52 protein-coding genes, 2 pseudogenes and 1 other annotated feature (1 of these 55 running past the window's edge) are annotated in these 57,671 nt (G+C 56.0%); of the genes and pseudogenes, 11 read left to right on the forward strand and 43 right to left on the reverse strand.

The features are described 5' to 3' along the window. The 4 genes and pseudogenes from IT084_RS10465 to IT084_RS10480 form a co-directional block, all read right to left on the reverse strand. A pseudogene (locus IT084_RS10465) lies at positions 1-160 on the reverse strand (2-oxoacid:acceptor oxidoreductase subunit alpha); the annotation flags it as partial. A 10-nt stretch (positions 161-170) separates the two neighbouring features. Next, positions 171-380, reverse strand: a complete 210-nt coding sequence (locus IT084_RS10470; protein ID WP_195712819.1) for a ferredoxin family protein — start codon at positions 378-380, stop codon at positions 171-173. An 87-nt stretch (positions 381-467) separates the two neighbouring features. Next, positions 468-812 carry a cupin domain-containing protein gene (locus tag IT084_RS10475; protein WP_195712820.1) on the reverse strand — a complete coding sequence of 115 codons (345 nt, stop codon included), beginning with the start codon at positions 810-812 and terminating at the stop codon, positions 468-470. Positions 813-854: 42 nt separating this feature from the next. Further along, positions 855-2,078, reverse strand: coding sequence for a tRNA-dihydrouridine synthase (locus tag IT084_RS10480; RefSeq protein WP_195712821.1), 1,224 nt, complete (start codon positions 2,076-2,078; stop codon positions 855-857). A 194-nt stretch (positions 2,079-2,272) separates the two neighbouring features. On the opposite strand from IT084_RS10480, the gene IT084_RS10485 reads away from it, so the two are divergent. Next, positions 2,273-2,932: a GntR family transcriptional regulator gene (locus IT084_RS10485; RefSeq protein ID WP_195712822.1), complete on the forward strand. Its 660-nt coding sequence runs from the start codon at positions 2,273-2,275 to the stop codon at positions 2,930-2,932. Positions 2,933-3,110: 178 nt separating this feature from the next. Here the strand turns inward: IT084_RS10485 and IT084_RS10490 are convergent, their stop codons facing one another. The 3 genes and pseudogenes from IT084_RS10490 to truD form a co-directional block, all read right to left on the reverse strand. Further along, positions 3,111-3,803, reverse strand: a complete 693-nt coding sequence (locus IT084_RS10490; RefSeq protein WP_207744527.1) for a queuosine precursor transporter — start codon at positions 3,801-3,803, stop codon at positions 3,111-3,113. A gap of 182 nt (positions 3,804-3,985) precedes the next feature. After that, complete coding sequence (locus IT084_RS10495) at positions 3,986-4,744, reverse strand: pseudouridine synthase (protein ID WP_195712823.1); 759 nt, start codon at positions 4,742-4,744, stop codon at positions 3,986-3,988. Further along, a pseudogene (truD, locus tag IT084_RS10500) lies at positions 4,741-5,907 on the reverse strand (tRNA pseudouridine(13) synthase TruD); the annotation flags it as partial. The gene IT084_RS10495 and the pseudogene truD, both read right to left, overlap by 4 nt. Positions 5,908-6,369: 462 nt before the next feature. Between truD and IT084_RS10505 the strand changes: the two are divergent. Then, complete coding sequence (locus IT084_RS10505; protein ID WP_195712825.1) at positions 6,370-7,482, forward strand: nitronate monooxygenase family protein; 1,113 nt, start codon at positions 6,370-6,372, stop codon at positions 7,480-7,482. A 668-nt stretch (positions 7,483-8,150) separates the two neighbouring features. Here IT084_RS10505 and IT084_RS10510 read toward each other — a convergent pair. The 3 genes from IT084_RS10510 to IT084_RS10520 form a co-directional block, all read right to left on the reverse strand. Continuing rightward, complete coding sequence (locus tag IT084_RS10510) at positions 8,151-8,597, reverse strand: HEPN domain-containing protein (RefSeq protein WP_195712826.1); 447 nt, start codon at positions 8,595-8,597, stop codon at positions 8,151-8,153. Then, entirely contained in the window at positions 8,594-9,124 is a 531-nt protein-coding gene (locus IT084_RS10515) for a nucleotidyltransferase domain-containing protein (RefSeq protein ID WP_313885464.1), read from the reverse strand. The genes IT084_RS10510 and IT084_RS10515 overlap by 4 nt, the downstream gene beginning before the upstream one ends. A 145-nt stretch (positions 9,125-9,269) precedes the next feature. Next, a complete protein-coding gene (locus IT084_RS10520; protein ID WP_195712920.1) occupies positions 9,270-9,821 on the reverse strand; it encodes an aminotransferase class I/II-fold pyridoxal phosphate-dependent enzyme in 552 nt (183 codons plus the stop codon). Between IT084_RS10520 and IT084_RS10525 the strand changes: the two genes are divergently transcribed. Together IT084_RS10525 and IT084_RS10530 are read left to right on the forward strand one after the other, a co-directional pair. After that, positions 9,802-10,545, forward strand: coding sequence for an AzlC family ABC transporter permease (locus tag IT084_RS10525; RefSeq protein WP_243276906.1), 744 nt, complete (start codon positions 9,802-9,804; stop codon positions 10,543-10,545). The two genes, IT084_RS10520 and IT084_RS10525, sit on opposite strands and share 20 nt — an antisense overlap. Beyond that, positions 10,532-10,858: an AzlD domain-containing protein gene (locus IT084_RS10530; RefSeq protein ID WP_243276907.1), complete on the forward strand. Its 327-nt coding sequence runs from the start codon at positions 10,532-10,534 to the stop codon at positions 10,856-10,858. Before IT084_RS10525 ends, IT084_RS10530 begins: the two co-directional genes overlap by 14 nt. A 6-nt stretch (positions 10,859-10,864) precedes the next feature. On the opposite strand, the gene IT084_RS19015 is transcribed toward IT084_RS10530, so the two are convergent. The 3 genes from IT084_RS19015 to IT084_RS10545 all read right to left on the reverse strand — a co-directional run bounded on the left by IT084_RS19015 (position 10,865) and on the right by IT084_RS10545 (position 11,843). After that, positions 10,865-10,987, reverse strand: a complete 123-nt coding sequence (locus tag IT084_RS19015) for an SEC-C metal-binding domain-containing protein (RefSeq protein WP_395879707.1) — start codon at positions 10,985-10,987, stop codon at positions 10,865-10,867. 265 nt (positions 10,988-11,252) lie between these two features. Then, positions 11,253-11,453, reverse strand: coding sequence for a hypothetical protein (locus IT084_RS10540; RefSeq protein ID WP_195712827.1), 201 nt, complete (start codon positions 11,451-11,453; stop codon positions 11,253-11,255). A 51-nt stretch (positions 11,454-11,504) separates the two neighbouring features. Then, positions 11,505-11,843, reverse strand: a complete 339-nt coding sequence (locus IT084_RS10545; RefSeq protein ID WP_195712828.1) for an AbrB/MazE/SpoVT family DNA-binding domain-containing protein — start codon at positions 11,841-11,843, stop codon at positions 11,505-11,507. A gap of 156 nt (positions 11,844-11,999) precedes the next feature. Between IT084_RS10545 and IT084_RS10550 the strand changes: the two genes are divergently transcribed. Beyond that, on the forward strand, positions 12,000-12,338 hold the full coding sequence (locus tag IT084_RS10550) for a hypothetical protein (RefSeq protein WP_243276909.1): 339 nt from the start codon (positions 12,000-12,002) through the stop codon (positions 12,336-12,338). A gap of 176 nt (positions 12,339-12,514) precedes the next feature. On the opposite strand, the gene glmS is transcribed toward IT084_RS10550, so the two are convergent. From glmS to IT084_RS10570, 4 genes are all read right to left on the reverse strand, one after another. Continuing rightward, positions 12,515-14,344 carry a glutamine--fructose-6-phosphate transaminase (isomerizing) gene (gene glmS / locus IT084_RS10555; RefSeq protein ID WP_195712829.1) on the reverse strand — a complete coding sequence of 610 codons (1,830 nt, stop codon included), beginning with the start codon at positions 14,342-14,344 and terminating at the stop codon, positions 12,515-12,517. A gap of 362 nt (positions 14,345-14,706) precedes the next feature. Next, entirely contained in the window at positions 14,707-16,044 is a 1,338-nt protein-coding gene (gene glmM, locus IT084_RS10560; RefSeq protein ID WP_195712830.1) for a phosphoglucosamine mutase, read from the reverse strand. A 154-nt stretch (positions 16,045-16,198) separates the two neighbouring features. Continuing rightward, on the reverse strand, positions 16,199-18,319 hold the full coding sequence (locus IT084_RS10565; RefSeq protein ID WP_195712831.1) for an AAA family ATPase: 2,121 nt from the start codon (positions 18,317-18,319) through the stop codon (positions 16,199-16,201). Continuing rightward, on the reverse strand, positions 18,316-19,605 hold the full coding sequence (locus IT084_RS10570; protein ID WP_195712832.1) for a DNA repair exonuclease: 1,290 nt from the start codon (positions 19,603-19,605) through the stop codon (positions 18,316-18,318). Before IT084_RS10570 ends, IT084_RS10565 begins: the two co-directional genes overlap by 4 nt. Positions 19,606-20,133: 528 nt before the next feature. On the opposite strand from IT084_RS10570, the gene IT084_RS10575 reads away from it, so the two are divergent. The 3 genes from IT084_RS10575 (at position 20,134) to IT084_RS10585 (ending at position 21,848) form a co-directional block, all read left to right on the forward strand. Then, positions 20,134-20,862 carry an AAA family ATPase gene (locus IT084_RS10575; RefSeq protein WP_195712833.1) on the forward strand — a complete coding sequence of 243 codons (729 nt, stop codon included), beginning with the start codon at positions 20,134-20,136 and terminating at the stop codon, positions 20,860-20,862. A gap of 124 nt (positions 20,863-20,986) precedes the next feature. Further along, a complete protein-coding gene (locus IT084_RS10580; protein WP_195712834.1) occupies positions 20,987-21,445 on the forward strand; it encodes a type VII toxin-antitoxin system MntA family adenylyltransferase antitoxin in 459 nt (152 codons plus the stop codon). Further along, positions 21,438-21,848 carry a type VII toxin-antitoxin system HepT family RNase toxin gene (locus IT084_RS10585; RefSeq protein WP_195712835.1) on the forward strand — a complete coding sequence of 137 codons (411 nt, stop codon included), beginning with the start codon at positions 21,438-21,440 and terminating at the stop codon, positions 21,846-21,848. Before IT084_RS10580 ends, IT084_RS10585 begins: the two co-directional genes overlap by 8 nt. 10 nt (positions 21,849-21,858) lie before the next feature. On the opposite strand, the gene IT084_RS10590 is transcribed toward IT084_RS10585, so the two are convergent. The 4 genes from IT084_RS10590 to IT084_RS10605 form a co-directional block, all read right to left on the reverse strand. After that, the gene (locus tag IT084_RS10590; protein WP_195712836.1) at positions 21,859-22,818 is read right to left on the reverse strand and encodes a YbbR-like domain-containing protein; all 960 of its coding nucleotides are present in this window, start codon (positions 22,816-22,818) and stop codon (positions 21,859-21,861) included. 5 nt (positions 22,819-22,823) lie between these two features. After that, positions 22,824-23,651 carry a diadenylate cyclase CdaA gene (gene cdaA / locus IT084_RS10595; RefSeq protein ID WP_195712837.1) on the reverse strand — a complete coding sequence of 276 codons (828 nt, stop codon included), beginning with the start codon at positions 23,649-23,651 and terminating at the stop codon, positions 22,824-22,826. An 80-nt stretch (positions 23,652-23,731) separates the two neighbouring features. Continuing rightward, complete coding sequence (locus IT084_RS10600; RefSeq protein ID WP_243276916.1) at positions 23,732-24,988, reverse strand: (Fe-S)-binding protein; 1,257 nt, start codon at positions 24,986-24,988, stop codon at positions 23,732-23,734. Further along, positions 24,988-26,385, reverse strand: a complete 1,398-nt coding sequence (locus IT084_RS10605) for an FAD-binding oxidoreductase (RefSeq protein WP_195712839.1) — start codon at positions 26,383-26,385, stop codon at positions 24,988-24,990. The genes IT084_RS10600 and IT084_RS10605 overlap by 1 nt, the downstream gene beginning before the upstream one ends. A 329-nt stretch (positions 26,386-26,714) precedes the next feature. Here IT084_RS10605 and IT084_RS10610 point away from each other — a divergent pair, with 329 nt between their 5' ends. Then, positions 26,715-29,771 carry a PAS domain S-box protein gene (locus tag IT084_RS10610; RefSeq protein WP_195712840.1) on the forward strand — a complete coding sequence of 1,019 codons (3,057 nt, stop codon included), beginning with the start codon at positions 26,715-26,717 and terminating at the stop codon, positions 29,769-29,771. 22 nt (positions 29,772-29,793) lie between these two features. Here the strand turns inward: IT084_RS10610 and IT084_RS10615 are convergent, their stop codons facing one another. The 13 genes from IT084_RS10615 to argH all read right to left on the reverse strand — a co-directional run bounded on the left by IT084_RS10615 (position 29,794) and on the right by argH (position 46,480). Further along, entirely contained in the window at positions 29,794-29,973 is a 180-nt protein-coding gene (locus IT084_RS10615; RefSeq protein ID WP_195712841.1) for a hypothetical protein, read from the reverse strand. A gap of 58 nt (positions 29,974-30,031) precedes the next feature. Then, the gene (gene cimA / locus IT084_RS10620) at positions 30,032-31,645 is read right to left on the reverse strand and encodes a citramalate synthase (protein WP_195712842.1); all 1,614 of its coding nucleotides are present in this window, start codon (positions 31,643-31,645) and stop codon (positions 30,032-30,034) included. Between the two features lie 126 nt (positions 31,646-31,771). Next, positions 31,772-32,848: a 3-isopropylmalate dehydrogenase gene (gene leuB / locus IT084_RS10625; RefSeq protein ID WP_195712843.1), complete on the reverse strand. Its 1,077-nt coding sequence runs from the start codon at positions 32,846-32,848 to the stop codon at positions 31,772-31,774. 12 nt (positions 32,849-32,860) lie between these two features. Beyond that, entirely contained in the window at positions 32,861-33,364 is a 504-nt protein-coding gene (gene leuD, locus IT084_RS10630) for a 3-isopropylmalate dehydratase small subunit (RefSeq protein WP_195712844.1), read from the reverse strand. Then, positions 33,364-34,629, reverse strand: coding sequence for a 3-isopropylmalate dehydratase large subunit (gene leuC / locus IT084_RS10635; RefSeq protein WP_195712845.1), 1,266 nt, complete (start codon positions 34,627-34,629; stop codon positions 33,364-33,366). Before leuC ends, leuD begins: the two co-directional genes overlap by 1 nt. Before the next feature lie 12 nt (positions 34,630-34,641). Next, positions 34,642-36,171: a 2-isopropylmalate synthase gene (locus IT084_RS10640; RefSeq protein WP_195712846.1), complete on the reverse strand. Its 1,530-nt coding sequence runs from the start codon at positions 36,169-36,171 to the stop codon at positions 34,642-34,644. A gap of 20 nt (positions 36,172-36,191) precedes the next feature. Beyond that, the gene (ilvB, locus tag IT084_RS10645; RefSeq protein ID WP_195712847.1) at positions 36,192-37,859 is read right to left on the reverse strand and encodes a biosynthetic-type acetolactate synthase large subunit; all 1,668 of its coding nucleotides are present in this window, start codon (positions 37,857-37,859) and stop codon (positions 36,192-36,194) included. A 36-nt stretch (positions 37,860-37,895) separates the two neighbouring features. Beyond that, positions 37,896-38,411, reverse strand: a complete 516-nt coding sequence (ilvN, locus tag IT084_RS10650) for an acetolactate synthase small subunit (RefSeq protein ID WP_195712848.1) — start codon at positions 38,409-38,411, stop codon at positions 37,896-37,898. Between the two features lie 11 nt (positions 38,412-38,422). Further along, the gene (gene ilvB, locus IT084_RS10655; protein ID WP_195712849.1) at positions 38,423-40,081 is read right to left on the reverse strand and encodes a biosynthetic-type acetolactate synthase large subunit; all 1,659 of its coding nucleotides are present in this window, start codon (positions 40,079-40,081) and stop codon (positions 38,423-38,425) included. A 60-nt stretch (positions 40,082-40,141) separates the two neighbouring features. After that, positions 40,142-41,869, reverse strand: a complete 1,728-nt coding sequence (gene ilvD / locus IT084_RS10660; protein WP_195712850.1) for a dihydroxy-acid dehydratase — start codon at positions 41,867-41,869, stop codon at positions 40,142-40,144. A gap of 39 nt (positions 41,870-41,908) precedes the next feature. Continuing rightward, the gene (ilvE, locus tag IT084_RS10665) at positions 41,909-42,787 is read right to left on the reverse strand and encodes a branched-chain-amino-acid transaminase (protein ID WP_195712851.1); all 879 of its coding nucleotides are present in this window, start codon (positions 42,785-42,787) and stop codon (positions 41,909-41,911) included. Positions 42,788-43,174: 387 nt separating this feature from the next. After that, positions 43,175-43,424: a binding site (T-box leader), on the reverse strand. A gap of 61 nt (positions 43,425-43,485) precedes the next feature. Beyond that, positions 43,486-45,033, reverse strand: coding sequence for a DUF445 family protein (locus tag IT084_RS10670; protein ID WP_195712852.1), 1,548 nt, complete (start codon positions 45,031-45,033; stop codon positions 43,486-43,488). A gap of 73 nt (positions 45,034-45,106) precedes the next feature. Further along, entirely contained in the window at positions 45,107-46,480 is a 1,374-nt protein-coding gene (argH, locus tag IT084_RS10675; protein ID WP_195712853.1) for an argininosuccinate lyase, read from the reverse strand. Between the two features lie 227 nt (positions 46,481-46,707). Between argH and glpX the strand changes: the two genes are divergently transcribed. After that, the gene (glpX, locus tag IT084_RS10680) at positions 46,708-47,685 is read left to right on the forward strand and encodes a class II fructose-bisphosphatase (RefSeq protein ID WP_195712854.1); all 978 of its coding nucleotides are present in this window, start codon (positions 46,708-46,710) and stop codon (positions 47,683-47,685) included. A 104-nt stretch (positions 47,686-47,789) separates the two neighbouring features. On the opposite strand, the gene IT084_RS10685 is transcribed toward glpX, so the two are convergent. The 7 genes from IT084_RS10685 to argC all read right to left on the reverse strand — a co-directional run bounded on the left by IT084_RS10685 (position 47,790) and on the right by argC (position 55,105). Continuing rightward, positions 47,790-48,002, reverse strand: a complete 213-nt coding sequence (locus tag IT084_RS10685) for an aspartyl-phosphate phosphatase Spo0E family protein (RefSeq protein ID WP_195712855.1) — start codon at positions 48,000-48,002, stop codon at positions 47,790-47,792. 207 nt (positions 48,003-48,209) lie between these two features. Continuing rightward, positions 48,210-49,415 (reverse strand): argininosuccinate synthase, encoded by a 1,206-nt coding sequence (locus tag IT084_RS10690; RefSeq protein WP_195712856.1) that lies wholly within the window; start codon positions 49,413-49,415, stop codon positions 48,210-48,212. An 11-nt stretch (positions 49,416-49,426) separates the two neighbouring features. Next, on the reverse strand, positions 49,427-50,383 hold the full coding sequence (gene argF / locus IT084_RS10695) for an ornithine carbamoyltransferase (protein ID WP_195712857.1): 957 nt from the start codon (positions 50,381-50,383) through the stop codon (positions 49,427-49,429). Between the two features lie 84 nt (positions 50,384-50,467). After that, on the reverse strand, positions 50,468-51,658 hold the full coding sequence (locus IT084_RS10700; protein ID WP_195712858.1) for an acetylornithine transaminase: 1,191 nt from the start codon (positions 51,656-51,658) through the stop codon (positions 50,468-50,470). Between the two features lie 12 nt (positions 51,659-51,670). Beyond that, positions 51,671-52,558 carry an acetylglutamate kinase gene (argB, locus tag IT084_RS10705; protein WP_195712859.1) on the reverse strand — a complete coding sequence of 296 codons (888 nt, stop codon included), beginning with the start codon at positions 52,556-52,558 and terminating at the stop codon, positions 51,671-51,673. Positions 52,559-52,660: 102 nt separating this feature from the next. Beyond that, positions 52,661-53,869, reverse strand: a complete 1,209-nt coding sequence (gene argJ / locus IT084_RS10710; RefSeq protein WP_195712860.1) for a bifunctional glutamate N-acetyltransferase/amino-acid acetyltransferase ArgJ — start codon at positions 53,867-53,869, stop codon at positions 52,661-52,663. 192 nt (positions 53,870-54,061) lie between these two features. Next, positions 54,062-55,105: an N-acetyl-gamma-glutamyl-phosphate reductase gene (gene argC, locus IT084_RS10715; RefSeq protein WP_195712861.1), complete on the reverse strand. Its 1,044-nt coding sequence runs from the start codon at positions 55,103-55,105 to the stop codon at positions 54,062-54,064. A 151-nt stretch (positions 55,106-55,256) separates the two neighbouring features. Between argC and IT084_RS10720 the strand changes: the two genes are divergently transcribed. Further along, positions 55,257-55,472 carry a hypothetical protein gene (locus tag IT084_RS10720; RefSeq protein WP_195712862.1) on the forward strand — a complete coding sequence of 72 codons (216 nt, stop codon included), beginning with the start codon at positions 55,257-55,259 and terminating at the stop codon, positions 55,470-55,472. Positions 55,473-55,706: 234 nt separating this feature from the next. Here the strand turns inward: IT084_RS10720 and IT084_RS10725 are convergent, their stop codons facing one another. Both IT084_RS10725 and IT084_RS10730 read right to left on the reverse strand, forming a co-directional pair. Beyond that, positions 55,707-56,822 carry a hypothetical protein gene (locus IT084_RS10725; protein ID WP_195712863.1) on the reverse strand — a complete coding sequence of 372 codons (1,116 nt, stop codon included), beginning with the start codon at positions 56,820-56,822 and terminating at the stop codon, positions 55,707-55,709. Positions 56,823-56,824: 2 nt separating this feature from the next. After that, a protein-coding gene (locus IT084_RS10730) for a glycosyltransferase (RefSeq protein ID WP_195712864.1) crosses the window boundary here: on the reverse strand, positions 56,825-57,671 show its 3' portion. It continues 356 nt past the right edge of the window; only the last 847 of its 1,203 coding nucleotides appear in the window; the start codon falls outside the window, past its right edge — the gene reads right to left on this strand; the stop codon is at positions 56,825-56,827.

Consider the following 57,671-nt stretch of genomic DNA (forward strand, 5'->3'; position numbering starts at 1 on the left):
CGTCTTCCATCTGGATATATACCCCGCCATACCCGGGTAATTCCCGGGCGCAAACTTCTGCAATCTCAGATGATGGTGTTATGGGATAGCCGGCAAAAAATCTTGCCCCGGCGTCAATTGCTCCCCAAGCGCAGGCTTCATTTCCCTGAAGCAGTTGCATTCCTTTCGGTCTACTCACCGGCAATCACCTCCAGCGTTATGGCGAAGTCCGGGCAGCGCAACTCGCAAAACCCGCAGCTGGTACATTTATCGAGCTCGTTTACCAACGGCAGTCCATCTTTGGCCGCCCCGTATACTTTGGCCGGACAAAATTCGATACAATAGCCGCATCGCTTGCAGTTTTTTTCATTAATAGAAATAGCAATGGTTTTTTTTCTCATTTATGGGTAACCTCCATAAATTTGATAAATGGTTTATAAGGACATACCCCCTTCCTCTGTTGCAACAAGGGAAGGGGGCTCCCGTAATTATTTCTTGTAGTACCTTATTTCCAGGGTCATGCAGCCATTGGGAATTTCATAAGGGCCGTGTTTCATTCCGGGCGGGCGGCAAGCATACATGCCTTCGATGTAGGTTTCTTTTTTGTTGATGTCGTAGAGGCTGCCTTTTAAGATGTATACTTCTTCCCAAAAGTCATGCACCAATACCTCAGTTGTGGTCATGCCCGGAGGGAACTTCAACAGCCTGGTGTAGTCGCCGGTTTCGGGGTCTTCACTGAGGATCTTCTCGATAATCCCTTCTTGCGCCCCTTCTACCTGGCGCCAGCCAATATTAAGGTCATGGTCGAAAAATTCCAGTTCCGGTTTCGCCATTATGTAATTCCTCCTCTGCAAGTATTTTTATAATGAAAATAATTAACTGAAGTCACCAAGGAATACCGGCTTGGGTCCTTCCATGGTGATGGCATCCTTGGGACAAAGTGATGCACATAAGCCGCAGCCGTCGCACTTGTTCGGGTCAATTTGGGCCTTACGCTTGTTGCCGCCTTCTTCATACATGGATACGGCATCGTAGAAGCACCAGGTGGTGCAGAACCCGCAGCCGGTGCATTTTTCACTGTTAACTTTGGAAATGGCCTTGGTTTCACGGTCCACAACATCCCAGGTCTTAATCTGCGGCAGGGTGATGCCCCGGATTTCATCAAGGGATTTATAGCCTTTATCGGCCAGGTATTTTTCCATCCCGTCCAGGAATTCTTGAATGTGTCCGTATTGTTTGGTGCCGTACATGAGCGCGGTGCAGGTCTGAATGGTCGATGCGCCGACCATGGTGCACTTGATCATGTCCTGCCAGGTTCTGATGCCGTTGGTGGCGGAAATGGGTATCTTCACTTCCCGGGCCACTTTGGCGATCCACTTCAGGGTGATCGGTCTCATCCACGGCCCGCCCACTCCCGCAAAGGTGGAGTGCAGTAACGGGCGGCCGGTGTCCAGGTCCACGTCCAGCGCAGGGAATCTGTTGACTACTGTCACACCACTGGCGCCCGCTTCCTTGACGCGCTGGGCTACATATACGGGGCTTACCGCTTCAGCGGTCAGCTTAACGAATACAGGGATTTTTACGGAGTCAACCACTATTTTGGCCACTTCCGCCGCCGCATCCGGGTCGCTGCCCAGTTCCTGGCCGCTCTTGTAACCCAGGTCACGCGGGTGGGGGCAACCAAAGTTAAGCTCGAGCATGTCCACACCAATATCTTCTACTTTCTTCGCCAGCTCGGACCAGGTTTGCAAGGAGTCACCGGAGATGCTGCCGATTAATACCGATCCGCCCTCATCGCAGTATTTCCTGGCAAGTTTCAGCTCGTTCATCCACTCGTCAACTGAATAGGTGGCTAAAAATTCACAAGAGTAGTTGGAGTAAATGTGGGGCCAGCCTTTTTTGTGTAAAACTGTAAACCTTGGTGATACGTATTTGGTGAGCAACGGTTCGGGGCTAATGGTCTTGGATATTACGCCGCCTGCTCCCGCTTCTACACATTTGCGCATGTACTTGGCATCTTTGGTCGGGGTCGCTGATGCCACTACAACGGGGTTTTTAAATTTAATGCCACATACTTCTACACTGAGATCCGGTTTCATCAAAAGCCCTCCTGTAAACATATTGATATATTATATATAATATATTATATTCATACTTAGCAAACCATTCAATACATTTTTTAAAAATTCTAATGCTTCATAAATGTAAAGCTGGTAAAAAACCTCTTATGTCCTTGACCAAAAAAAAACTATAATATATTATACTTAATATACGTGAAATGGGGAATTTTACTATGGAAAACAGCAAAACTCAACGGAAGGCCCAAGTTAAGCTTTTAAAGGAACAAGCTTATGAAATAATAAAGGAAGATATAATTAACGGGTATTATAAACCAGGAGACGAACTAAGAGAGGCAAATTTATCAGACGAGCTTGGAATGAGCAAAACTCCCATCAGAGAAGCGCTAATTCAATTGCAAAATGAAGGATTTGTAGAAATCAGGCCCTTTAGGGGAGCTGTTGTCACGGACATTTCCATCGAAGATGTAGTTAAGCTTTATGAGTTCCGCGAAATAATTGAAACTTATGCTATTAAAATTGCAGCGGAAACCTGTGAACCAAGTGATATTGAATATTTGAAAAAACAAATCAAGGTCATGGAAAACGCCTTGAAAGAAGGCATTATTGATGAATATGATAATGCCCATAATAATTTCCACCATATAATTATTTCCAAAACCAAAAACAAATGGATAAACAGGGCCCTTGCCAATATGGAGGATTATGTAAGGAGAGTTAGAAAGAGCATTATCAAAAATGAACAAATTAGCTTTATTAATGACTATGAGCAATTACTAAATGCACTGGAACGGAAAGATGCAAACTTGGCGAGCAAAATTATCAAGGAACATTTAACTCGAGTAGTTGAAAATTTTAAAAAACACAAATCATAGTTGGGACATACCAGGCATCGAAAACATAAACCGGGTTCACCCCGGTTTATGTTTTTCAAAGTATCATCCTAAATTCTGAAGAAGAGCAATAACCGCAAGCGGGACCGTTTTCTCCCGTTTACAAGTTAAACCTGGCTTAAATCTTCTTAAATCTTACTGAAGAAAATAATTTTTGTCCCTACCGGTTTAAAGTGCAACCTTCCAAATCTTTAAATGAAAATTTAAACGGGTTGAAATCAGTGTCCGTATCATAATAATCCACATGCTCGACTTTTTTCAAAAACCCCACCGCGGCATAAGTTGCCGGTGTCGCCAGTATTTCGCAGGCGGTTTTAAACACGTAATTTGATAACATCATGTACCACAGCATATGATTCGGGATGACACCCAGGAAGGCAATGATTACAAATACAACCGTGTCTACTCCCTCGCCCGCCAGTGTTGATCCGATCGTGCGGGTCCACAAATATTTACCCTTTGTTGCCACCTTCATTTTGGCGAGGACGTACGCGTTTACGAATTCCCCACAAAAATAAGCGGTCAAACTGGCGATAACAATACGCGGTGTCTGGCCCAGCACGGACATATACGCGCTCTGACCGGTCCAGCCTTCCGCAGCGGGTAGTATGCCGACCAACCAGTAAATAAAAGACATGAACGCGCAGGCTGCAAACCCTGTCCAGACAACAATTCTGCTTCGCTTGTATCCATATACCTCTGTCAATATATCTCCAAAGATATACGTAATAGGAAAAAGAATCGTTGCACCGTCAAAATAAAACGGTCCGAGTTGGGTTACCTTCACCGCAACTGTGTTTGATACCAACAACGCCGTAACAAATGCCGCCATTACCACAGAAAACAAACGCAACCAAACCGCCTCCTTGTTTTTTTAAACCGGGTTTCCGCGACCGGTGATAAAAATATACCCATAATATATACTTAAGGCTGTTAATTGGCAAGATGCAATTTCAACTTTTCTCCCCGACCCGGGGTTAATCCCGGGACAAGGGGAGAGTTTAAGGCTTGAGGGGAAATTTCTTTAAAACCACGCTATTGGGAGGAATTTTTATGGCGGTTGACAAGGAAAAGCAGCTTGCTGACTTCTTCTTCCGACAATTCACGGCACTCCCCGGGCTTTAATCGTTTATCCAGCATTAAAGGCCCCATGGCAACCCGCTTGAGATAAGTTACTTTCTTGCCCACAGCTTCAAACATGCGCTTTACTTGATGATATTTTCCTTCATAAATGATCAGTTCGACCTCGGATTCCGGTCCGGAACGAAGAATCTTCAACTTGCCGGGCATGGCACGGTAGCCGTCATCCAGGATTACCCCCCGGCGAAACGTTTCCACATCTGTTTCTGTAACCATGCCGCGTACTACAACATAATACGTTTTGGGTACATGTTTTTTGGGTGACAAAAGCTGGTGGGCCAGCTTGCCGTCATTGGTAATTAAAAGCAATCCCACGGCATCTTTGTCCAACCGCCCTACGGGAAACGGGTGAAATGCACGATACCTGGGAGGGAGCAAGTCAACAGCCACTTTCGCGTATTTATCCTCCGTGGCGGACAGAACACCCTGCGGCTTATTTAGCATTAAATAGATGTACTGTCTATACTTTACGGGTTCCCCGTCCACCTCGATGTGATCTTGGCCGGGCAAAACATGCAATCCCGGGTCTTCAGCCGGCTCGCCATTGACCTTCACCCGTTTTTCTTTCACCAGCTTCTTAATCTCTTTGCGCGTGCCAAACCCCAGATGAGCAAGCACTTTATCCAGGCGCTGCCGCTCTTTTTCATGGTTCATGACATGGTCAACCTCTTGATCAGCATTGTCCCGTAGCTCCCCCGCGGCAGCTTGAAAAAAAGGCGGATTTTGTGTTTGCCGGGATAAAGATCATCAGGTTCCGCGGGCTGCAAACGAAAATCGCCGGGAAAAACTATGGCATTCCTGGGCGTGGACTTGAAAAAGGCTTGCCGCACCTTGCGAATGTTGAAACTGCCATGCTTGATACCCCTCTCCTCCAGGATGGCGGCAAAGAGCTGCTCGCTGCGGGCATCGGGAAATCCCATGCGGCCGGCAGCCAGCGGTAAGAAAAGAGGTTCCAAATAGGCAAGCTCTTTTCTTTCCAGGCGCCGGTAAAAAAGATAGGGTCCGGCTACCCCGGATACAGCCGCCAAATCAAGCCCCAGATCATGCAAAATCCTTCTTAAAAGCTCGTTAAAAAGGAAACTCTGGTAAGCTGAAAAAAGGAGCGAAAGCTCTTCGCGGGGGATCACCTGCAAAGCCTCTATGTAGGCCTTTGGTCTTTCGGCGAGCAAGGAAAATATTTTGCTTTCCATGGTGGTTTTGGCACGGGAAAGGCAGGTCGTCCAATCCCCCCAGTGCTCGCGAAAAAAGAGCTTGCGTTCCCTGGCCTCTCTTTTTTCTTCCGGGTAAATACCGGTAAGGTAGATCTGCAGGCTGCCGTTATAGTGCTTTTTCAGCAATCGCTCGGCCATGAGGCCCATCTGGCGGTCCAAGCTGCCAAAACGCTGGTCATCATAGTAATTGGGGTAGCCAAAACCCCGTACTTCATCAACCCGGCGGCTGATGCGGGATACCTCCGCCTCGCCGAGGGCGCGGATGGTGATGGCAAACTCGTTTCCCTCCAGAAGGTCGGGCCCCATGGGCCTGTCCATAAAGCCGATGCTCCGCAGGGAAAAGTTTTTTTCCTCAGTGGTTAAATCGGCGGGATGCTTCACCGTGACATACTGAAAGGTATGGGCGTGCCGGTCCTTTAATCCCCCGTAAGCAAAAAGGCGGTAGGGAAGGTGATGGGCCTTTGCCAGCCGCATTAAAAGATCAATGGTATTCCAGCCCTTTTTTTCAAATAGGTACAGCCGGTAAGGCCCCTTTTTTTGAACAGGCGGATGGGCCAGTTCCCTGACCACGAAATCCTCGGGGATCACCTTTAATTTCATCGGCTTACTCCTTGTGTCGGTTTGTCACCTTCCTAAATATGTACCACAAGTTCCGGCGCTTTGCAAATACCAGCGATTAAAGGTTCATTCATTAAACATAACGTTTAACGATACTACCGTTTAAACCAGGGCAATTTCCCCCTTTATTTCGATAAAAAAGCATCTCTCAATATTATGGTGTTAAGATTTAGAACATTCCCTTAATAACTTATTTTAAAACTGTTTACATACACAATATTCGTACCGTTGAAAAACAGCCTGTTTATACTATATGCTCCAGGCAATATAGCTTATAAGAGACATTAAATTTTAAAGACGCAAGAGAATGAAAGTTGGCCTAAAATTTGCGTAGATCTATCCATAGGCATATGTAGGTATAGGGATAGAGTAAGGGGCCTTAGTTACTAATTAATTATGCTTATTCAATAAAACATGGTTCATACTAACAAAGGAGGAGAGGAATAGCTTATGATCAAATCAAGACTTTGCGACCTTGTCGGAATCAAGTATCCAATCATTCAGGCGGGAATGGGACCTTTCGGAACCAATAAGCTGTGCATTGCATCTGCAAATGCCGGCGTACTGGGCCTGATTAGTTCGAGCGGTATCACAACCAAAGATAGCCAGCCGGAAATCTACAAATATTTCTGCCGCAGTGGTGGCGCCGATCCCGATGCCGATCCGGAAACTATTTTGAGAACAATTTTTCAGCAGACTCTGGAGCAAACCAGGGAATCACAAGGCATCTTCGGCATCAACGTCATGGTGTCGGCTGAAATGAGAGAATCAGCCGCATTGATTGTGAAAACCATGATCAAGGCCCGCGAAGAAGACCCGGAGATGAAAAAGCGATTCAAAGTCCTGGTTACCTCCGCCGGAGATCCCCTCCCCTGGTCTGATGCAATTAAAAAGACCGACCTGATCTGGATGCATGTTATGCCGTCCGTCAAGGCCGCGCTGCGCTGCAAGAAAGCCGGCGTTGATGTGATCGTGGCATCCGGTCATGAGGGTGGTTTCCATACCTCCTGGGAGCCGGTGCATTCCATTGTCTTGCTGCCCGCCGTGGTGGAGGCGGTTTCCGATGAGAACACACTGGTGGTGGGAGCGGGTGGTTTTTGTGACGGCAGGACGCTGGCCGCCGCCCTGGCCCTGGGCGCCGACGGGGTGCAAATGGGGACAAGGTTCCTGGCCACCGAAGAAAGCGATTTCCACCCGATTTGGAAGGAAGGCGTTGTGGAGGCCGGGGACAGGGCCACCTTGATTGCCCGCGGCTTTGTCGGCCCGGCCCGCTGGCTGAAAACACCCAGGAGCCAGGAGCACGCCAGGAACACGCTGCAGAAATCGCCCGGTGTCTTCCTGGGCGTCCCCGACGACTACACCACCATCGACATGTCCCTGATCGATTTCGAGAGGGAATCCATAAACGCCGTGTACGAGGGTAACAAGGAAAAAGCTTTGCTGGCGGCGGGCGAGTCGGCGCAGCGGGTCAATGATATGCCCAGGGTAAAAGATCTGGTGCAGAGAATTGTCAAGGAAGCCGAAGATATTCTGAGGGGTATTCCGGCGAAGTACCTGGACTAAGCGCTGTTCAATTTGTCTACGCTCTGTTAACCAGATCTGCAACCCTTTGAAATACGTGCCCTGAATTTAAATCCGTTTTTGCCGGGGTAGCTCATCATGACTTTTTAAATGAAAAACAAAATTCCTCAAGGACTTTTAAAATACCCAAAAACATGGTAAACTATTAATAATCGTAATGCGGCTAAATCGTGCAACCTGGACGGTGTAATACGGTCCTAAACATGCCTTAGTACCCATTTAGGGGAAACGTGGAACATGAAAGGGTGCACGTGATGCCGTTTATTTTGTTTTTATTTGTTTTATACTCCAGAGGTCCTTGTTAAAAATTCTTTAAATCATAAGTATATACTTCGATTGCTCTTACTTTTAGGCAATGGTTAAAATTTCAGAAGACATTATGTTATTGGGAAGACCAGTTAACCGGTAATTAACTCCTTCGCAGCATCACCAGATCGTCATCCAACCCGTGGCGCAAGAGTTCCAGCCGGGGTGACGCCGACGATAAATCCCTGTTCAGATCCATCTGCGCCAAGTGTTCTCCATAACACAATCCGGGTAGAAGGCAGACACCCCGCCCCAATGGCAAACCATCCCCCGGCAAAACAAGACAGGGGTGGAACAAGGGAGCCGTCCCTCGTTTCACCCCTGCAATTTTACCTGCTTTTTTTTCACCGCTCTGCCCGGTCCTTTTTGTTATTTTTTTCAGGGTCTGTAAAAACCTTTTGCACCGCTTGCAAAACAAACCCAGCATCATTGATGGCCATTTCGGCGTCTTCCAAACCATACTCTTCGGTGGGAATAAAATCCTCCGCTCCGTAAAAGCTTAGCTCCCTTTCCTTGCGCAATCGCTTGGAGATTTTTTTGATGTCGTCCAAAGATTCAATCAGGGCCGGAGGAAGCAATGAGCGGTGTTTTTCCAGTGTCCGGCTCACATCATGAACCTTGGGCACTTCAACACCAATGGCCCTTAAAACAGCCTTCAACAGGAGTTCCACCAATTCCTGGGCTTCCCTGACCACATCGGAATACGCCTCGTTGTCCTTGTAAAAAAACAGCGCCTTAAAACGAACTTGGGCCTTTCTCAGATAAGATAAAGACAGCTCATCTACCTTCACAGTTCCACCCCCCCAAGAAAACCCATTTTCCCGGTTTTCCACTCCCATGTGTTATTGGTCCTGCTCTTCTCGGCGCCTGATTTTTCCATCAAAATTGCTGTTAGATTTATTATTTGAACGATAATGTTTTCCGGATCGTAAATTATATGATGGTGTTCAACCAGATCAAAGTAGATGGGGTGAACCTTAAGTGCTTCTTCCCGAGTCAAAATATAAGGGGAAAGTTCAATAAGAATATCCTCTTGCTCATATAGTTTTTGAGCTATTTTTTCGTGTTTCATTTCTATGTGTTCAACAAAATCAGCAAGCCGGCGACTAAAGCCGGGGGCCTTGCCGAGGATAATCAACAGATCCAGGTCCGAGTTTTTACGGTTGTCACCGCGGGCATAAGAGCCAAAGACAGAGCAGCCCACAAGGGATTCGCCGTAATAATTAATCACTTCATTCAATACGGCGATAATATACTGTTTGTGTAAAGGCGAAAACTCTCTCATTTCCGGCAATATTTTTTCGGACAAGACAACCACCACTCAAGTATTTAATAAGCTCATCATATCACAGGCAATAACTGGATGCAATTAAGGCATATTTTATTCGCCTGTACCGGCCCCACGGAGATGAATAAACAGCGGTTCCTGCTTGCCTGAATTGATCACACGGAAGGCCGGAAGTTTACACAATCGGTATCACCGGCTGGTTCACCACGGTGTATTGTTTTTTACCCGCCCTTTTCATCCCGGCCAGCGCCCGGGCCAACCGGCGGGCGCCTTCCTGCAATGTTTTCTCTGCATGGGTGACAAAACACAGGCGCAGCTCCTTTTCACCCTCGGGCGGATGCACATAAAACGCCTCACCCGGCACGAAAGACACTCCCTCCCCGGTGGCCCGCTCAAGCAAACGGCTTGCGGAAAAAAGCCGGTTGATGCGGCACCAGATGAAAAACCCTCCCCCGGGGATCTCAAAAGACAGGTCCGCGCCGCAATAACGCCGGAGCGCTTTGGCCAGCGCATCCCGGCGTTTTTTGTATTCCCCGCGCACAAGGGCCAGGTGTTCTGCCAGGGCGCCGCTCTCCAAAAACCGGCACAGCAGCCACTGGGCCAGGTTGTTGCTGTGCAAGTCGATAAACTGCTTTTCCAGGGCCATGCGGTTGATCAGGGCCGGGTCGGCCACCACGTAACCGGTGCGCAGGCCGGGGAAAAGAACCTTGGAAAAAGGGAAGCACATGGGCACGGCAAGAATAATGCCCGGCCGGGACAATGTAATGATGGTTGAATTCCAGTCCGGGGTCCGGGACGGCCTGCCGGTTCTGGTGGGTGTTGTGCCCTTCGGGCTGGCCTGCGGCATCATGGGCATCACCGTGGGTATGACGCCCTTGGAAACGGTGCTGATGTCGGTGCTGGTTTTCGCGGGCGCCTCCCAGTTTGTGGCCATGACCATGCTGGGTGCCGGTGCCGCCGGAGGCTTGATTGTGCTTACTACACTGCTGATCAACCTGCGCCACTTGCTGATGGGGGCCTCGCTGGCCCCGCACATGAACCGCCTGCCCGTACCCGTGCAAGCCTTGCTGGCCTTCGGCATGGTGGACGAAACCTACGCCCTGACCATGGACCGGGTGCGGCAAAACAGGTACCACCCCGGTTACCAGTTGGGGTGCAACCTGTCGTTTTATCTAGCCTGGATAGCATCGACAACGGTGGGGGTTTGCCTGGGGGAGCGCATTGCCGACCCACTGGCCTGGGGGCTGGATTTCGCCATGCCGGCCATGTTCCTGGCCCTTTTAATGCCCCGCCTGGCGGACAAAACCGGCGCCCTGGTCTGCGCCCTGGCGGCGGTAGTTTCCGTGGCCGGCGCCATGTACCTGCCGGGGAAATGGTATATTATCATCGCCAGCCTGGCGGCCAGCGTCGCCGGCGGCCTGCTGGAGGGGGAAAACAATGCTGCACAATGAAACTCTGCTTGTTATCGCCGGCATGGCCGCGGCCACCTTTTTCACCCGTTTTGCCTGCCTGGCCCTGTTCAGCCGCAGCGGCGTGCCCGGGTGGATGGGCAGATGGCTGAAGCACGTACCCACCGCCATCCTAACGGCCCTAATCACCCCCGCCCTTTTACTGCCCCGGGGCAGCCTGGACATCAGCACCGGCAACCATTACCTGCTGGCGGGCTGCGTAGCGGCGGCCGCGGCCTATAAAACCCGCAGCGTCATCGCCACCATGACCCTGGGCCTGGCGGTTATGTTCGCCCTGCGCTGGATTAACTTGTAGGCGTGGTCACTTTCCACAGCATTTTTTATACTTCTTGCCGCTGCCGCAGGGAAAGGGGTCATTTCTTCCCACCTTGGTGCGGGTTTGACACCGTAATAGTACAGCATGCCGTGAGTTAAACGTATCCACTCGGTATTCCGGTTGACCACCTTTTTTAATTCGGGGGTATCCATCTCCCGAAATACTTCCAGAATCTCCAATGGCATGGTGAGTATTTTTTTACCGTCTACAGAGCCGGGAAACACGATGCCCCGGCCTCTCAGGTACTCAACTTTGTCCAGTGCCAAACTGTTTTCATATACAAAACCGCCGTTCTGTAGAATCCTTTTGGCCAGACGATAACGTTCTTTGTCAAAAAGCAAAAAAGCCTTCCCTGCTCGTTCAGGTATAAGCTTTACAAGCTCACCGGCCAGTTCCTGCTTTCGTAAACCGCTGAGATTCCGCCCCCGATTACGACAAGCACGTCGGCTCCTTCCTCCAGCAAATTCTTGGTCCGCCAAACAGATTCTTCAGCTTTGATATATTTATAACACCCGGACATAGCGTCCAGCACAATCCTGTTGGGGTGGGATTTCAGCAAATCTCTATTGGTCAAGACACCTGTGATTGCCGCACAGCTTTCCTTTGATCTGGATGACCTTGTTGGTTAAAGATTCCTATTGAAAACATCTTCATATGTGGAAAATCGAGCTTTACCGGCGGCAGCAAGGAGTGCTTCATCAAGCAAGCGTTCAACAGCAGGACGAATTTGACGCCGCATTTCCTTAAACTTTTCGAGAAGCTCCGTTCCAGAAAAACCCTGAGAAATTAAATCCGCAAGGATTTGTTCATCGAATTCACCACTGCACTCCCGCACAGGGCGGATAACAATGGCGTTGTTTTGGAGATAACATTCAACTTCCTTTTCAATGCCGAGGCTGTTAAAAAATTCTATAGGAATAGTTATCTGGCGTTTCTGTGATACGGAAATACGCTTTTTTAACATAGGATTACCTCCCGGTTGGGATATTTGTAATATAATTGTTCGCCTTTTCTTAGTATATGCTAAGTAATGATATATTATAAAAATTTTCTTTGATTTAATTATAATAAAGAAGCAAAGAAAGATAAAGAAGGGGCGAGGGGGGGTGAGAAATAAGCCATGTGTAAGGCATGCTGGCTGGAATGCGAAGCAAGGAGCAGAAAATACGGCAAGACCTGGTGGGGCAATGCCTGGGTCGAAGCAATGGAAAGAATAAATCATAACACTAATCGCCTGCCCCGGGGGAGAAGTTATGCCAACGGCGGCAGGGTGAGTGAGATTAATATAGACGTTTCGGGAAGAGTGCGGGCCGGGGTGAGAGGCACCCGCCCTACTCCGTACAGAATCGAGATCAAGCTTAAGGAATTTTCACGACAGACCCGCCTGGTCAATCGCTTTGCCGGGGTTAAACCGGATGCCGGTGATAAAACGGCCAGGTTTTTTCTGCAGGGAGCCTAAAAGGGATAAGTGGTGTGATGCTTCTAATTTCAAGGCTTTGCACTTATCCCTTTGTTATTCTGTATAGACTTAACCCTTAATCCTTTTCCCTTAACACTTCCTCAACGGAACCCCTTTTTTCGCATAAGTGAGGGGAATATATTAAAAATACAATTTACACTTATCCCTTTCTTTTTTTACTCCACCGTCACCGATTTTGCCAGGTTCCTCGGCTGGTCGACGTCGCAACCGCGGGCCACGGCCATGTGGTAGGCCAACAGCTGCAGGGGCACCACCGTGAGCACCGGTGCCAGTGCCTGGTGGGTGCGGGGGATGTACAGCACTTCGTCGGCCACCTTGGCCACTTCTTCCAGGCCGCGCATGGCCACGGCCAGCACCATGGCTTCCCGGGCCTTGACTTCCTTGATGTTGCTCACGGTTTTTTCAAACAGTGTATGCTGGGTGGCCAGGGCGATTACGGGCACGCCTTTCACGATCAGGGCCAGGGTGCCGTGCTTCAGCTCGCCGGCGGCGTAGGCCTCGGCGTGGATGTAAGAGATTTCCTTCAGCTTGAGCGAGCCTTCCATGGCCACGGCGTAATCCAGGCCCCTGCCGATGAAGAAGGCGTTTTCGCACTTGTAGTAGCGCCGGGCAAATTCTTCAACGCCTTTGCCGTTGTCCAGGATGGAGGTCACCTTACCGGGCAGTTTCCTGAGTTCGGTGATGATTTGGGCGATTTCTCCGGCATCCAGCGTGCCGCGGTGCTGGGCCAGGTACAGCCCGATCAGGTACATGGCCACCAGCTGGGTGGTGTAAGCCTTGGTGGAAGCCACGGCGATTTCCGGGCCGGCGTGGGTGTACAACACATCGTCGGCCTCCCTGGCCACCGAGCTGTCCACCACGTTGGTCACCGCAATCACCCGGGCACCCTTGCGCCTGGCCTCCCGCAGCGCCGCCAGCGTATCGGCGGTTTCACCGCTCTGGCTGATCACGATCACCAGTGAATTTTGGTCCAGTAGCGGGTTCCGGTACCGGAATTCCGAGGCGATGTCCACCTCCACCGGTATCCGGGCCAGGGATTCAATGACGTATTTACCCACCAGCCCGGCGTGATAGGCGGTGCCGCAGGCGGTGATAAAGATTTTATTCGCTTCCCGGAGTTGTTCTTCCGGGATATTGATTTCGTTCAGCACCACCCTCCCGCCGTCCGGGGCAATCCGCCCGCTCAGGGTATCCTTGAGGGCCTTGGGCTGCTCGTAAATTTCCTTGAGCATGAAGTGTGCATAACCGTTTTTCTCGGCCTGTTCGGCCTCCCACTGCACGATAAAAAGCTTTTTATCCACCGGGCTGCCGGCGCGGTCCAGCACTTCCACCCGGTCGCGGGTCAGCACCGCAATTTCGCCGTCTTCCAGGATATAGGTGCGCCGGGTATGGGCCAGCAGCGCGGGGATATCCGAAGCCAGGAAGTTTTCCCCCTCGCCCAGCCCCACCACCAGCGGGCTGTCGTGACGGGCCGCCACCAGCCGGCCTGGTTCGTCCAGGGACAGCACTACCATGGCGTAGGAACCGTCAACCTTTTTCAATACCCGCTGCACGGTTTCCACCAGGTCCCCCATGTAAAATTCCTCGATCAGGTGCGGCAACACCTCGGTATCGGTTTCCGAACGAAAAACATGGCCCTGTGAGATCAGCCATTCCCGCAGGGTGAGGTAATTTTCAATGATGCCGTTGTGCACCACCGCAAACCGGCCCTGGCAGTCCAGGTGGGGATGAGCGTTGGTGTCGTTGGGGCGCCCGTGGGTGGCCCAGCGGGTGTGCCCGATCCCAACGGTGGACTCGGGCATGTAGCCGTTCATTTGCGCCCGCAGTTCGGCCAGTTTGCCCGCTTTCTTCAACAGCTCAATGGTATTGTCCCTGATTACGGCAATACCGGCGGAGTCATAACCGCGATATTCCAGTTTTTGCAGTCCCCCCAGCAGTATGGGCGCCGCCTGCCGGCCCCCCAGGTATCCAACTATACCGCACATATATTTAAAAACCTCCGATCATTAATCAACTTGTAAATTTTAACCGGGCGTAATCCCGGGGTAAATGGACATAAAAATACCGTCACCAGGGCATACCTTGACTGACGGCACCAGCACCGGTTCATATGCCTGCTTCGGCCACCCGGCACCCTTTGTCCCCGCGGTTGCCCGCGGGTTTTGTAGTGCCTTTCACGGTCGTGACCGGACCGGGGAGCACCCGCCGAAAAATTTCGATCAACTCCCACCTCGTCAACCCGGCATGGTCAATACCGGGTTCTGGCGCTTGCAATTCAGTTTTTACGTCAAGATTATTTGCACCACCTCGCTTTCATCTTTATTCTTTACTGACGACCGGCTATCGGCTATAGTTCCTTTACTATATGCACAAGTTCATCCACAATACTCCTCAACTGATCCATGTCCCGGCCCTCGGCCATCACCCGCACCAGGGACTCGGTGCCCGATGGACGCACCAGGATCCGGCCCTGTCCGGCCAGGCGCTGTTCCATGTCCCGGATGCTCCGGGCCAGCACCGGGCTGGCCATCACCCTGTGTTTATCTTCCACCCGCACGTTTTCCAAAAGCTGCGGCAGGCGTTCCATCTGCGCCGCCAGCTCGGCCAGGCTGCGCCCGGTGGTTTTGACCACGGTCAATAGCTGCAGGGCGGTGAGAATACCGTCGCCGGAAGGACTGTGGTCCAGGAACAGAATGTGCCCCGACTGCTCGCCGCCAAACACCGCGCCGGAGCGCAGCAGTTCCTCCACCACGTAGCGGTCCCCCACCTTGGTTTGCAGCACCTCTATGCCCGCTTCCCGCATGGCCAGGTGCAGGCCCATGTTGCTCATCACCGTCACCACCACGGTGTTTTTCGCCAGCCGGTTCCGGGACTTGAGGTACCGCGCGCAGATCACCATGATCTGGTCGCCGTCCACCAGGTTGCCCGTGTGATCCACGGCAACCAGCCGGTCGGCGTCGCCGTCATGGGCCAGGCCCAGGTCCGCGCCGGTTTGCACCACCGTCTCCATGAGTTTCTCGGGATGGGTGGAACCGCACCCCTCGTTGATGTTAACCCCGTCCGGGTGGTTGAAAATGGGAATTACCTCGGCACCCAATTCCGCCAGCACCCGGGGCGACACCCGGTAAGCCGCGCCGTTGGCGCAGTCCACTACGATTTTAAGACCTTTCAGATCTACGGGGATGGTCCCCTTCAAAAAGGCGACATAGCGGTCTTCAGCGTCCGAAACCCGGTGAATCCGGCCCACACCACCCCCCACCGGGGAGGGGACATTTTCCAGACCAGGGCCGGTGACCAGTTCCTCGATTTGCTGTTCTTTGTCGCCGGTCAGCTTGTAGCCGCTGGGGCCGAAAAATTTGATCCCGTTATCCTCCACGGGGTTATGCGAGGCGGAAATAACCACACCGCCCGCAGCCCCCAGGTCCCTGGTCAGGAAAGCCACGGCGGGAGTGGGTATATAACCCGCGCTTAAAACGTCCACCCCGGCGGAACAAATGCCCGCGGACAGCGCCGCTTCCAGCATGTCCCCGGAGATCCTGGTATCCCGGCCCACCACCAGGCGCTTTCCGGCATTGCCCCCGGCCAAAACATGCGCTCCGGCCCGCCCGAGCCGGTAGGCCAGTTCGGGGGTCAAATCTTTATTGGCGATACCGCGTACACCGTCCGTGCCAAATAACCTTGTCATCAGCGAATAATTACCTCCTGGAAACAATAAACCAAAGTTTATTATATCCGCTGGGGGATGGACATGTCAATTTTCGCAGTAAATATACAAATTGCCTGCTGCTACTTTATATTATGCCCGGCAGGCGGGCACTGTTAATTGTGAACGGATGCAATTATTGTCTCTCCATGGTGATCAGGCCAAACCCGGAAAGTTGTTCGCGAGCGGCGGCCAGAATATGCTCGTGGCAGGTCAGCAGGATCACCTGCAGTTCCCGGGCCACCCGGCCCAGTACCCGCAACGCGCCCCGCAGGCGCACGGCGTCAAAGTCCACCATGATGTCGTCGAGAACCACGGGCATGGGGGCAACCACCGAACTAAAGTGACGGGCCAGGGCCAGGCGCACGGCCAGGTACAGCTGGCCGGCCGCCCCCCTGCTGAGGGAAGCGGCGTCCAGCCGGCGGCCGCCCGGTTCTTCCACTTCCAGTTTGGCCGCCGCCCCCACCTGGGCGACCACGCGGGCATACCGCCCCGCCGTCATGGGGCCGATCAGTTGGGAGGCCCGGGCCAGCACCGCGGGCTGGCGCTCCCGCTCGTGCTTCTCCCTGGCCATTTCCAGCAGGGCGCGGGCCAAAACGGCCACCTGCCACTCCCTGGCCCCGGCCGCCAGGCTCTCCCGCAGCATGTCGCGCCGCTGCCTGGCCCGGGCCAGTTCCTCGCCGCTTTCCAGAACCTTCATTTTTTGTTTCCGGGCAGCGATTTCTTCCCCCAGGCGGGCCAATTCCCCCTCACCGGCGGCCAGGGCGGTTTCCAGTTCCCGGTATTCCCCTTCGATATCCGTCCAGGCGGAACTCTTAAGCTCCCGCTCCATCTCCACCAGCTCGCCGGCCGATCCGGCCAGGTTGAGCAACTGCGCCCGCAGCTCCTTTATCTTTTTATGTAACTCGAATTTACGCTTAAGCCCGGGAATTTCCTCCGCGGCCAGGGTTTCCCGCCCGGTCAGCGCCAGGGCCAGCCGGCGCAGTCTTGCCGCGGCGGCGTCATGTTCCCCGGCCAGCCGCTGGAGTTCCCGTTCCAGGCTCTCCCGGGACCTTTCCAGTTGCTCCAGTTCGCCGCGCAGTTCCGCTTCCTTGGCACGGCGTTCCCCGGACCGGGCCGCCAGCACGCCTCCGGTTAAAGCCGCCAGGATGATGCCCAGGGCCAGTACCACAAAACCCGTGGTAGTTTCAAAAAAGGCCAGAACGGTTCCAAGGCAGGCCAACAGGGCCGCCGCAATAAAAGGCCCGGTCATTTTCCCGGTTCCCGCCGGGCGGCGCAGCGCCGCCTGCACGAGCCGCAGCCTGTGATTTATTTCTTCAAGCCTTTTGCCCTGCAGTTCCCGCAGCGCGCCGGTATGCCGCAACCGCTCCAGCTCCAGCGCCGCCTGCTCCAGTTGCCCAAGCCGCTCCTCCGGGAATGCGGCGTCGTTTTCAGCAAATGCGATCAACCGGGCCGGATCACCGGCAATTCGCTCCCGGTCTTGCAGCCCGGCCAGGCACGCCTGCAAGTCATTCCAGGGCTCCCGGGCCTTGATTAAATTCTCCAGGCGGCGCAGGCGTCTCTGCCGCTCGTGCCAGAGCGCCCGCACCCTCGCCCGCTCCCGTTCCAGTTCGGCCAGTTCTTCCTGCAGGGCCCGGTAGCGGGCGGGTTGCTGTTCCAGTTCCCTGATTTGCCGGTCCAGGTCGTCCAGTTCCAGCAGCAGTTTGTTCAATGCTTGCGTCCGCCCCCGCGGCCTGAACAACTCCCCGGCCATTTTCTCCAGCGCGGCGGCGGCACCGGCCAGCCGGTGGGGCCTTGTACCGGTGCCCGCGCCGTAAATATAAACGTTTACCTCGTCGCTTGTCAATTCTTCCAGCCTGCGTAGTTCATCCATCCCAAAAGCGAACACGTTCTTGAACAATACCGGGCTCACGCCGCGCAGAACCCGGGTTCGCAGTATTTCTTCACCGGCCCTGCGACCGCCCGGCATTTCCACAACAACTTTGCCGTTGCCCCGGCCGTAGCGTTCCACGCGGTATACTTCCCCGCCGTCCTCCAGCAGCAGGTATCCACCCATCCGGCCGCCCCGCACCGGTTCCACCGGGCCGCCCTCGGATTTAAAGCCGAACAGCACGGCCCGGATGAAGGAAAGCAGCGTTGTTTTACCGGCCTCGTTCAGCCCGAAAATAATACAGGGGCTTGCGGCCAGTTCATCCCCACCCAGGTAAAAATCATGCAGCAGACCGTAGCCGTCCACGTATAATTCCAGCAACTTCACGCCGTTTCGTCCTCCCACAGCAGATCCAGGGCCAGGTCCCCGGCCGCCTCCAACAGGGCGTCAAACTCCCCGCCCTGCGGAAGGTCAATGTGCCGCGCGGCCCTGTCGTGCAGGGGCGCCAGTACCTCCAGCAGCCTGTCCCGCAATTCGCCGTTCTCCCGGGCGGCCCGGGTGATGGTGAGCAGGTCGCCCAGCAAGGTTTCGCTGCCGCGCAGCGTTTCCTTGTCCACCAAAGCGGCGGTATTCCGGCAGATGCAATCGGGCCAGACAAACGGCCCGGTCGGCCCGGCAAAGCGATTTCGCAGTTCCTCCAGCAGTCCTTCCAGGGCGGCCCCGTACCCCAACCGCCGGTGCAGCGGGCCGCGGCCGGTCAATTCCAGGCGCACCACCAGCGAACGCCCGCCGTTCAAACGCCCAAGCCCGGTCAACCGCTTGTCCAGGCGGTCCAAAAGCTCCTGCTCCGTGGCCAGGCCGTCGATGGGCACCCGCAACCGCTCCCAGCGCACGCAATCCGTTTCCAAAAACTCCAGGTTCACCGTGCCGCCAGGGCTCACCCGCACCAGGTAACATCCCCTGGCGCCCGTTTCCCGGAGGTTGCGTCCCTGCGGGTTGCCGGGGTAAACCACCCAGGGGCCCCGTTCCCGGAGTACGGCCCGGCTGTGGACATGCCCCAGCGCCCAGTAATCAAACCCGGCGCCGGCCAACTGGTCCAGGCTGCACGGGGCGTAATTGGCATGTTCCGCGTTGCCTCCCACGTTGCAGTGCAGCACGGCCACGGCAAAGGGCACGCCGGGTTCCCGCCTGAACAGGGAGGCGTAATTGTCCGGCACGTCGCGCCGGGGGTAACTGATCCCGTAAACACGGGCCACCTCCCGGCCCCGGGCGACCACCGGGCGGGCCTCCACCTCCCCCGCGGCGAAAAAGTGGACGTTGTCCGGCCAGGCCAGCGCGGCGCGGAATCCATCGTCGTGATCGTGGTTGCCGTAAGCCACAAACACGGAAATCCCCGCCTCGGCCAGGCGCCCGAAGGAATCCCGGAGGCGCAGCTGGGCCCGCAGGCTGCGGTCGGCCAGATCGTAAACGTCACCCGCCAGCACCAGGAAGTCCACCCTGTGCCTGATGCAGGCGCCGATAATGTTGTCCAGGGCTTTGAAGGTGCAATCCCTGAGTTGCCTGAGCACGTTTTCCACGGTATTTTCATCGCCGTAATCGATCCGGGTGAAACCGCGGAACGGGCTGTCCAGGTGCAAATCCGCGGCGTGGATGAATGAAAAACCGCCGTCCAAAAAATCACCGCCTTTTAACATGCCTTTACGGGCAGGAATGTTTTCCGGCTATGTAGTAATAATAAATAGTTAAAAAACTTCCCGTGGGGAAAAAACGTTTAATGGGAGTGTTACATATCATGTCGGAAAAGGTCAGGCTTACCTTTGCCTTTGCTTTTTTAACCATCGCGGCGCTCATTTACATTTTTAAAGTGCCCCATTAATCAATTGCCGGCAGCGCTCACCAACCGCCGGTTCCCTAAAACACATGTTCTACCCGGTTATCATGAATACCTGCCTTCGCATTAAATTTTTATTCATCGTCCTTCTAACACTGCCCGGTACAGGCGGGCCCGGGTACGGCACCGAAGTCCGTGGCACGCACGCTCCGGGTGCCCACATCGATGACCGGAACCCTTTCTTTGGATAAACTCAACTCCTGTGAAAAATGTTACAAAAGCGTTTCAGGCTATTGAAAAGTGTATGATAATATGTTAAATTACCTGTTAAATTCAGAAATTTAATTTATTCAAGGGGAGACTTCAAAGTATGAAAATAGTTTCAATATACGGCATCACCCGGCAAAGCGGTAAAACCACCATTGCGGAGGAACTGGCGTTGATCAGCCGGAAAAAAGGTTATAAAACCATGCTGGTCGACCTGGACATCCACCACGGCGACGTCACCGAAAGATTGAAGCTGGAACGTCATCCCAACATTAGCGATTGGTGTGAAAACATCTACCACCGGAGCAGAACCATGCCGATTATCGAAGTTGAATACGCCCAATCCGAGTGGACGCCGTTTTTACAAAAGCACCCCACCGGGCTTGACGTGCTGGCCACCAACACCAACCCCAAGCTGCCCCATTACGGCAACATTTATTACGAGATAAAAATTATCTATAATTCCATCAAACAAAGCGATTACCAGGTCGTGGTTTTCGACATGGGCAATGTTCCCACCAGTTTTAACTACATGATCCTTGAAGATTCGGATTACCCCATCCTGGTGGTTGATACTTTCCGGTACAACGTGCAGGCGCTGAAGCATTTCATTTGGGACGCTGAAGACGTGCACTTCCCGGTGGATAAATTATACTTGTTATTTAACAGGGAACCGACTGCCATCGAAGATTCCCCCGAAAACGTGGCCAGGGAGTTCAACCTGACCCTGCTGGGCGTTTTGCCCGAGGCGAAAAAGCAGAGGGAAAACCTGGCCTGGGACGAATTTAACCTGAAGCTGACAGAGATATTTGAAAAGATCATGAAAAAATAGTTGGGTTCAATGCCCGCCTCCCCCGTAACATTACCTGCCGCTTGACATTTACCATGCCCGGTGATATCTTACAGTTATTGGCAAGTTTAAATTAAGGCTACGTTCAATACCCGGGTGATCTAAAATGCATTGTTACAGGGAAAAAAAACACCATGCAGCAAGCTACATCCCCCAATTCATTGAGAAAGCAAGAAAAGACAATGATATTGTAACTGTTTACTTGTTCGGTTCCCATGCCAGGGGAAATAACAGATGCACCAGCGATATCGACCTGGCGGTTTTACTTGATCAAAATATCTCCCCCGGAAAGTATTTTGAAAAAAAACTACACTTACTGGCCCAGGCGACGGAAACATTGAAAACCGATGAAGTCGACCTGGTCATCCTAAATGAAGCCCCCGTATCCCTAGCCTACCAAATTATCCGCGATGGGCGGGTCCTTTACCAAAAAAAGGGTGCCAAGGGGCAGCGCGTCGCTTTTCAAACCCTGACCTGCGACCGTTACTTTGATTTTCAGCCCACCGCAAAAGTGTTGTATGATGGATTGCTACAACGAATCAAGGGGGGCAGATTCGGTGGTTAACAAAGCCGTGTTGGAAAAGAGGCTGACCAAGCTGGAACAAACTCTGCGCAAGTTGAAGGAACTCTCATCAGTTAGCTGGGATGAGTATAAAAAAAATGAAGCTCTGCAGGACAGGGCTGAAAGAAACTTACAACTGGCAGCCCAAGCTTGTATTGATATTGGCAGCCATATTATTGCCGACAGGGAATATCGCACCCCAAGCAGCTATAGCGACATATTCAATGTTTTACAGGAAGAAGGGCTATTGCCCAAGGAACTGGCCGAAAAAATGAAGCGAATTGCAGGATTCCGTAATATTTTAGTTCACGATTATCTGGACATTGACCCCAAAATAGTTCACACATGCCTGGGGCAATTAAATGACTTTAAAGAATTTGCCGAATATATCGTGAAAATTCTATAGTAATTTAAACTTAACCTGATGTGCCCGGTTCGCCGGTACCCTCGCCGCCGTTCGAAGGCGGCTGCTCCGCTTCCGCCTGCTTGACCTGCACGGTAACGACAACCCGGTCGGGGTTCACCGATGTCGCCCCTTCCGGCAGTACCAGCACCGCTTCCCTTTCCACATCGCCGGTAATCCCGGCAATATCAACAGGCATGGTACTTACGGACGTCAACTCCCGGAGCGCCTCGTCCCGCCCCACAACCTGCACCGGGGAAGGATCCGCCGATACACCACTCACGGTGTAACCAGCAGCCGGCTCACCGGTAAGTATTACCCGGACGGGCAGGTTTTTCACGGGCAGGCCGGTAACGGGCACAGTCACCGCCACCCGCCGGGGGTTCACCGTGACGCCCCCGGTCTCGATATCCACGGTCACTTCCCGCTCCAGCGTGTCCCCCGCCCCGGAAATATCCACGGTAACGCCCACCCGCGTAATTTTTTCCAGCACTCTGCTTGGCCCCCGCACCTCCACAACCTGCGGTTTCACAACTGGTTCGCCGGGCTGCCTGCCGCCGGCAACATCACCCTTCAGGCTGACCACCACGGGAACGTTTTTGGACACTATTTTATCCACCTGCAGCCGTACCACCTGCGGTGTTATTCGTAACACCTCAACGCCCGGCGGTGAAGATAACTGAACGGGCAATTCCAGTTCCCCCACGCCAGTGTCTTTCGGCAAGTTTACATAAGCCACAAAATCGTCTCTTTGCAGGGTGCCGATAACGCTCCTGGTCCCCTTAACCTGCACGTTTACCGCCCTGGGTATACCGTCGATCACATACCCGGGCAGTTCATCCCGCAATTCCAGGGGTACATTATAAGTCAGGTCGGTAACCGGGTTTTGCTCATTGGTTACATACACCCAAAGTAAAACAGCCATTAATAAGGCCAATATTCTAACTGAATTATCCCTCCATTTAAACGGCATCAGCCTCACCTCCGGTGCCAGAGGGAAGAAATGGCGTTCCTCTTTTCGAATTTGGGTTGTAAAAATTTAACCAGTAATTCCCGCAGCCCCGTCTCGTTTAATCGCCGGTAGAGGTTTCCCTCCACGGCCAGGGAGACGACCCCGGTTTCCTCGGAAACCACCACCGCCAGCGCGTCCGACTGTTCCGTCAGACCCACGGCCGCCCGGTGCCTGGTGCCCAGTTCCCTGCTCAGTTCTCTGCTTTCGGACAGCGGCAGCACGCAAGCCGCAGCCTGCAGCCTGTCCCCCCTGATGATGGCGGCGCCGTCGTGCAGCGGTGATTTGGGAATAAAAATATTCACCAGCAGTTCCGCCGTAACCAGACCTTCCACTTTGATACCGGTGTCCACAAACTCTTCCAGGCCTGTGCCGCGCTCCAGCACAATCAACGCCCCCGTGCGGGTGGCGGACATATTCTGCACGGCCCGCACCACTTCATCAATCAGCGCGCTCCGATCGCCTTCGGCCATTTGGGTCAGGGGCCGGGCGAAAAAATCGCCGCCGCCCAGCTTTTCCAGGGCACGGCGCAGTTCGGGCTGAAAAACGATGGGCAGTGCCACCACCAGGGCGGTCATGGTCTGCTTGAGCAGCCAGTGCACGGTATTAAGATTAAGCAGGCTGCTAACAGCAGTGGCCACCAGCAGCACCACCAGGCCCTTGATCAGTTGCACGGCCCGGGTGCCCCGGATGAGCAACATCAGGCGGTACAACACAAAGGCTACGATTAATATGTCAATAATGCTGGTGACGTCAAACAGGTTGAGATTTATTTTTAACGCCTTGAGGTATTCCATGGCCATGCCCCCGTATAGCTATAAACATTATTTATTATTTTAACATATTTAAAAGAAAAAGCTCCAAAATGCAAATATAACTAATTAAATTCACTTGCAAGTCCGGCTAAAATTTCGGAAAGGTGAAAGGTTTTGATGTTATTACCAGCTTCTTGTGACAGGGACAATTTTAACTGGTTGATGCAAACCGGGCATGCGGTGATAACCATTGCCGCGCCGGTGTTGATAATGTCTTTGGCCTTTTCGCTTCCCACTTTGGCGGACAAGCGCGGGTGAGTAATTTGGAAAAACCCTCCCCCGCCGCAGCAGTTTTCCGGGTTTGCCATCTCTATCAACTTCACACCCGGAATAGCGTTTAATAGTTGCCTTGGTTGTTTGCGTATGCCCTGGCCGCGGGCCAGGTGGCAGGGATCATGGTAAGTCACGCTAACCCGGTTCTCAAGGGGCGAAAAAGGGCGATAACCCTGTTCCGTTAAAAATTCACTGATGTCGCGCACTTTGGCCGAGAAGGTATTCGCCCGTTCCTTATATACTTCATCACCGGCAAGCAGGTTTTTGTATTCTTTAAGCGCAGCGCCGCAGGTGGCGCAATCGGTTACAATAATGTCAAAGTCCTTGAACAGATCGATATTCTTTTTGGCCAGCGTACACGCGGTAGCCACATCTCCGTAAATCCGGTGGGGCAAACCGCAGCACAGGTTCCGGGGCGTAACCGCTTCCCAGCCGTTGTAAGCCAGCAGCCGGCGGGTGGCTTTGCCGACCTGAGGCATCAGCCCCATTGCCGCACAGCCGGTAAAGTAGGCCACCTTCCCGCGGAAGTCACCTGTTTTGCCGGCATGTTTTGTGCCGGTACCGGGATGCGGCTCATGGAACAACAATTGTTGCGCCCGCTGCAAGGAAGAGGGCAATAATTTGAACAACCCTGTGGATTTACATAACCGGTGCAACCCCGTGTCCCGGTACAAACGCAAAGCCGAAACACCCAGTTTCAGCAGTTCCGGCCTGGCCAACACCCCAAGCAATACGGAATTCAGGAAGATGGATTGTTTTTTGATTTTGGCGAGTTCCCGGCGGGCAGCCAGGAATATTTCGGTGGTCGGCACCCCGCTGGCGCAACCGGCGGCGCAAGCTTGACAAAGGAGGCAGTTGTACAGGCACTCTTCATAACCCTTGCCGGGTTTTAAATGCCCCTCCAATAACGCGTCAATAACGGAAAGCTTACCGCGGGCCGACATTAATTCATCCCGGGTTTGCCGGTATAAAGGGCACACGCTGGTACAGGCGCCGCATTTATTGCAGCGCCACAGGGCAGGCTGCAGTTCCTTTAATGATTCCATCACAATTCACTTCCGAAAATTTTTCCCGGATTCAGGATATTGGCAGGATCAACGGCTTTTTTCATCGCCCGCATGAAATCAATTGTTTGCGGTGATAGGTCGATGGGTAGAAAAGGCTTTTTAGATAACCCGATCCCGTGCTCCCCGGAAAGGGTCCCGCCCAGTTTAACCGCGGCCTCAAATATGGCCTCAATGGCCGCTTCCACGCGCTCCATCTCTTGTGCATCGCGTTTATCGGTAAGGATATTGGGATGCAGGTTGCCGTCCCCGGCGTGGCCGAAAATAACGATGGGCAAGTCAAATTGTTCCTCAACCCGGCGAATTTCCCGGACCATTGCGGGAATGGAACTGCGCGGCACGCAGATATCTTCACCGATTTTGGTGGGGCGCACCCGCGATATGGCGGGAGAAACGGCCCGCCGGGCCTTCCACAATTGTTCCGCCTCCGGGTTATCTTTAGCGACATTGATGTCTTCCGCCCGCATCTTTTTACACAGCATGGCCACTTTGGATGTTTCCGCTTCCACCGCTTCGGGCATGCCGTCAACTTCAATAATCAACATGGCTTCCACGTGGCGGGGCAGTCCGAGATGGAGATAATCCTCCACGTAGTTGATGCTTTTTTGGTCCATGAGTTCAAGTATGGCCGGCAGCACGCCGCTGTAGAGAATGGCGTTGACCGTTTCCGCCGCCCGGTCGATACTTTTAAAAGTAACCGCCATGGTCTTCCGGGCGGGGGGAGCGGGCAGCAGCTTCAACGTGGCTTCGGTAATTACGCCCAGCGTTCCTTCCGACCCGATAAAAAATTGCACAAAATTATACCCGGTTACATTCTTGATTTGTTTACCGCCCAGGTGAACTATGTCGCCATTGGGCAGAACCACCTCAAGGCCCAATACGTAATCTTTCGTGACTCCGTATTTCATGCCGCGCGGGCCCCCGGCGTTTTCAGCCAGGTTTCCCCCGATGGTGCAGTAGTTTAAACTGGAGGGGTCGGGGGGATAAAAAAGCCCCTGCCTTTCCACTTCTTTCTGCAGGTTGCCGGTTACAACTCCCGGTTCACATACCGCGACCATGTTTTCTTGATCGATTTCTTTAATTGACCGCATTTCGGTAAAGACCATGGCTATCCCGCCGGCAAAGGGGATGGAACCGCCGGACAACCCGGTGCCCGCTCCGCGCGGCACCACGGGGACCTGCAGCCGGCCGGCCAGCTTCAATATTTCGGCCACCTCGGCGGCTGATTTGACTTTAACCACCACATCAGGCAGGGATTGCCGGGTTGTGGCATCATATGAATAGGCGATCCTCGCCTCCGGGCTGTCCAGCACCCGCGCCGGTTCAATGAATTGCTTGAGTTCCCCGGACAGCGCGCCTGCTACTGTGCGGTTGGTCATTTAATTATTCCCCCTCCGAATAATCTCTCCCTCAAAAATTAAAGTGCTTGACGGGATAATTTTAGGGGCAGAGGTTTACTCCGCCCCTATCCACATTATTATATCAATTTTGGAGGATGATCGTTACGCACTTGAATAAAAAATCAGGACATATATGCAGCATTTATAATCAAAAATTCAGATATATTGAATCGAGCGCGCAACTTTAACAATTTTCAGAAACAAAAGTTTTTTAAAAATTAATCATTTATATTATACTGGTTATAAACAATTTTCCGTACCGGTCCATTCCCGGCACTCCAGCAATGTGAAGAAAGCGGGGGCAAGAAATGATTGAGATTGATTTAAGCAACATTTTTAAACACTCACCACTGCCGATTTACGTGTTACAGGACGGCTTCTTCAAGCTGGTCAACCCGAAAATGGTTGAGGTGACCGGTTATTCAAAAGAAGAGTTGCTGGCCATGCCTTTTTACGAGCTGATCCACCCGGACGACCGGCAGCGGGTGATGGACAACGCCATGCGGCGCCTGGCGGGTGAACAGGTTGATGAACAGTACGAGTTCAGGAGTATTACCCGCGAGGGCGTGACAAGAAACGTAATAGGCTTTTTCTCCCTCATAAACTACGGTGGTCGACCGGCAGTGCTGGGACAGGTTCTTGATATTACCGAGCAGAAACAGCTTGAAGACTCGCTACGGAAAAACGAAGCCAGATACCGGGCCATTTTGGACAGTATCCAGGAGGGGTACTTCGAAGTGACACTGTCCGGCAGTTATACCTTTGTCAACCCTGCAATGACACGGATACTGGGGTACAGCCTGGAAGAGTTGCAAGGTCTGAATTACCGGAAATATACCATACCGGAGCACCATGATCTGGTATATAAAGCGTTCAACAAGGTCTACCGGACGGGACAGCCAATGGATTTTTTTGACTGGGAAGTGGTAAGAAAAGACGGGGCGCGCAGGCATGTGGTAACATCCATATCCCTCCTCCGGGATGATTCGGGTAAACCGGTGGGCTTCAGCGGCATTATCCGGGATATCACCAGCCGCAAGCGGGCGGAGGCGGCGCTGCAACAGGAAAAGGAACGGCTGGCCATTACTTTGAACAGTATCGGCGACGCGGTAATTGCCGTGAACACGGAAGGGCGGGTAAATCTTCTCAACCCGGTGGCTGAAGCACTGACCGGCTGGCCTGCCGCCGATGCCGTGGGGCGCCCGCTGGAGGAAGTATTCAATATCATCAACGAGCGCACGGGCCGGCCCGCTAAAAATCCGGTCCACCGGGTGCTGGCCGAGGGCAAGGTGGTGGGTTTGGCCAACCACACCGCTCTGATCTCCCGGGACGGTACCGTGCACTCCATTGCGGACAGCGCCGCGCCGATCAAAAGCAGCTCGGGCGAGGTCATGGGCGCGATCCTGGTTTTCCGCGATGTTACAATGGAAAGGAAGCAGGAAGAAGCCCTCAAGGCCAGCGAGGAACGCTTCCGGCTGCTGGCCGAGCATGCCTTGGACATCATCTATCGTTACCGGATCAAACCCGAACCGAAATTTGAATACGTGAGCCCCGCCTGCTTGCAAGTGACGGGTTACTCGCCCGAAGAACATTATGCCGATCCCGGTATTGTTTACAGTTACGCGCACCCGGAAGACCGGGATAAGCTAATTCAATTGTACTCGGGCGATTACGATTTTTCCGCCCCGTTGACCATGCGCATCGTGCGCAGGGACGGTACTTTGGCGTGGGTGGAACAGAGGGTGGTGCCCATATACGGCAACCTCGGCTCCGTTGTGGCCATTGAGGGCATCATCCGGGACATCACCGACCGCAAACGGTCCGAATTGGCCCTGCGAGAGGTTGTCCAGGGGGTTTCGGCGTCCGTGGGGATGGAATTCTTCCGTTCCATGATCTATCACCTGGGACGGGCACTGGATGCGGATCACGCTCTGGTCGGCGAACTGGTAAAAAGCGAAAATCCCCGCATCCGGACCATTGCAGCATACAGTGAAGGAAAGTTTTTGGAGAATTTTGAGTACCTCCTTGAGGGTACACCCTGCGCAAACGTGGTAGGTAAAACCGTTTGCTTTTACCCTGAAAGAGTTGGGGATTTGTTTCCCCAAAGCAAGTTGCTCAAAAACACTGGCGCGGAAAGCTACCTGGGAGTGCCGCTGTTTGATTCAAAGCAAAATGAGCTGGGCCTGATCGCCGTGATGTACAATAGACCTGTGAACGAGGAACAATTCCGGTTTGCGGAGTCGCTGATCATTATCTTTGCCGCCCGGGTATCCGCCGAACTGGAACGGGTGCGCGCGGACGAGCAGTTGAAGTATCTCAGCCTGCACGACAGCCTGACCGGGCTTTACAACCGCACTTATTTTGAACATGAAATTCAGCGCCTGGAAAAGGACCCGCCGCGCTCCACCGGTATAATTGTCTGTGACGTGGACGGGTTGAAGCTGGTCAACGATACCCTGGGGCACGAAGCCGGGGACCGGCTTTTGGTGGCGACGGCTGGGATTATAAGAAGAGCATTCCGGGAAGGAGACATTGTTGCAAGGATCGGCGGCGACGAGTTCGCAGTGCTGCTGCCGGGAAGCGACGAAAGGACTGTGGAAAAGGCCTGCCACCGGATCATGGATGCAGTGGAGGAATACAACGCGGCCAACCCGGAACTGCCGGTAAGCATATCCGCCGGTTATGCCCACGGCAAGGGCACATCAATTAACTTAAGGGATTTGTTTAAAGAAGCCGACAACAACATGTACCGGAAAAAGCTGTACCGCAGTAGCAGCGCTCGCAGCGCCATCGTACAGGCCTTGATGAAAGCAATGGAAGCCAGGGATTTTATCACGGAAGGACATGCGGACCGGCTCCAGCATCTCGCTGTACGGCTGGGCAAAGCCATTGGGCTGCCGGAACACAGGCTGACTGAATTGCGCTTGCTGGCCCAGTTTCACGACATCGGCAAGGTGGGCATACCCGACCGCATACTGTTCAAACCCGGTCCTTTGACCGCGGAAGAAGTCGCGGAAATGCACAAGCACTGCGACATAGGGCACCGCATAGCCCTTTCGGCCAACGATCTTGTATGCGTGGCGGACTTGATATTAAAGCACCACGAGTGGTGGAACGGCAAGGGGTACCCGCTGGGCATCAGCGGGGAGGAGATCCCCCTGGAATGCCGGATTCTGGCCATAGCCGACGCCTATGACGCCATGACCAGCGACCGCCCCTACCGCAAAGCCATGACCCATGACCAGGCGGTGCGGGAGCTGGTAAAATGCGCCGGGACGCAGTTTGACCCGTACCTGGTCGAAAAATTTATCGAGATAATAAATGGCCAAAACTCTGTGAGCCCTGATGATCGTTATTCATTATGAGATGACGGTGAACAATTGACCGTTACAAACCCGCAGCCCGGGTGCCGGTATGGCCCGGCGCCCGGATTGTTTCCCCCTTGCCCAGGCGAAAAAATTTTTTGCCGCCGCTGCCGCAGCCCCAAAGGTGCCGTATGGCCCGGGCCGGGGGAAACTCAAGGGGAATTGCAATTCTGACCGTTACGCTTATGTTCAAGTGATTCAAGTAAAAACAGCCGGCGTAAACAGACCGCCGGCCAAATAAATAACTTCCCTTTTATGCATTAACACTTACCGCGAAAAACGCCGGTAATGAACCTGGAATCCTTTTCATCCTTGTTTTGCTCCCGGAGCAGGCCGTAGGCGATACTATCCACCAGCGCCTGCCAGCTGGCCTCGATGATGTTGGGGCTCACGCCCACCGTGCCCCAGGAGCAGTGCCCGTCCCCGGTTTCCACCAGCACCCGGACCACGGCCCCGGTGCCGTCTTTTTCGTCCAGCACCCGCACCTTGTAGTCGGCCAGGTGCATGTTGGCGATTTCCGGGTAGAATCCCTCCAATGCCTTGCGCAGGGCATTGTCCAGGGCGTTTACCGGGCCGTTGCCTTCGGCCGCGGTATGCACCACCCGGCCGTTGACGTTTAACTTGATAATGGCCTCGGAATGCACAATGCCATCCCGCATTTCGATCAACACTTTCAGGTTTTCCAGTGTGAAGGGTTCCCGGTAGCCGTGAAAGGCTTTGCGAACCCGCAGCTCAAAGGATCCCTCGGCCCCTTCGAACTGGTAGCCCTGGTTTTCCAGTTCCTTCAGCTCCTGGAGCAGTTTGCGGTTTTCATCCTTATCCAGACCCAGCCCCAGGTCCAGCTCCTGGTATTTGTAAATCAGGTTGCTCAACCCGCTGAGCTCGGAAACCAGCACCCGCCGCCTGTTGCCCACCCGCTCGGGCTCGATGTGTTCGTATGTTTGGGGGTTTTTCAGCAGCGCGCTGACGTGCACGCCGCCTTTGTGGGCAAAGGCGCTGCCCCCCACGTAGGGCTGGTTGTTAAGCGGGTGCATATTGGCCAGCTCGCTGACAAAACGGGACAACTCGGTCAACTCCGCCAGGCTTTGCTCCGGAATGCTCTCGTAATGGCATTTGAAGGCCAGGTTGGGGATAATGGAGCACAGGTTGGCATTGCCGCAGCGCTCGCCGTAACCGTTGATCGTGCCCTGGACCTGGATCACCCCGGCCTGGACCGCCATCAGGGAGTTGGCCACAGCCAGCTCGCAGTCGTTATGACAATGGATACCCAGGGGAACGTCAATCTCCCGGGCCACAGCGGACACTGTTTCGTAGATTTGATTGGGCAGCCTGCCGCCGTTGGTATCGCAAAGAATAATCCGGGCTGCGCCGCCGTCCCGCGCGGCCCGCAGGGTGGCCAGGGCATATTCCCGGTTGGCGGCAAAGCCGTCAAAAAAGTGCTCGGCGTCGTAAAAAACTTCCATCCCCTGCTGTTTCAAATATGCCACGGAATCCCTGATCATGAGCAGGTTTTCCTCCAGGGTGGTAAGCAGGGCGTGTTTCACGTGAAAATCCCAGCTCTTGCCGAATATCGTTGCCACGGGCACGCCGGCAAGGACTATTTGCTTCAGGTTGTCATCTTGAGAAGCCGTAATGCCGGGCCGTCTGGTACTGCCGAAAGCGGTGACGCGAGCGTTTTTAAGCCGGTGTTCCTTGATTAGTTGAAAAAACTGCAAATCCTTGGGATTTGATCCCGGCCAGCCGCCCTCGATATAATGAAAGCCCATTTCGTCCAGCCGGAGGGCGATTTTAACTTTGTCTTTGGCGGAAAAGCTGATGCCTTCGCCCTGGGTACCGTCCCGCAGCGTCGTATCGTAAATTTCAACTCGAGGCAAGTTCTCTCCCCCCAGCAAACCTCCTATAATGGTCGTTGGTCGTCAGTGGTCGGTCGTCGGTTGGAATTAATCATTACTACTCCGGCATTTTGCTGGTGCAATAAACATATCCGGTAATCGATGTTATTAACTTTTTTCCACCTTTTCGGCCACCAGTTCGGCCATTTCCATAGTGCCCACCGGGCGCATCCCGGGCTGCATGATGTCGGCGGTGCGGTAGCCTTCCTCCAGCACGGTATTTACGGCCTGTTCCACCAGCCCTGCGGCATCGTCCAGGCTGAAGGAATAACGCAGCATCATGGCCACCGAAAGGATGGTGGCGATGGGGTTCGCCATGTTCTGCCCGGCGATATCGGGCGCGGACCCGTGGATGGGCTCGTACAGGCCCACTTTGCCGCCCAGGCTGGCCGAGGGCAGCATGCCGATGGAACCGGTCAACTGGGACGCCTGGTCGCTCAGAATATCACCGAACATGTTCTCGGTCACCAGCACGTCAAACTGCCGGGGATTGCGCACCAGCTGCATGGCGCAGTTATCCACGAGCATGTGGTTTAATTCGACGTCGGGATATGCACCGGCCAGGCCGGAAACAACCTCCCGCCACAGCCGGGAACTTTCCAGCACGTTGGCTTTATCCACCGAGGTCAGTTTTTTCCTGCGCTTGCGGGCCAGCTCGAAGGCCACGCGGGCCACCCGTTCTATTTCCCCGGTGGTATATTCCAGGGTCTCCACCACGCGAACGCCGCCCTCCGACAACTCTTCCCGCCGCTTGGCGCCGAAATACAGCCCACCGGTCAATTCCCGGACCACAACAATGTCCAGGCCCTCCACCACTTCCCGCTTTAAAGTGCTGGCATCGGCCAGGGAGGAAAATACCACCGAAGGCCTGATGTTGGCGTAGACCTCGAGTTTTTTGCGCAGGGGCAAAAGCGCTCCGGCTTCGGGGCGCAGGTGCACGGGCAGGTTATCCCACTTCGGCCCTCCCACCGCCCCCAGCAGAACGGCATCGCTGTCCAGGCATTGCCGCAGCGTTTCCTCCGGCAGCGGAGTGCCTGTTTGATCGTAGGCCCCGCCCCCGAACAACGCCTCCCGGGTGACAAATTCCACGCCGGTGCGCTTCTGCACCGCCCGCAACACCCGCAGGGCCCCGGCTGTAACTTCCGGCCCGATCCCATCACCGGGCAGCACCGTTATTTTAAACATAAACTTTCACTCCTACCTCCGAGTAGACTTCAATTTGTTCGACACGTAATTGATCAGGCCCCCGGCGTCAATGATTTGCTGCATGAATTCAGGCACCCGGGTCGCCTTGTACTCCTCGTTTCGCGTCAGGTTCTTGATTACGCCACGCTCCGGATCAACCGCCACCTCGTCGCCTTCCTGAATGGCTTCCGCCGCTTCGGGCGACTCGAAAATAGGCAGGCCGATATTAAAGGCGTTGCGGTAAAAGATTCTGGCAAAGGACCTGGCGATGACGCAGCTCACCCCGGCCTCCTTGATGGAGATGGGGGCGTGTTCCCGGGAACTGCCGCAGCCGAAGTTTTTGCCGGCCACGATGATGTCGCCCGGCCGCACTTTTTGGACAAATTCCGGGTCGGCATCCTCCATGCAGTGCCCGGCCAGTTCCCGCGGGTCCGATGTGTTCAGATACCGGGCCGGAATGATGGCGTCGGTATCAACGTCGTTGCCGAATTTCCACGCTTTACCCCGGTATTTCATTATGATGCCACCTCCCACGGCGCAGCTATGCGTCCCAGTACCGCCGAAGCAGCGGCCACCGCGGGCCCCGCCAGGTACACTTCGCTTTCGGGGTGTCCCATGCGGCCCACGAAATTGCGGTTGGTGGTGGCCAGGGCCCGCTCGCCCTTCGCCAAAATACCCATGTAACCGCCCAGGCAGGGCCCGCAGGTAGGAGTGCTCACCGCGGCGCCCGCTTCAATAAACAACTCCACCAGGCCCTCCTTCAGGATCTGCCGGTAAATTTCCTGGGTCCCGGGAATGATGATCAGGCGCACGTTAGGATGTACTTTATGTCCTTTCAGCACCGAGGCGGCCTCCCGCAGGTCTTCCAGCCTGCCGTTGGTGCAGGAGCCGATCACCACCTGGTCGATGGTTATGTCCGCGGCCTCGCTCACCGGGCGCGCGTTTTCAGGCAAGTGGGGAAAAGCCACCTGTGGCTCCAGTTTGCTCACGTCGAACTCGTATACCCGGGCGTAACGGGCGTCCGGATCACTCTGATAAAATTTATAAGGTCTCTTGGCCCGGCCTTCCACGTACCGGCGGGTAGTCTCGTCCGGGGGTACGATGCCGTTTTTGGCCCCGGCTTCGATGGCCATGTTGGCCATGGTAAACCGCCCGTCCATACTCAACTTCTCGATCGCTGGCCCCGTAAACTCCATGGCCATGTACAGGGCGCCGTCCACCCCGATCCGGCCGATGGTGTAAAGAATCAGATCCTTACCCCCCACCCAGCGGGGCAGGTCGCCGTAATAAACGAATTTAATGCTCTCGGGCACTTTCAGCCAGGTTTCGCCCGTGGCCATGGCGGCCGCCAGATCGGTGCTGCCCACCCCGGTGGAAAAAGCGCCCAGGCCGCCGTACGTGCAGGTGTGGCTGTCGGCGCCGATGACCAGGTCGCCGGGCCCTACCAGGCCCTGTTCGGGCAGCAGGCAGTGCTCGATGCCCATGCGCCCCACCTCGTAATAATGCGTCAGGTTGTGTTTGCGGGCGAATTGCCTGATTAACAACGCCTGTTCGGCGGATTTGATATCCTTGTTGGGCACGAAATGGTCGGGCACCAGCACCACCCGGTCGCGGTCCCAGACCGTTTCCACGCCGGTTTTTTCAAACTCGCGGATGGCCACCGGGGCGGTGATATCGTTGCCCAGCGCCAGGTCGACCTTGACGTTGATCAACTGGCCGGGTTCCACTTGATCCACCCCGGCGTGGGCGGCCAGTATCTTTTCGGTAATCGTCATCGACATCTGTTGTCACCTCTACATATCCGGATTCTTCTGCTCGTAGATCATCTTGTTCACCGCGTTGATGTAGGCCCGGGCGCTGGCCTCCAGGATATCGGTGCTGATACCGCGGCCCATGTACAGTCTTTCCTTGTTGTTCTCGGCGATGCGCAGGGTCACCTCGCCCAGGGCGTCCTTGCCGCCGGTGATGGCGTTGATGCCCCAGCTGACCAGCCGGCAGCTGTATCCCGTAATTTTATCCACGGCCTTGCAGATAGCGTCCACCGGGCCGTTGCCGCAGGCCGCCTCTTCCAGCAATTCTTCGCCGCGGGTCAGCCCCACCGTGGCGGTGGGTACCACCGTGGTGCCGCTGCTGATATGCAGGTAAGACAACTCGTATGTGGCCGGCACCTTGCGGATTTCGTTTTCCACGATGGCTTCCAGGTCCTGGTCGGTAATTTCCTTCTTGCGATCGGCCAGGTCTTTGAACCGGGCAAAAGCCTTGTTCAACTCATCCTCGCTTAACGAATATCCCAGTTCCACCAGGCGTGAACGGAAAGCGTGCCTCCCGCTGTGCTTGCCCAGCACCAGGTTGCTGTGGGCAATGCCCACCATGGTGGGATTCATAATTTCGTAAGTGGTGCGCTCTTTCAGCACCCCATCCTGGTGGATGCCCGATTCGTGGGCAAAAGCGTTCTTACCCACCACGGCCTTGTTGGGCTGGATGTCCATACCGGTGAGCTTGCTCACCAGCTTGCTGGTCCGGTAGATTTCCTCGGTGTTGATGCCTGTCTCCAGGCCGTACCGGTCCCGCCTGGTATACAGGGCCATTACTATTTCCTCGATGGAAGCGTTGCCCGCCCTCTCGCCGATGCCGTTGATGGCCCCCTCCACCTGCCTGGCCCCGGCCAGGATCGCCGCCAGGGAGTTGGCCACCGCCATGCCCAGGTCGTCGTGGCAGTGCACGCTCAGCACCACCTTTTCAATACCCTTGACCCTGTTCATGATGTACTTGATAAATTCGGCAAACTCATCGGGGGTGGCGTACCCCACCGTGTCCGGAACATTGATGGTGGTTGCTCCCGCTTCGATGGCCGCCTCCAGCACCCGGCAGAGGAAGTCCGGGTCGCTGCGGGAAGCGTCCTCGGCGGAAAATTCCACGTCCCGGGTGTAACTTTTGGCCCGCTTCACCCCGGCCACGGCGGCCTCCACCACCTGGTCCCTGGACAGGCGCAGTTTGTGTTTCAGGTGGATGTCGGAAGTGGCGATAAAAGTGTGAATCCGCGGTTGGTCGGCGTGCCTGACCGCTTCCCAGGCCTTGTCGATATCGGTGAAATTGGTCCGGGCCAGCCCTGCAACGGTAACGCCCCGCACTTCCCGGGCGATGGTTTTTACGGCTTCGAAATCACCCGGGGAGGTGATGGGAAAACCGGCCTCGATAATGTCCACGCCCAGGCGGGCCAGCTGCCTGGCTATCTCCAGCTTTTCTTTGACATTCAGGCTTACCCCGGGGGACTGCTCGCCGTCCCGCAGGGTGGTATCGAATATATAAACCCGGTTGCTCAAAATGGGATCCCCTCCGTAAATCAGCAATCTATGGCTTCGCTGATGGATTTGCCGGCCGGCACGATGGGATTGACGTTTTCCGCGGCGCTGACCAGGCAGTTGACCAGCACCGCTCCGGGCGCCTCCAGCGCCCCGGGCAGCAGGTCATCCACATCTTTCTCTGTGCGCAGGGTATAACCCCTGATTCCGTAAGCCCGGGCCAGAAGCTCAAAGTCGGGGTGGAATTTGAAGTCCACCGCTATATACCTGCCCTCGCAGTACAACTGTTGCAGCTGCCGCACCATGCCCAGCGAGTAGTTGTTAAGAATAATGATTTTCAGGGGCAGTTCCTGTTCAACGGCGGTGGCCAGCTCCTGCATGGTCATCTGGATGCTGCCGTCGCCGGTCACCAGGATCACCCGTTCGCCGGGCAAGCCGATCTGCGCCCCCACCGCCGCCGGCAGCCCGAACCCCATGGTTCCCAGCCCGCCGGATGAAATGAGGGAACCGGGGCGCTTGAAGCGGTAATACTGGGCCACCCACATCTGGTGCTGGCCCACGTCGGTGGCCACCACGGCGTCGCCCCGGGTGATTTCGTATAATTTTTCCACCACGTACTGGGGCTTCAGTTCCCCGTCGTCCCGCCGGTAAGCCAGCGGGTACTGCTCCTTCCACGCCTGGATTTGCTCCAGCCAGCGGGTATCGTTTCTTTTTTCCAGGCGGGCCAGCAGTTCCTGCAGCACCTGTTTGACGTCGCCCACGATGGGCACGTGCACCTGCACGTTTTTCCCTATCTCGGCGGGGTCGATATCCACGTGGATTACCCCGGCGTTGGGCGCAAATTCTGTAATTTTACCGGTAACCCGGTCGTCGAAGCGCGCCCCCAGGGCGATGAGCAGGTCGCAGTTGGTTACCGCCAGGTTGGCGGCCCGGGTGCCGTGCAGCCCCAGCATGCCCAGGAACAGCGGGTGATCGCCGGGAAAACTGCTCAGGCCCATGAAGGTGTTGGTTACGGGCGCGTTGATGGTTTCCGCCAGGGCCAGCAGCTCTTGGCTGGCCCTGCTGTTGATAATGCCGCCACCGGCGTAGATGACCGGTCGCTCGGAGGCGGCGATCAACCGGGCGGCCTCGGCGATTTTATTCGGGTGCCCCCGGTAGGTAGGCTTGTAGCCCCGCAGCTGCACCATCTCCGGGTATTTAAAATCGATCACGGTCTGGGCCACGTCTTTGGGAATGTCGATCAGCACCGGCCCCGGTCGCCCCGTGGAAGCAATGTGAAATGCGTTTCTGACGATCCGGGGCAGCTGGGCGGCGTCCTTGACCAGGTAGTTGTGCTTGGTTACCGGCATGGTGATGCCGGTGATGTCCACTTCCTGGAAAGCGTCGGTACCCACCTGGCTGGTGGGTACCTGGCCGGTGAAAAGCACCAGCGGCACCGAGTCCATGTAGGCGTTGGCAATCCCGGTGACCAGATTTGTGGCGCCCGGGCCGGAGGTGGCCATCACCACGCCCACTTTGCCGGTGGCCCGGGCGTACCCGTCCGCCGCATGCACCGCCCCCTGCTCGTGCCGGACCAGCACGTGGCGGATGGAGGAATGGTACAGGGCGTCATATACCGGAAGAATGGCCCCGCCGGGGTAGCCGAAGATCACTTCCACTTGTTCTTGTTCCAGGCATTTCACCAGGGCTTCCGCAACCGTAATTTCCATGGCAAGCCCCCCCTCTTAAACTTTAAACTTTGGTAATTATTCATCCCTGGCCCCGTTATCTTGTAATCCCGTGTATTTGGAACCCCTGAGCATGGCGATTTTGCCTGTGCGCACCAGTTCCTTGATGCCGTACGGGCGCAGGGATTCCTCGAAAGCGTTGATCTTGCCGTCGTTGCCGGTGCATTCCAGGGTCAGCGTCTTGCGCCCCAGGTCCACGATGCGGGCCCGGAAAACGTCGGCAATCTGCATCACCTCGCCCCGCTGGGCGGGGTCCACGTTGACCTTGATTAAAACCAGTTCGCGATCGACGTATTCGTCGGCGGTGATATCGTTGATCTTGATCACATCGACCAGTTTGTGCAGCTGCTTGGTCACCTGTTCCAGCACCCTGGCGTCTCCCTCCACCACGATGGTCATACGGGAAACGTCGGGGTTTTCGGTGCGCCCCACGGCCAGGCTGTCGATGTTGAACCCGCGCCGGCTGAACAAGCCGGCCACCCGGGCCAGCACGCCCGGATTGTTTTCCACCAGCACCGCCAGGGTATGCCGCATTTTTACCCCTCCTATCCCAGCATTTTATTGATGGGCTCGCCGGGGGGAACCATGGGCAGCACGTTCTCCTCCCGTTCAATCGGAAAATCGATGACCACCGGCTTGGGTATCCGGAGAGCTTCCTCCATGGCCTCCCGGATCTCCGATTTTTTGGTTACCCGCATGCCGGCGGCGCCGTACGCCTCGGCCAGTTTGACGAAATCGGGGCCGGTGATTTCCGTGTATGCATAGCGGCGGTTGTAAAACAGCTCCTGCCACTGCCGGACCATGCCCAGGTACCCGTTATTAATAATGGCTACTTTCACCGGCAGGTTGTAATGCACCGCCGTGGCCAGCTCCTGGGAGTTCATTTGAAAGCTGCCGTCCCCGGAAATGCATACAACATTCTCATCCGGGCAGGCCACCTGCACACCGAGGGCCGCCGGAAACCCGAAGCCCATGGTGCCCAACCCTCCCGAAGTGATGAAAGTGCGGGGACGGTCATAGGAGTAATAGTGAGCCGCCCACATCTGGTGCTGTCCCACATCGGTGGCCACCCGGACATTGCCCCGGGTAACATTATATATCTCCTGAATCACTTCCTGGGGCTTCAAACGCCCGTTCTCCACGTACTCAATGGGGTATTCCTTTTTCCAGTTAAATATTTTATCCCGCCACCGGCTTTCCAGCCTCGGCTGCAACCGCTCGATTATTTTCCGCAGGGAGCACCGGACATCGCCCACCACCGGAATATCCACACCCACATTTTTCCCGATTTCCGCCGGGTCGATATCGATGTGAATCACCGTGGCGTTGGGGGCGAACTCCTCAATCTTGCTGGTAACCCGGTCATCGAACCGCACGCCCACCCCGATGAGCAGGTCGCACTCACAAACGGCGTAATTGGCGTACTTGCTGCCATGCATGCCCAGCATGCCCACCGACAACGGGTGGTTCCCGGGAAATCCGCCCAGCCCCATCAAAGTGGTGGCCACCGGCGCCAGCAGCATCTCCGCCAGGCGTAACAGTTCTTCGTGCGCACCGCCGTTGATCACCCCGCCCCCGGCATAAATAACGGGCCGCTCGGATTCTTCTATCGCCCTGACGGCCCTGGTCACTTGTTCGGGATCCGGTTCTAATTTGATATGGTAACCGGGCAACTGCACCGGTCCCGGGTCCTCGTATTCGGCCATTCCCGCGGACACATCCCGGGGAATGTCGATCAACACAGGGCCGGGCCTGCCGGTGGTGGCGATATAAAATGCTTCGCGCACCGTCCGGGCCAGATCCTTCACGTCCTTGACCAGGTAATTGTGCTTGGTGATGGGCAGGGTTATGCCGGTAATATCAGCCTCCTGGAATGAATCCCGCCCCAGCAAAGAGGTGGGCACCTGCCCGGTAATGGCCACCATGGGCACCGAATCCATGTAGGCGTTGGCAATTCCGGTAACCAGGTTGGTGGCCCCGGGGCCCGACGTGGCCAGGCAAACCCCGGGTTTGCCGGAGGCCCGGGCGTATCCGTCGGCGGCATGGGCGGCGCCTTGCTCGTGCCGGGTAAGGATGTGCCGCAAGTCGGCATCGTACAGGGCATCGTAAATCGGTAATACCGCCCCTCCCGGGTAGCCGAAAATAGTATCCACCCCCTCGGCCAGGAGACTTTCCACCAGGATTTGCGCCCCGGTTTTATTCATACCCCTTCACCTCCGGTAAAAATGATATTGACCTGGGGACAACCAGCTTTATGCACCACTTTAGGATTCGTCCCCTTTCTTTAAAACGGCTCCCGTCCCGGCCGATGTTACCATCCGCGCGTAACGGGCCAGGTAGCCCTTTTTCACCCTGGGCTCCGGTTTTACCCACCGGCTCAGACGGGCGTTTAATTCTTCGTCGCTCAAAAGAACATTCAACTTATTCTCAGGTATGTTGATTTCAATCACGTCGCCGTCCTGCAGGGCGGCAATGGGCCCGCCCTCGGCGGCCTCCGGGGTGACATGGCCGATTGAGGCGCCCCGGGTGGCGCCGGAAAAACGCCCGTCGGTAATCAGAGCCACGTCCTTATCCAGTCCCAGGCCCGCCACCGTGGCGGTGGGTGTGAGCATTTCCCGCATACCCGGGCCGCCCTTCGGGCCTTCATACCGAATCACGATTACGTCGCCCTTTTGAATTTCCCTGTTGATCAATGCCTGCACGGCCTCTTCCTCGGAGTTGAACACCCGGGCCGGTCCGCGATGTTTCAGCATTTCCGGAGCCACGCCGGCTTTTTTAACCACCGCGCCCCCGGGGGCCAGGTTGCCATACAGGATGGCAATGCCGCCGCTGGGGCTGTACGGGTCTTGCACGCTGCGGATAACGTCACTGCGCTTGATTGCGGCGCCGGCAACGTTTTCCCCCAAGGTGCGGCCGGTGACGGTTATGGCGCCGCCGTCGATCAAACCATGCTCAACCAGCTCGCGAACCACCGCGGAAACGCCGCCGGCCTCATCCAGGTCCTGCATGAAATGCGGGCCCATGGGGCTGAGCTTGCACAGGTTGGGTGTTCGCTCACTGATCCGGTTGATTTGATCCAGGTTGATTTCCACCCCGGCTTCACGGGCGATGGCGGGCAGGTGCAGCACCGTGTTGGTGGAACAGCCCAGCGCCATATCCAGAGCCAGCCCGTTGGCAAAAGCCTTTTCCGTCATAATGTCTGAAGGCCGCAGGTTTTCCCGGACCAGGTCCACAACCCGCATGCCGGTCATTTTAGCCAGGCGCCGGCGCGCCGCGGAAACCGCGGGCAGGGTGCCGTTGCCCGGTAAAGCCATGCCCAGAACTTCGGTGAGGCAGTTCATGGAATTCGCCGTAAACATGCCGGCGCAGGAGCCACAGCCCGGGCAAACCGCTTCTTCAAACTCGGCCAGTTCCGCCTCGGACATGTTGCCGGCTCGCACCGCGCCCACGGCCTCGAAGATATTGCTGAGGGAAAGATTCCTGCCCCCATGCCGCCCGGCCAGCATGGGTCCGCCGCTGACCACAATGGCGGGGATATCGAGCCGGGCCGCGGCCATCAACATGCCGGGAACCACTTTGTCGCAGGCGGTAACAAGCACCAGGCCGTCAAAGGGGTGCGCCATGGCCATGACTTCCACCGAATCGGCGATGAGTTCCCTGCTGGCCAGGGAATATTTCATCCCGGCGTGGTTCATGGCAATGCCGTCGCATACCGCAATGGCGGGGAACTCAATGGGGGTGCCGCCGTTCATCCTGATCCCGGCCTTGACCGCCTCGGTAATCTCCCGCAGGTGCATGTGCCCCGGCACTATTTCGTTAAAGGAATTGACCACCCCGATCATGGGCCGCTCCAGTTCGTTGTCGGTCAGTCCCAGCGCTTTAAACAGGGAACGGTGGGGCGCTTTTTCCAACCCCTTTTTCATGGCGTCGCTGCGTAGCCGGTGGTCGGTCGCCGGTCTTCGGTCGCCGGTACAGCATCTGTTGTTGCTCATGTCCATATTCCTCCTTCAACGCCAGGCATTACATTCTACTTACTCGAAAATCACCGGGCCGTCCACTTTGGTCAGTTCCCTGAAATCATGCAGCAGGCCCCGGAACACTTCCCCGGGCTCCCCGTTACCGATGGTCCGGCCGTCCACCCGGACGCAGGGAATTAATTCGGCTGCGGTGCCGGTCAGGAAACACTCGTCGGCATTATATACATCATGGCGGGTAAACACTATTTCCTGCACTTCGATCCCTTTCTTCCGGGCCAGGTCGATCACGGCGTTCCGGGTAACACCCTCAAGCAAACCTACATGGATGGGCGGAGTGATCAGCTTGCCGTTCTTCACCAGGAAAAGATTATCCCCGGTGGCCTCGGCCACGTAACCCTCCTGGTTCAGCATGATCGCCTCGGGCACGCCGGCCAGGTTGGCTTCAATTTTGGCGTAAATGTTATTCAAGTAGTTAAGTGACTTCACCCTGGGGTTGCATGCCTCCGGAATGTTGCGGCGCGTGGCCACGGTGATCATTTCCAGGCCCCTTTCATATAATTCTTCGGGGTAAAGCTGGATGGAGGCCGCAATACAGAAAATCGTCGGTTTCGGGCACTTGCGGGGGTCCAGTCCCAGGTCGCCCTTGCCGCGGGTCACCACCAGGCGGATGTAGGCATCCCGCAAGTTGTTGCGGCGCAATGTTTCCAGCACCACTTCCTGCATTTCCTCAATGCTGAGGGGGATTTCCAGGGCCAGGGTGCGGGCCGATTCGTATAACCTTACCAGGTGCTCCTGCAGTTTGAAGACCCGGTTATGGTAAGCCCGAATGCCTTCAAAAACTCCGTCACCATACAACAGGCCGTGGTCAAACACGGATACTACCGCCTGTTCTTCAGGAACATACTGGCCGTTAAGGTAGATTATAAGGCTCATCTTTTCACACTCCTTAAAATATAAGTGATTGAACTGCAAAAACCGGTACTTGAATCTGGCGCTCCGGCGGCATCAATCGTTCGTTTCACTCCAGGAATCCGCCGGATCGCCTGCCGCTGTGGTGTTTTTGCAGTTAAATCAAAAGTTGATTTTTCAAAGTATGGTTAAATAAAATAAGACCCTGCTGATATTTTCCAAGAGTGGAACCTATCCGCTTGGGTCTTTTATCCCCACGGTGTAGCCTGCGGGAAAAGCACAAACCCCGCCGGCCTGTACCGCTCGGTCCAGTCCCTCGGAAGAGGCGGAACCCTAGGTACACTTCCCTCTTTATCCAACTAAAAAGCCGATATAAATTTTAAAACCTCCCGTACCCGGCGGCGCAAAGCCACCAGGGACGAGAGGTTCATATCCTCGCGCGGTACCACCCTGCTTGCTTCCGCCTCTCGGCGAAAGCCTCTCGGCGTGTCGTCGACACAACGGCAATAACGGGCCGCTACCCGTCTCCGCCTAGTAAGCGCGGGGCCTTTCAGCGAAGCGGTTCCGGGGCGATGTCCTACCTGTTCCGGCACCGGTTTTCAGCTTCCCCGGTTCTCTGTGGCACGGTTTCCCAGGTATTGTTCCCCTTCATTACCTTTGCAAATAAAACTTATTGAAAAGTATACATTAAAACTGCGATAAAGGTCAACAGTTTTCGTCTATTATTTCATCATGATTTGCATGCCAACCATAACCAGTCCCAGAACGGCTCCCAGCAGCGCGCCAAGCCAGGTAATGGCCACCAGTTCACGGCGTATAATCCCCAAAAGCATCTGTTCCACCTGCAGCACATCCAATTCTTCCACCCGGCGGCGCACCATATCACTGATGTTCAAAAACCGCATCAACCCGGGGACCTGGTTTTGAACCAGGAAACGGTATAGCTTTACCACCGATCCCACCGGATCAACCACGGCTCCGGTAAAGACCGCGTCCAGCACCGGTCCAAGCTTTGCGTTCCAGGCGTTTCCGATTTCCCTTTGAACGAATGACTGCAGGTGTAGGGCCGGCTCGTCACGATCCAGCAATTTTTCCAGCAGCTGCCCGTAAAAGGCCGCCAACCCGGCCTGGAAGCCGGGGTGGTCGAGGTGCAGCAAATCTTGCCAGGTCCGTTCCCGGTTTTGATCCAGCACGGATTCAAACACATCCAACACCGCCGTCCCGAAACCGGGATCACGCAGTTTTTCCACCAGCCAGGCGGCGATTTCGGCGGCTTTTTCCCGCTTGCCCGCAGCATCCAGGGCCGCGGTGATTTCGCTGACGCTTTTCTCCAGCGCCTCGTCCACCAGCAGGTGCAGCCGGTCAACTATCGCGGCCCGGTTTCGCTCATCCGCTAAAAAACGGGATATTTCCGCGGCCAGGCGCTGGGTCAGCATGTCCGGGCCGCTGCCGATAAGTTGAAACACACCGTTAAGCATGCGTTTAAGCGCGGTGCCTTCGAAAAAGTTCTCGATCCTGTTCTTTATGGCCTGGCGAGCTCCCGGCGAAGACAGGTATTGTTCGATGGCGGACACTATCCCGGGGGCCTGGTCATTAATAAACTGGTGGATTCCCTCCCGCACCGCTTCAGGCAGATAGTTACCTATTTTTTGGGGGCTATTGAAGAAATACTCAATTTTAACAGCCAGCTCCCGCTGCAAACCGCCGGTGATTTCTTCATTTAACAGGTGCCCCGGCAACCGCTCCAGGAATTCCCTGAATTCCGGCAAACCGGTCTCCCCCACCGGGGAGCCCACCCGCCGCTCCAACAGGCAGCCGGTGACATGCGCGGCCGAGTGGGCCAGGGCGCCGCGAAACGCTTCACCCCGCGCCAGGTTGACCGCAAATTCGGATAACCGGGCCGCAAAATCATCCAGAGCCCGGGGCGGGACACCGGCATCGACCAGCGCCTCTCCAACTGTCAACTCCCGCGCCCGCGCTTCCGCCAGCCAGGCGGTAACATACCGTCGCACCCTTTCTTCGGACTCGGCGCTGGACAGGTGCTGCACAACGTTTTCTTCGGTGAGCAACATGCCGCCCACCATCTCGCCGATGCCGCCGGCCAGGCGTTTTTTCCCCCGGGGAATCACACCCGGGGTGAAGGGCACGGGCACGCCCAGTATCCTTTTTTCATACAGGGGCCGAAACAACATCCGGATGGCGATCCAGTTGGTGATATAGCCGATAACGGCCCCTACTATCACAGCCGTAGCAACTTGCTGCCAGTTCATCTATCACTCATTCCTACCTGGAAAAAATTAGATACTCTAATCCTTCGGCGCTCCGCCGCCAAGGGGTCATGGCTCAATTTAACCTCTCCCGGGCCGACCTGATGGCTTGCCGTACCGCTTCGGGAGCGGGACCGCCGGGAACACCGCGGGCCTCCACGCAGCGGGCGATGCTGATGGCCTCGTAAACGTCGTCCTCGATTACCCTCGAAAAGCGGTGAAACTCCTCCAGGCTCAACTCGTCCAGGGATTTTTCCCGGTCCAGGCAGTAAGCCACCGCCCGGCCCACGATCTCGTGGGCCTCCCGGAAGGGCACGCCGCGCTTTACCAGGTAATCGGCCAGGTCGGTGGCGTTGGTGAAGCCCCCCCGGGCCGCCCGGGCCATGTTTTCCCCTTTGACCCGCATGGTGGCCAGCATGGGACGGAAAATCAACAGGCATTTCTTCACCGTGTCCACCGCGTCAAACAGGGATTCCTTGTCCTCCTGCATGTCCTTGTTATAGGCCAGCGGTAGCCCTTTCAGCATGGTCAGCAAGGCAACAAGGTCCCCGAACACCCGGCCGCTTTTACCCCGGATCAACTCGGCCACGTCCGGGTTTTTTTTCTGCGGCATCATGCTGCTTCCGGTGCTGTACGCGTCGTCCAACTCAATGAAACCGAATTCGGACGAAGACCAGAGGATAATTTCCTCGCAAAAGCGGCTCAGGTGGACCATCACCAGCGAGGCGGCGGCGGTGAATTCAACGGCAAAGTCGCGGTCGCTCACCGCGTCGAGACTGTTTTCCGTAATAGCGTCAAAGCCAAGTTCCCGGGCTACAAATTCCCGGTCCAGGGGGAAGGTGGTGCCGGCCAGCGCCCCGGCCCCCAGGGGCATCACGTTCACCCGCCGGCGGCAGTCCCGCAGGCGCTCCATGTCCCGCCCGAACATTTGACAATAAGCCAGCAGGTGATGGGCCAGCGTAACGGGCTGGGCCCGCTGCAGGTGCGTATAACCGGGCATTACGGTTTCAACGTGCTTTTCCGCCAGGTCCAGCAGCGTTTGAACCAGGCCGGCCAGTAGTTCCAGCACCGCGTCTATTTCGTCCCGCAAATACATGCGCACGTCCAGGGCCACCTGGTCGTTGCGGCTGCGGGCGGTGTGCAGTTTTTTGCCCACGTCGCCGATCCGCTCGATCAACAACTGCTCCACGTTCATGTGGATATCCTCGGCGGCAATGGAAAACTCCACCCGGCCCGCCTCAATATCAGCAAGTATCTCCTCCAGCCCGCGCACAATGGCTTCCGCCTCCCGCCCGCTGATTACCCCCACGCGGGCCAGCATCCGGGCATGGGCCATGCTGCCGGTAATGTCGTATTTGTACAAACGGCTGTCAAACGAAATGGAAGAGTGAAAATCATCCACCAGCCGGTCCGTTTCCTTTTGAAATCGCCCGCTCCAAAGCTTGGCCATTTGTTTCACCTCACGGCTTTATCTTACTATTTTCTTATCCGTGCATATTTTACCACAGTGATAGTTTAATATAAAAGTTATCCCCTTATTTTTACGCCGTCAATAAAAAAACCCCGCTTAAGAGTAAAGCATTTTCTTTAAAAAAATGATATACTAAATAGCCCATTAAACAATAAATATGTTAAAATAAATATTGTCAGCCAAGTATTTTCAAAGGAGACGAGTTTATGGAACGGGAACTGACGCTTGAACTGGTGCGGGTTACGGAAATGGCCGCCCTGGCCGCGGCCCAGTGGATGGGCCGGGGACGTAAAAACGAAGCCGATGAAGCCGCCACCAACGCCATGCGCACTATGTTTGATTCAGTATGCATGAACGGCACGGTAGTAATTGGGGAAGGGGAAATGGACGAGGCGCCGATGCTGTACATCGGAGAAAAGGTGGGCAACTCCGCCGCCCCGGAAGTTGACGTGGCGGTGGACCCGCTGGAAGGCACGAACATCCTGGCCAAGGGTCTGCCCAACGCCATGTCGGTGGTAGCTATAGCGGACCGGGGCAACCTGTTGCACGCTCCCGACATGTACATGCAGAAATTGGCGGTGGGCCCCCGGGCCGCGGGCCTGGTCAGTCTGGACGACCCAATTGAAAAAACCCTGGAAATCGTGGCCAAGGCCAACAACAAGCGTATCGTGGACTGCACGGTGATGATCCTGGACAGGCCGCGCCACCAGGAATTAATCGAGGCGGTGCGGGGAGCCGGAGCCAGAGTGCGCCTGATTGGTGACGGCGACGTAGCCGCGGCGCTGGCTACGGCCTTTGACGACACCGGCATCGATATCTGCGCGGGTATCGGCGGCGCCCCCGAAGGGGTTATCGCGGCAGCGGCGCTCAAGTGCCTGGGCGGAGAAATGCAGGCCCGCCTGGTGCCCGAGGACGAAAGCGAACACCAGCGCTGCCTGAGCATGGGCATCAAGGACCCCAGCCAGATCCTGACCATGGACGACCTGGTGCGCGGGGACGACGCCATCTTCGCCGCCACCGGCGTAACCGACGGCGAGTTGCTTAAAGGTGTACGCTTCCGGGCCGGGGAAATAGCCGAGACCTATTCGCTGGTAATGCGGGCGAAAAGCCGGACGGTCAGGTTTATCAATACCGTGCATAATTTAAAATATAAACCCTACTACTCCTTGATCAAAGAAAAATAACCAATCAACCGCCACATCACTACATATGAGATCCGATTACCGGGCCCGGTTTCCGGGCCTGATCTTATTTTATTGCTGAATGATGGCAGGAGTAAGGAATAACATTAAAGAGCAGTCGAAGAAATTTTCTCTTTTTGGTACTGGTTGATTAATTTGTCGAGTTTCTGGCTTACCTTTAACAATTTTTTGACATTTTGGGGTTCATGCCTTGTGATTTCGTACATTTTGCGCCGTTCACGCTCAATTTCAACCAGCAGCACACCCCATTTTTTAATGTCCATTTTAGCATCACCGGTTATAACTACTTCTTCCTGCATATACAAAATCCTGCCAGGAAAAGAAAAAATTTTACATATGAGTTCGCTTTTTTAATTAATTAATCATTTAACTAATTGTTTAATGACAATTTTTGCGACATCTTCAATCGCCCAACGTACCCTACAGAAGAATGTCCAAAGGTGCCGAAAAATTTTAAAGGGTGGAAAATTTAAACTTTCCACCCTTTTATCATGTAAGTTTTCCTATTACCGCAATCCCGCTTTTTTCTCCATCAACGCCCGCACTTTCAGGGGCAGGCCGAACAAGTTGATAAACCCGGCGGCGTCGGCCTGGTTGTACACCTCGTCCCGCCCGAAAGTGGCCAGGTCCTCGCTGTACAGGGAATAAGGCGAGGTGGTCCCCGCGGGGGTGCAGTTGCCCTTGTACAATTTCATGCACACGGTGCCGGTAACGGTGCGCTGGGTCACATCGACAAACGCATCCAGCGCCTCCCGCAGCGGGGAGAACCACACGCCATCGTAAACCAGCTCGGCGTAACGGGCCGCCACCAGTTCCTTGTAGTGCAGTGTGGCCCGGTCAATGGTCAACAGTTCCAGTTCCCGGTGGGCCAGGTAGAGAATGGTGCCGCCAGGCGTTTCATAAACGCCCCGGGATTTCATGCCCACCAGCCGGTTTTCCACCATGTCCACAATGCCGATGCCGTTGGCCCCGCCCAGCTTGTTCAGTTCCTCCACCAGTTCCTCGGGAGGCAGTTCCCTGCCGTTCACTTTTTTGGGTATTCCCTGCTCAAAATAAATTTCCACGTAGGTGGGCTGATCCGGCGCCTTTTCCGGGGGCACCGTGAGCAGCAGCACGTCACCGGGCGGTTCCTGGCCGGGATCTTCCAGAACGCCGCCCTCGTGGCTGAGGTGCCAGATATTGCGATCCATGCTGTATGGCCGCGCTTTGGTCACCGGCACGGGAATGCCCCGGGCCTCGGCATAGTCAATGGCGTCTTCCCGGGAACGAATATCCCATTCCCGCCACGGAGCGATAATCTTCAGGTCGGGGTTCAGCGCCTTTACAGCCAGTTCAAAACGCACCTGGTCGTTGCCCTTGCCGGTAGCTCCGTGGGCCACGGCCTCGGCCCCCTCCTTGTCGGCGATTTCCACCAGCTTTTTGCCGATCAGCGGGCGGGCCATTGAGGTGCCCAGCAGGTACTTGCCCTCGTAAATGGCTCCCGCCTTCAAGGTGGGGAAGATATAGCCGGTGACAAATTCCCGCTTGACGTCCTCGATGTATAATTTGCTGGCCCCGCTTTTCAGCGCCTTTTCATGCAGCGGTTCCAGTTCCTCCCCCTGGCCCAGGTCGCAGACCAGGGCAATGACCTCGTAACCGTAGTTTTCCTTGAGCCAGGGAATGATGATGGAGGTATCCAACCCTCCGGAATAAGCCAGAACAACTTTTTTCATTATACTCCCTCCTATTTCGCCATCAACAGCGCCATTACGGCTTTCTGGGCATGCAGGCGGTTTTCGGCCTCGTCGAACACCACCGAATGCGGCCCGTCAATAATCTCGGCCGCCACTTCCTCGCCGCGGTGGGCGGGCAGGCAGTGTAAAAATATGTAGTCCGGCTTTGCCCCGGCAACCAGCCGCCCGTTCACCTGGTAGGGGGCGAATACTTTTAACCGCGCCTGCTGTTCATTTTCCTGTCCCATGCTGGCCCACACGTCGGTGACCACCACGTCCGCCCCGGACACCGCCTCGGCCGGGTCGGTGGTGATGGTGACGGTGGCTCCCGTTTCCCCGGCATCATCCCGGGCGGTTGCAACAATTTCCTCCCTCGGCTGGTAGCCCTCCGGCGAGGCCACGCTGATATGCACGCCCGTCTTGGCGCAGCCGAAGAGCAGAGAATGGCAGACGTTGTTACCGTCGCCCACGTAAGCCAGCTTGAGTCCCGCCAGCCTTCCCTTGTGCTCCCGCACCGTGAGCAAATCGGCCAGAATCTGGCAGGGATGCAGCAGGTCGGTCAGGCCGTTGATCACCGGCACCGGCGCGTGTTCCGCCAGTTCCTCCACGTCGCTCTGGGCAAAGGTGCGAATCATAATGCCATCCACGTACCGGCCCAGCACGCGCCCGGTGTCGGCAATGGTTTCCCCCCGTCCCAGCTGCAGGTCGCCCGCGTTCAGGTACAGGGCGTGCCCGCCCAGCTGAAACATGCCCACCTCAAAGCTCACCCTGGTCCGGGTGGAGGATTTCTGAAAAATCATGGCCAGCGTCATCCCCTTGAGCAACTCATGGGGCTCTCCGCGTTTTTGTTTCTGTTTCAGTTCCGCGGCGAAATCCAGCATGAACTCGATTTCCCGGGGGCTAAAGTCATGCAGGGAGAGCAAATCCCTGCCCTTCAGGCTATCTCTTAATGAATTTGTGGAATTCATTTTCCATCACCCGTTTCAATCTTTTTGCCGTTCTCCCAGTTTCACCATTCAAGCAACTTGAGGGCATGCCTGTCGCCAGCCGCGTCACATGGTGCTTAACACACCGTCCATAATCTCCAGGGCCCGGTCCACGTCCTCCATGGTGATGACCAGCGGCGGGGTAAACCTCAACACGTTGCCGCCCGCGCAGTTGATCAACAGCCCCTGTTCCCGGCAGCGGTCGACAATGCCGCCGCCCTCCACGGCCAGTTCCATGCCCAGCAGCAGGCCCAGCCCGCGTACTTCCTTGATGAACGAGTATTTATTCTTCAGTGCCGTTAATTTTTCCTTAAAGTATTCCCCCACCCGGGCACAATTTTGCACCACGCCTTCCTCAAGCAAAACCCGCATGGCCGCCAGCCCCGCTGCGCAGGCCAGCGGGTTGCCGCCAAAGGTGCTGGCGTGGTCGCCGGGCTTGAACGCCGCGGCCACTTCCTCCCCGGCCAGCATGGCGCCGATGGGGAACCCGCCGCCCAGGGCCTTGGCCAGGGTGATGATGTCGGGCTCCACACCGTAGTGCTGGTAAGCCAGGAACTTGCCGGTGCGCCCCAGCCCGCACTGCACTTCGTCAAAAATCAGCAGCAGCCCGTTCCGGTCGCACAATTCCCGCACACCGGCCAGGTACTCCGGGGTCGCCACGTTGACGCCGCCCTCCCCTTGCACCGGTTCCAGCATCACGGCGCAAGTTTGGGGTCCGGCGGCCCGGCGCAGCGCGTCCAGGTCGTTGAAGGGAACGTACTTGAACCCCGCCGGCAGCGGCTCAAAACCCTGCCGGTACTTGGCTTGCCCGGTAGCCGTGATGGTGGCCAGGGTGCGCCCGTGGAACGATTTTTCCGCCGTGATGATCTCATACCTTTCCGGCCCGTACTTTTGCTTGGCATACTTGCGGGCCAGTTTGATGGCACCCTCGTTGGCCTCGGCCCCGCTGTTACAGAAGAAAGCCCGGTCGCAGCAGGAGTTTTGCACCAGCAATTCCGCCAGCCTGGCCTGGGACTCGATGTAATAAAGATTGCTCACGTGCATCAGCCGGGCGGCCTGTTCCTGCACCGCCCGCACCACGGCCGGGTGACAGTGACCCAGGGAATTGACCGCAATGCCGGCCACAAAGTCCAGGTACTCCCGGCCTTCCGCATCCCACAGGCGCACCCCCTCGCCCCGCACTGGCGCCAGGCCGGTACGCCCGTACGTGTGCATCACATATTTATCACTTAACTGGATAATTTCTCCGGTTTTCATACCCAGGCCCCCTTATTTAATCACCATGGTGCCGACGCCGCTGTCGGTAAATACCTCCAGCAGTATGGAATGCGGCACCCGGCCGTCCAAAATATGCGTGGTACTGACCCCTCCCCGCAGGGCGGACACACAGCATTCCACCTTGGGAATCATCCCCCCGTCGATAATGCCCCGTTCAATCAGCCCGGGCACCTCGTCCACGGAAACCGTGGAAATCAGGGAACTCTTATCGTTCCTGTCCGCCAGGATGCCTTCGACATCGGTGAGAATAATCAGTTTATCCGCCTTCAGGGCCTCGGCCAGCACGCCGGCGGCGCTGTCGGCGTTGACGTTGTAACTTGCGCCCCCCTCGCCCACGGCCACCGGGGCCACCACGGGAATATACCCCTCGCGGATGACGGTGGTTAAAATGCCGGGGTTGACCTGTTTCACCTCTCCCACATGACCGATGTCCACCAGTTCCTCGGCGCCGTCCGGGGTGCGCACCCGGCCCAGTTTCTTTTCGGCCACCAGCAGGTTGCCGTCCTTGCCGGAAAGCCCCACCGCATTTCCGCCGATATCGTTGATCATCCCCACGATATCCTTGTTGATTTTGCCCACCAGCACCATCTGGGCGATCTCCATCGTTTCATCGTCCGTAACCCGCAAACCGCCCACGAAACTGCTCTCTTTACCCACTTTTTTCAGCATGCCGGTGATTTCCGGCCCGCCGCCGTGGACAATCACCGGGTGCATACCCACGTATTTCATTAATACACAATCGGTAAGCACGGCCTTTTTCAGCTCGCAGTTGAGCATGGCGTGACCGCCGTATTTGATGACCACCGTCTTACCGTAAAACTTTTTGATGTATGGCAGAGCCTCCACCAGGATGCCCGCCTTTTCCATGGCGCTCGCCACCCCTCCCCCTCCTTTCAGGGGTCAGGCCTTTCCTAACTATCATAACTGTTAAATTCAGATATTCAGATTAAAAAGTTATTACAGTTATGACAGGCCTGACCCCTATGTGCGGTAGCTGCCGTTGATGCGCACGTAATCGTACGTAAGGTCGCAGCCCCAGGCGGTGGCGCCGGCGTCGCCGGTTTTCATATCGATGGTAATTACGACGTGTTTTCCGGCCAGCGCCCGGGCCGCCCGCTCCTCGCTGAACGGCAGTACCGCCCCGTTTTCAGCCACCTTCTCGTCCCCGATGAAAACATCCACCGCATCCGGGTCGAAATCGGCTCCCGAGTAGCCCACGGCGCAAAGCACCCGGCCCCAGTTGGCGTCTTCGCCGAATACGGCGGACTTGACCAGGTTGGAAGCGGCCACCGCCCGGGCTGCGGTCCTCGCGTCCCGTTCGGTGCGCGCGCCCCGCACCCGCACTTCCAGCAGCTTGGTGGCTCCTTCACCGTCCCTGGCAATGGCCACGGCCAGATTGCGGCACACTTCCTCCAGCGCGGCGCAAAACGCGGTGAAATCCGGACCCTCGCCGTCGATGACCCGGTTGCCCGCAGCGCCGTTGGCCAGCGCCACCACCATGTCATTGGTGCTGGTATCGCCGTCCACGGTGATCATGTTGAAAGTGCGTTCCACGGCCTGCAGCAAAGCTTTGTCCAGCCACCCGGGGGCGATTGCGGCGTCGGTGGTGATAAATCCCAGCATGGTGGCCATGTTGGGGTGAATCATGCCCGACCCTTTGGCCATACCCCCGACAACCGTTTCCCGGCCTCCCAGTTCCAGCGTTACCGCCGCCTCTTTGGCAAAGGTATCCGTGGTCATGATAGCTTCGGCGGCATCCGAACAACCCTCCCGGCTCAGTTCCGCCACCGCCCGCTCAATGCCCGGCAGCACCTTATCCATGGGCAGCGGCTGGCCGATTACCCCGGTTGACCCCACCAGCACCTGCTGCGCCGGAACCCCCAGCAACTCACCGGCCCTGGCCGCCATGGCCCGGGCGTCCTCCAAACCCCGGGGGCCGTTGCAGGCGTTGGCGTTGCCGCTGTTCACCACCACGGCCCGGGCCCTGCCGGACTCGATGTGCCGCATGGTCAGCTGCACGGGGGCCGCCTTGACCCTGTTGGTGGTGAACACCCCGGCGGCAGCAGCCTCCCGGTCGGAAAAGATAACAGCCACGTCCTTCTTGCCGTTCTTGATTCCGGCCGACACGCCGGCGGCTGTAAACCCCCGGGGAGCCGTTACCCCGCCGGGTATTTGTTTTACTTTAGGCATAGTTTCTGTTCCTCCTGTATAACTCCAAGCATAACACAGAATAACATACTTGATTTAACTGCAAAAACACCACAGCGCCAGGCGATCCGGCGGATTTCTGGAGTGAGTGGAACGAGCGATTGACACGCCGGAGCGCAGGTTCTAAACACAGCAAAGATCGCCGGTCCTGAAAACGATAAGCTTAACTATAAATTACGGGTATAGCCCGGGCCTATCCAGCCCCGTGGTCTCGGGCAGCCCGAACATCAAATTCATATTCTGCACGGCCTGGCCGGCCGCCCCCTTGATCAGATTGTCAATGGCCGAAATGACCACGACCCGCCCGGTACGCGGGTCCACCACTGGCACGATGTCACAGTGGTTCGACCCGGTCACGGCCTTGGTCTGGGGCAATATACCGGGGGGCAGCAAACGAACGAAGAACTCGCTCCTATAGAATTCCTCGTAAACGGAACGGACCTGTTCCAGGGTCATTTCCTGCTTCAAACCGGCATACATGGTGCTTAGAATGCCCCTGTTCATGGGTGTCAGATGCGGGGTAAAGGACACCACCACATCTTCCCCGGCAAGCTTGCTCAGTTCCTGTTCGATCTCGGGGGTGTGCCGGTGGACCCCCACGTTATAGGCGCGGAAGTTTTCATTGACTTCGCTGAAATGGGTGCCCAGGGAAAGGCCCCGGCCGGCTCCCGATACCCCCGACTTACTGTCGATAATGATACTGCCGGGATCAATCAATCCATTGCGCAGCAGCGGCGCCAGCCCCAGGATCACACTGGTGGGATAGCAGCCGGGGTTGCCCACCAGGGAGGCCGAACGGATTTTATCCCGGTGAATTTCCGGCAGGCCGTATACTGCCTGCTCCAACAGTTTCTCCCCGGAATGTTCCACCTTATACCACTGCTCGTAAACATCCCGGCGGCCAAAGCGAAAGTCCGCACCCAGGTCGATAAACTTCTTCCCCCGCCCCAGCACCTCCCCGGCTACCGGCACGGCGTGCCCGTGGGGCAGGGCCGTGAACACCACGTCCGCTTTATCCGCGAGGGCCGGCAGGTCGAGTTCCCGGCACTCCAGCATGACGTATTTATATAAATGAGGGTATACTTCGCAAAAGGCCTTGCCACCGTAACTTTGGGTAACAAGCGCCACCAGCTCGACTTGCGGGTGCGCCGATAGAATCCGCACCAGTTCCGCGCCGGCATATCCCGTTGCGCCGATAATACCGACCTTGATTTTCATCAAAAGCCCCCCTCCACAACAATAAAATAATTATACGCTCCGGTGTATAAAAATACAACTCTTTTTCTTATCTCTTCCATGCACAAACTGCAACCGCTCTTCATAAATTACCTGTAACTGTAAAATTATTTAAGGAGGTAACGGATAAGCAATGCCTAACAATAGCCAAAACTTTTTCAAACATCCCCTGATCACTTTAATGTTGCTGCTTGCCGCCAGCACTCCCGATCCACAGGGAAGGCTGAACAATCTGGGTCAAGCGATCAACTCATTGCGCGATGCGATCAACAGTATCAACGTGGGAATGGAGACCTTTCATTCCCAGGTCGTGCCGCTGTTTCTGCGCCAGCCGGAACAAAAAAAATAACAGTAACCACAAACGGCCCGGTTGTGTTTCATTCGGCGTAGAGTCACCGGGCCGTTTACGCGCGGGCCGGTTGTTTTCTGCACGGCCGGCCCGCTCCCGCAACATCTTATGTAAGTATGCACCCCCGCTGTTTAAAGCCAATCATTCGCTTGAGCCTTTAACAAATTCTTTCTGTAAAGTTTGCATTTTTCCTGCATTTTTTGAATATCCGCCGAACCGGGTTATGATATAAAATTATACGCCCGTGGTCACCGAATCCCTTAATCTCTGAGCCAGCGTAAAAGGGTCGGCGGAAACTACCGAAGCGGCGTACAGTTCCATGCCCCCGAAATCGGCGGTACGCCCCAGGGCATCGCCCCGGTCCACCACCCGGGCCAGGAGCGGAAACCCTTCCCAGTCCTCGGGGACCGGTCCCGGCGGAGGCAGGTAAACCGCCACGTTAAAGCTTGTGGTGCCGGTTTGCCGCAGGCATTCCAAAACCCGGCCCACTGCCCGGCCCAGCCGGTGGAGTCTTGCCAGTGCGGATTCACCTGCCATAATAATCCATGTTTCCTTCTCTTTAACGGGCGTAAGGGAAGGGAAATACCACGCCTCTCCGGTTTCAACAACCAGCCCCACGGCCCGGTGCGCCACGCACAGGTCGCCGAAATAGTTGGTACCGAAGCATTCGCGGTAAGCCTGTCCCGCCCGGCGCAGTTGTTCGATTTTGGGGTAGTGCATCCCCCCGGTGACGGTAACCTGTAAATGCCCGTGCACCACCGACGAACCGGCGGGCCACAGACAGTTCCACATTAGAAAAGGATACAGGGGCTCCTTTTCTCCACCGGCACCGGCCTGTTCCAGCACCCTTTGAAACCACCGGCCCGCCAGGGCGAAATATTCCGCCACCCGGCCGGAGTCAAACGTCAATGGATTGTGCTCATCCGGAATAATCAGGCCATGCCAGCGGTCGTACTTGGCGACGTTGGCGGCGGTTATCGCGCCGTTGCCGGCCAGCCGGCCAAATATGTCGGCGGTGGTTTTTTCCCGGGGGCGGCAAAAGGCACAGTTCTCCCTTTGCTCCTCAATAATCTCGCCCAGGCGTTTTCCCCCGGCGCGGGACAAGGGACGCATGCCGCGCAGGTTGTTGAACAACGTGCCTTCCAGGGTAACCCGGTTGGTTATTTTCACCAGGCGCTGCTTTTCCACCGCCGCCGGGTCGCCGAATTTTTCCCCGGCCCAGTTGCGGATTCCTTCGGGCAGCACCAGTTCACCTGTATATTCCCGGATATCAAACAAGCGGTTAAAAATAGTGCGGGGATAACCCTTCAAACCCTGCACCAGTGAACCAATATCTGTAATCCGCGGCAAGTTTATTTGCTCCTCTCCGCCAGCAGCAACTCCAGCCAACGCTTGAGGTAAACCGGCAGAATAAAATTGCGCCGCACGTGCTCCCGGCCGGCCCGGCCCAGCCCGGCAGCCCAATCCGGGTTTTGCAGCAACCGGATCACCGCTTCGGCCACCGCCCGGTCGCCCTCCGCAGCCAGGCCGGTTTGGCCGCTCAGCACCTGGGTGCGAATACCGCCCACCGGAGTAGCCACCACGGGACGCCCCTTCCACAACCCCTCGGTCACGGTTAAACCAAACCCCTCCCGCACCGATTTTTGCACGATTACGGCCGCGGACCGCTGCAGCACGTTAATTTCCAGGTCGGCGGTCGGGGGCAACTCCAAAACAAATATATCGGGGTCATTGTTTGCTTCCCGCCGCACCTCGGCCAGCACCCGGGCACCCTCGGGGTCGTCGCCGGCACCCCCGCCGGCCAGCACCAACCGGCAGGGTACTTTTTCCCGGACCATGCGGAAGGACCTGATCACGCCCAGGGGATCCTTCAGCCGGTCAAAACGGGAAACCTGCACCACCAGGGGCAGGTCGCCGGGCACCCCCAACCGCTCCAGCACGCTCCGGCGCTCGTCCTCGGGCACCTCCCTGTTTTTTTCACTCAGGGGATCGATGGCCGGGGGCATTACATAAACCCGGTTGCCCAGGTCTTTAACGTATTCGTTTAAATGATAAACCACCCCGTCGCAACGGGCGGCGTAGACGCGTAAAAACTCCCAAACCCGCCGGTCCACATCCACCGGGTCGATATGGCAGTACCAGATCCACCGGCCGGGATGCCCTTCCCTGATTTCAGCCAGGCCCAGGGGCTGCTGGTCG

Source organism: Desulfallas sp. Bu1-1 (assembly GCF_015594625.1).
Lineage (GTDB): Bacteria > Bacillota > Desulfotomaculia > Desulfotomaculales > Desulfallaceae > JADNRQ01.

What these genes read in the sequence shown, in the direction of transcription:
- IT084_RS10470 (WP_195712819.1), bottom strand. Translation starts at nt 380, where the DNA reads ATGAGAAAAAAAACCATTGCTATTTCTATTAATGAAAAAAACTGCAAG.
- IT084_RS10475 (WP_195712820.1), bottom strand. Translation starts at nt 812, where the DNA reads ATGGCGAAACCGGAACTGGAATTTTTCGACCATGACCTTAATATTGGC.
- IT084_RS10480 (WP_195712821.1), bottom strand. Translation starts at nt 2,078, where the DNA reads ATGAAACCGGATCTCAGTGTAGAAGTATGTGGCATTAAATTTAAAAAC.
- IT084_RS10485 (WP_195712822.1), top strand. Translation starts at nt 2,273, where the DNA reads ATGGAAAACAGCAAAACTCAACGGAAGGCCCAAGTTAAGCTTTTAAAG.
- IT084_RS10495 (WP_195712823.1), bottom strand. Translation starts at nt 4,744, where the DNA reads ATGAACCATGAAAAAGAGCGGCAGCGCCTGGATAAAGTGCTTGCTCAT.
- IT084_RS10505 (WP_195712825.1), top strand. Translation starts at nt 6,370, where the DNA reads ATGATCAAATCAAGACTTTGCGACCTTGTCGGAATCAAGTATCCAATC.
- IT084_RS10520 (WP_195712920.1), bottom strand. Translation starts at nt 9,821, where the DNA reads ATGTGCTTCCCTTTTTCCAAGGTTCTTTTCCCCGGCCTGCGCACCGGT.
- IT084_RS10530 (WP_243276907.1), top strand. Translation starts at nt 10,532, where the DNA reads ATGCTGCACAATGAAACTCTGCTTGTTATCGCCGGCATGGCCGCGGCC.
- IT084_RS10545 (WP_195712828.1), bottom strand. Translation starts at nt 11,843, where the DNA reads ATGTTAAAAAAGCGTATTTCCGTATCACAGAAACGCCAGATAACTATT.
- IT084_RS10550 (WP_243276909.1), top strand. Translation starts at nt 12,000, where the DNA reads ATGTGTAAGGCATGCTGGCTGGAATGCGAAGCAAGGAGCAGAAAATAC.
- glmS (WP_195712829.1), bottom strand. Translation starts at nt 14,344, where the DNA reads ATGTGCGGTATAGTTGGATACCTGGGGGGCCGGCAGGCGGCGCCCATA.
- glmM (WP_195712830.1), bottom strand. Translation starts at nt 16,044, where the DNA reads ATGACAAGGTTATTTGGCACGGACGGTGTACGCGGTATCGCCAATAAA.
- IT084_RS10575 (WP_195712833.1), top strand. Translation starts at nt 20,134, where the DNA reads ATGAAAATAGTTTCAATATACGGCATCACCCGGCAAAGCGGTAAAACC.
- IT084_RS10580 (WP_195712834.1), top strand. Translation starts at nt 20,987, where the DNA reads ATGCATTGTTACAGGGAAAAAAAACACCATGCAGCAAGCTACATCCCC.
- IT084_RS10590 (WP_195712836.1), bottom strand. Translation starts at nt 22,818, where the DNA reads ATGCCGTTTAAATGGAGGGATAATTCAGTTAGAATATTGGCCTTATTA.
- cdaA (WP_195712837.1), bottom strand. Translation starts at nt 23,651, where the DNA reads ATGGAATACCTCAAGGCGTTAAAAATAAATCTCAACCTGTTTGACGTC.
- IT084_RS10600 (WP_243276916.1), bottom strand. Translation starts at nt 24,988, where the DNA reads ATGGAATCATTAAAGGAACTGCAGCCTGCCCTGTGGCGCTGCAATAAA.
- IT084_RS10605 (WP_195712839.1), bottom strand. Translation starts at nt 26,385, where the DNA reads ATGACCAACCGCACAGTAGCAGGCGCGCTGTCCGGGGAACTCAAGCAA.
- IT084_RS10610 (WP_195712840.1), top strand. Translation starts at nt 26,715, where the DNA reads ATGATTGAGATTGATTTAAGCAACATTTTTAAACACTCACCACTGCCG.
- leuB (WP_195712843.1), bottom strand. Translation starts at nt 32,848, where the DNA reads ATGTTTAAAATAACGGTGCTGCCCGGTGATGGGATCGGGCCGGAAGTT.
- leuD (WP_195712844.1), bottom strand. Translation starts at nt 33,364, where the DNA reads ATGAAATACCGGGGTAAAGCGTGGAAATTCGGCAACGACGTTGATACC.
- leuC (WP_195712845.1), bottom strand. Translation starts at nt 34,629, where the DNA reads ATGTCGATGACGATTACCGAAAAGATACTGGCCGCCCACGCCGGGGTG.
- ilvB (WP_195712847.1), bottom strand. Translation starts at nt 37,859, where the DNA reads ATGGAAATTACGGTTGCGGAAGCCCTGGTGAAATGCCTGGAACAAGAA.
- ilvN (WP_195712848.1), bottom strand. Translation starts at nt 38,411, where the DNA reads ATGCGGCATACCCTGGCGGTGCTGGTGGAAAACAATCCGGGCGTGCTG.
- ilvB (WP_195712849.1), bottom strand. Translation starts at nt 40,081, where the DNA reads ATGAATAAAACCGGGGCGCAAATCCTGGTGGAAAGTCTCCTGGCCGAG.
- ilvD (WP_195712850.1), bottom strand. Translation starts at nt 41,869, where the DNA reads ATGAGCAACAACAGATGCTGTACCGGCGACCGAAGACCGGCGACCGAC.
- ilvE (WP_195712851.1), bottom strand. Translation starts at nt 42,787, where the DNA reads ATGAGCCTTATAATCTACCTTAACGGCCAGTATGTTCCTGAAGAACAG.
- IT084_RS10670 (WP_195712852.1), bottom strand. Translation starts at nt 45,033, where the DNA reads ATGAACTGGCAGCAAGTTGCTACGGCTGTGATAGTAGGGGCCGTTATC.
- argH (WP_195712853.1), bottom strand. Translation starts at nt 46,480, where the DNA reads ATGGCCAAGCTTTGGAGCGGGCGATTTCAAAAGGAAACGGACCGGCTG.
- glpX (WP_195712854.1), top strand. Translation starts at nt 46,708, where the DNA reads ATGGAACGGGAACTGACGCTTGAACTGGTGCGGGTTACGGAAATGGCC.
- IT084_RS10685 (WP_195712855.1), bottom strand. Translation starts at nt 48,002, where the DNA reads ATGCAGGAAGAAGTAGTTATAACCGGTGATGCTAAAATGGACATTAAA.
- IT084_RS10690 (WP_195712856.1), bottom strand. Translation starts at nt 49,415, where the DNA reads ATGAAAAAAGTTGTTCTGGCTTATTCCGGAGGGTTGGATACCTCCATC.
- argF (WP_195712857.1), bottom strand. Translation starts at nt 50,383, where the DNA reads ATGAATTCCACAAATTCATTAAGAGATAGCCTGAAGGGCAGGGATTTG.
- IT084_RS10700 (WP_195712858.1), bottom strand. Translation starts at nt 51,658, where the DNA reads ATGAAAACCGGAGAAATTATCCAGTTAAGTGATAAATATGTGATGCAC.
- argJ (WP_195712860.1), bottom strand. Translation starts at nt 53,869, where the DNA reads ATGCCTAAAGTAAAACAAATACCCGGCGGGGTAACGGCTCCCCGGGGG.
- argC (WP_195712861.1), bottom strand. Translation starts at nt 55,105, where the DNA reads ATGAAAATCAAGGTCGGTATTATCGGCGCAACGGGATATGCCGGCGCG.
- IT084_RS10720 (WP_195712862.1), top strand. Translation starts at nt 55,257, where the DNA reads ATGCCTAACAATAGCCAAAACTTTTTCAAACATCCCCTGATCACTTTA.